Annotated in this window: 51 protein-coding genes and 1 pseudogene (2 of these 52 running past the window's edge); 31 read left to right on the top strand and 21 right to left on the bottom strand. The window is 70.7% G+C overall.

Translation table 11 applies throughout. From position 1 onward, the window contains the following. On the bottom strand, window positions 1–38 hold the beginning of the coding sequence (locus IEY82_RS24240; protein WP_189126496.1) for a cytochrome ubiquinol oxidase subunit I. Its footprint begins 1306 nt before the window's first position; only the first 38 of its 1344 coding nucleotides appear in the window; the start codon lies at window positions 36–38; the stop codon falls past the left edge of the window. 266 nt (window positions 39–304) lie between these two features. Here IEY82_RS24240 and IEY82_RS24235 point away from each other — a divergent pair, with 266 nt between their 5' ends. Both IEY82_RS24235 and IEY82_RS24230 read left to right on the top strand, forming a co-directional pair. Then, window positions 305–1012: an SRPBCC family protein gene (locus IEY82_RS24235; RefSeq protein ID WP_189126495.1), complete on the top strand. Its 708-nt coding sequence runs from the start codon at window positions 305–307 to the stop codon at window positions 1010–1012. A 49-nt stretch (window positions 1013–1061) separates the two neighbouring features. Then, on the top strand, window positions 1062–1958 hold the full coding sequence (locus IEY82_RS24230; protein ID WP_189126494.1) for a hypothetical protein: 897 nt from the start codon (window positions 1062–1064) through the stop codon (window positions 1956–1958). A gap of 51 nt (window positions 1959–2009) precedes the next feature. Here the strand turns inward: IEY82_RS24230 and IEY82_RS24225 are convergent, their stop codons facing one another. From IEY82_RS24225 to IEY82_RS24210, 4 genes are all read right to left on the bottom strand, one after another. Further along, on the bottom strand, window positions 2010–3536 hold the full coding sequence (locus IEY82_RS24225; RefSeq protein WP_189126493.1) for a hypothetical protein: 1527 nt from the start codon (window positions 3534–3536) through the stop codon (window positions 2010–2012). Between the two features lie 2 nt (window positions 3537–3538). Continuing rightward, entirely contained in the window at window positions 3539–3847 is a 309-nt protein-coding gene (locus tag IEY82_RS24220) for a hypothetical protein (RefSeq protein ID WP_189126492.1), read from the bottom strand. A gap of 95 nt (window positions 3848–3942) precedes the next feature. Next, window positions 3943–5568 carry an OmpA family protein gene (locus tag IEY82_RS24215; protein ID WP_189126491.1) on the bottom strand — a complete coding sequence of 542 codons (1626 nt, stop codon included), beginning with the start codon at window positions 5566–5568 and terminating at the stop codon, window positions 3943–3945. A 77-nt stretch (window positions 5569–5645) separates the two neighbouring features. Then, window positions 5646–6275, bottom strand: a complete 630-nt coding sequence (locus tag IEY82_RS24210; RefSeq protein ID WP_189126555.1) for a thymidine kinase — start codon at window positions 6273–6275, stop codon at window positions 5646–5648. 141 nt (window positions 6276–6416) lie between these two features. Here IEY82_RS24210 and IEY82_RS24205 point away from each other — a divergent pair, with 141 nt between their 5' ends. The 3 genes from IEY82_RS24205 to IEY82_RS24195 are packed head-to-tail and all read left to right on the top strand — an operon-like array spanning window position 6417 to window position 10605. Next, window positions 6417–6791, top strand: a complete 375-nt coding sequence (locus tag IEY82_RS24205; RefSeq protein WP_189126490.1) for a hypothetical protein — start codon at window positions 6417–6419, stop codon at window positions 6789–6791. Between the two features lie 6 nt (window positions 6792–6797). Continuing rightward, on the top strand, window positions 6798–8804 hold the full coding sequence (locus tag IEY82_RS24200) for a hydantoinase/oxoprolinase family protein (RefSeq protein ID WP_189126489.1): 2007 nt from the start codon (window positions 6798–6800) through the stop codon (window positions 8802–8804). Beyond that, window positions 8797–10605, top strand: a complete 1809-nt coding sequence (locus IEY82_RS24195; RefSeq protein WP_189126488.1) for a hydantoinase B/oxoprolinase family protein — start codon at window positions 8797–8799, stop codon at window positions 10603–10605. The genes IEY82_RS24200 and IEY82_RS24195 overlap by 8 nt, the downstream gene beginning before the upstream one ends. 15 nt (window positions 10606–10620) lie before the next feature. Here IEY82_RS24195 and IEY82_RS24190 read toward each other — a convergent pair whose 3' ends face one another. Further along, window positions 10621–11826 (bottom strand): hypothetical protein, encoded by a 1206-nt coding sequence (locus tag IEY82_RS24190; RefSeq protein WP_225263132.1) that lies wholly within the window; start codon window positions 11824–11826, stop codon window positions 10621–10623. Window positions 11827–12248: 422 nt separating this feature from the next. Here IEY82_RS24190 and IEY82_RS24185 point away from each other — a divergent pair, with 422 nt between their 5' ends. Beyond that, window positions 12249–12395 carry a hypothetical protein gene (locus IEY82_RS24185; RefSeq protein ID WP_189126487.1) on the top strand — a complete coding sequence of 49 codons (147 nt, stop codon included), beginning with the start codon at window positions 12249–12251 and terminating at the stop codon, window positions 12393–12395. Window positions 12396–12464: 69 nt separating this feature from the next. On the opposite strand, the gene IEY82_RS24180 is transcribed toward IEY82_RS24185, so the two are convergent. Next, window positions 12465–12995, bottom strand: coding sequence for a uridine kinase family protein (locus IEY82_RS24180; RefSeq protein WP_189126486.1), 531 nt, complete (start codon window positions 12993–12995; stop codon window positions 12465–12467). Window positions 12996–13068: 73 nt separating this feature from the next. On the opposite strand from IEY82_RS24180, the gene IEY82_RS24175 reads away from it, so the two are divergent. Together IEY82_RS24175 and IEY82_RS24170 are read left to right on the top strand one after the other, a co-directional pair. After that, window positions 13069–14226 (top strand): CaiB/BaiF CoA transferase family protein, encoded by a 1158-nt coding sequence (locus tag IEY82_RS24175; protein WP_189126553.1) that lies wholly within the window; start codon window positions 13069–13071, stop codon window positions 14224–14226. 73 nt (window positions 14227–14299) lie between these two features. Next, on the top strand, window positions 14300–15787 hold the full coding sequence (locus IEY82_RS24170; RefSeq protein WP_189126485.1) for a carboxyl transferase domain-containing protein: 1488 nt from the start codon (window positions 14300–14302) through the stop codon (window positions 15785–15787). 54 nt (window positions 15788–15841) lie between these two features. On the opposite strand, the gene IEY82_RS24165 is transcribed toward IEY82_RS24170, so the two are convergent. From IEY82_RS24165 to IEY82_RS24145, 5 genes are read right to left on the bottom strand one after another with little or no spacing between them, the layout of a single operon-like run. Further along, window positions 15842–16237: a UCP033725 family protein gene (locus IEY82_RS24165; RefSeq protein ID WP_189126484.1), complete on the bottom strand. Its 396-nt coding sequence runs from the start codon at window positions 16235–16237 to the stop codon at window positions 15842–15844. Then, a complete protein-coding gene (locus IEY82_RS24160) occupies window positions 16234–16680 on the bottom strand; it encodes a hypothetical protein (RefSeq protein ID WP_225263133.1) in 447 nt (148 codons plus the stop codon). The genes IEY82_RS24165 and IEY82_RS24160 overlap by 4 nt, the downstream gene beginning before the upstream one ends. A gap of 9 nt (window positions 16681–16689) precedes the next feature. Next, window positions 16690–17481 carry a carbon-nitrogen hydrolase family protein gene (locus tag IEY82_RS24155; RefSeq protein WP_189126483.1) on the bottom strand — a complete coding sequence of 264 codons (792 nt, stop codon included), beginning with the start codon at window positions 17479–17481 and terminating at the stop codon, window positions 16690–16692. After that, a complete protein-coding gene (locus IEY82_RS24150) occupies window positions 17441–18382 on the bottom strand; it encodes a DUF418 domain-containing protein (RefSeq protein ID WP_189126482.1) in 942 nt (313 codons plus the stop codon). Before IEY82_RS24150 ends, IEY82_RS24155 begins: the two co-directional genes overlap by 41 nt. Further along, window positions 18379–20373, bottom strand: coding sequence for an alpha/beta hydrolase (locus IEY82_RS24145; protein WP_189126481.1), 1995 nt, complete (start codon window positions 20371–20373; stop codon window positions 18379–18381). Before IEY82_RS24145 ends, IEY82_RS24150 begins: the two co-directional genes overlap by 4 nt. 25 nt (window positions 20374–20398) lie before the next feature. Here IEY82_RS24145 and IEY82_RS24140 point away from each other — a divergent pair, with 25 nt between their 5' ends. Beyond that, on the top strand, window positions 20399–21565 hold the full coding sequence (locus IEY82_RS24140; RefSeq protein WP_189126480.1) for a pyridoxal phosphate-dependent aminotransferase: 1167 nt from the start codon (window positions 20399–20401) through the stop codon (window positions 21563–21565). 22 nt (window positions 21566–21587) lie between these two features. Here IEY82_RS24140 and IEY82_RS24135 read toward each other — a convergent pair whose 3' ends face one another. After that, on the bottom strand, window positions 21588–22673 hold the full coding sequence (locus IEY82_RS24135; RefSeq protein WP_189126479.1) for an FUSC family protein: 1086 nt from the start codon (window positions 22671–22673) through the stop codon (window positions 21588–21590). Between the two features lie 123 nt (window positions 22674–22796). Here IEY82_RS24135 and IEY82_RS24130 point away from each other — a divergent pair, with 123 nt between their 5' ends. Then, complete coding sequence (locus IEY82_RS24130; RefSeq protein WP_189126478.1) at window positions 22797–23336, top strand: TetR/AcrR family transcriptional regulator; 540 nt, start codon at window positions 22797–22799, stop codon at window positions 23334–23336. Here the strand turns inward: IEY82_RS24130 and IEY82_RS24125 are convergent. After that, the gene (locus tag IEY82_RS24125; protein ID WP_189126551.1) at window positions 23329–24012 is read right to left on the bottom strand and encodes an alpha/beta fold hydrolase; all 684 of its coding nucleotides are present in this window, start codon (window positions 24010–24012) and stop codon (window positions 23329–23331) included. The genes IEY82_RS24130 and IEY82_RS24125 overlap by 8 nt on opposite strands. Window positions 24013–24250: 238 nt before the next feature. Between IEY82_RS24125 and bar the strand changes: the two genes are divergently transcribed. After that, window positions 24251–25345, top strand: a complete 1095-nt coding sequence (bar, locus tag IEY82_RS24120) for a barbiturase (protein ID WP_189126477.1) — start codon at window positions 24251–24253, stop codon at window positions 25343–25345. Window positions 25346–25510: 165 nt separating this feature from the next. On the opposite strand, the gene IEY82_RS24115 is transcribed toward bar, so the two are convergent. Both IEY82_RS24115 and IEY82_RS24110 read right to left on the bottom strand, forming a co-directional pair. Then, window positions 25511–26203 carry a B3/B4 domain-containing protein gene (locus tag IEY82_RS24115; protein ID WP_189126476.1) on the bottom strand — a complete coding sequence of 231 codons (693 nt, stop codon included), beginning with the start codon at window positions 26201–26203 and terminating at the stop codon, window positions 25511–25513. Window positions 26204–26291: 88 nt separating this feature from the next. Beyond that, window positions 26292–26486: pseudogene (locus tag IEY82_RS24110) on the bottom strand (zinc ribbon domain-containing protein); the annotation flags it as partial. Between the two features lie 130 nt (window positions 26487–26616). Between IEY82_RS24110 and IEY82_RS24105 the strand changes: the two are divergent. The 6 genes from IEY82_RS24105 to IEY82_RS24080 all read left to right on the top strand — a co-directional run bounded on the left by IEY82_RS24105 (window position 26617) and on the right by IEY82_RS24080 (window position 31628). Continuing rightward, on the top strand, window positions 26617–27159 hold the full coding sequence (locus IEY82_RS24105) for an SseB family protein (protein WP_189126475.1): 543 nt from the start codon (window positions 26617–26619) through the stop codon (window positions 27157–27159). 136 nt (window positions 27160–27295) lie between these two features. After that, window positions 27296–27931: a prepilin peptidase gene (locus IEY82_RS24100; protein WP_189126474.1), complete on the top strand. Its 636-nt coding sequence runs from the start codon at window positions 27296–27298 to the stop codon at window positions 27929–27931. Window positions 27932–27975: 44 nt separating this feature from the next. Beyond that, window positions 27976–29157 carry a chorismate synthase gene (gene aroC, locus IEY82_RS24095; protein ID WP_189126473.1) on the top strand — a complete coding sequence of 394 codons (1182 nt, stop codon included), beginning with the start codon at window positions 27976–27978 and terminating at the stop codon, window positions 29155–29157. After that, on the top strand, window positions 29154–29654 hold the full coding sequence (locus IEY82_RS24090; RefSeq protein WP_189126472.1) for a shikimate kinase: 501 nt from the start codon (window positions 29154–29156) through the stop codon (window positions 29652–29654). The genes aroC and IEY82_RS24090 overlap by 4 nt, the downstream gene beginning before the upstream one ends. Next, the gene (aroB, locus tag IEY82_RS24085) at window positions 29651–30727 is read left to right on the top strand and encodes a 3-dehydroquinate synthase (protein WP_189126471.1); all 1077 of its coding nucleotides are present in this window, start codon (window positions 29651–29653) and stop codon (window positions 30725–30727) included. The genes IEY82_RS24090 and aroB overlap by 4 nt, the downstream gene beginning before the upstream one ends. A 142-nt stretch (window positions 30728–30869) precedes the next feature. Further along, window positions 30870–31628 carry an SGNH/GDSL hydrolase family protein gene (locus IEY82_RS24080; protein ID WP_189126470.1) on the top strand — a complete coding sequence of 253 codons (759 nt, stop codon included), beginning with the start codon at window positions 30870–30872 and terminating at the stop codon, window positions 31626–31628. 79 nt (window positions 31629–31707) lie between these two features. Here the strand turns inward: IEY82_RS24080 and IEY82_RS24075 are convergent, their stop codons facing one another. Next, window positions 31708–33699 (bottom strand): ATP-dependent DNA helicase, encoded by a 1992-nt coding sequence (locus IEY82_RS24075; protein ID WP_189126469.1) that lies wholly within the window; start codon window positions 33697–33699, stop codon window positions 31708–31710. Between the two features lie 229 nt (window positions 33700–33928). On the opposite strand from IEY82_RS24075, the gene IEY82_RS24070 reads away from it, so the two are divergent. Further along, on the top strand, window positions 33929–35017 hold the full coding sequence (locus IEY82_RS24070; protein ID WP_189126468.1) for a hypothetical protein: 1089 nt from the start codon (window positions 33929–33931) through the stop codon (window positions 35015–35017). A 37-nt stretch (window positions 35018–35054) separates the two neighbouring features. Here IEY82_RS24070 and IEY82_RS24065 read toward each other — a convergent pair whose 3' ends face one another. After that, entirely contained in the window at window positions 35055–35312 is a 258-nt protein-coding gene (locus IEY82_RS24065; RefSeq protein ID WP_189126467.1) for a ubiquitin carboxyl-terminal hydrolase 14, read from the bottom strand. A gap of 122 nt (window positions 35313–35434) precedes the next feature. On the opposite strand from IEY82_RS24065, the gene IEY82_RS24060 reads away from it, so the two are divergent. From IEY82_RS24060 to IEY82_RS24020, 9 genes are read left to right on the top strand one after another with little or no spacing between them, the layout of a single operon-like run. Continuing rightward, on the top strand, window positions 35435–36196 hold the full coding sequence (locus tag IEY82_RS24060) for an ABC transporter ATP-binding protein (protein WP_189126466.1): 762 nt from the start codon (window positions 35435–35437) through the stop codon (window positions 36194–36196). Then, the gene (locus IEY82_RS24055; RefSeq protein ID WP_189126465.1) at window positions 36184–36960 is read left to right on the top strand and encodes an ABC transporter ATP-binding protein; all 777 of its coding nucleotides are present in this window, start codon (window positions 36184–36186) and stop codon (window positions 36958–36960) included. The genes IEY82_RS24060 and IEY82_RS24055 overlap by 13 nt, the downstream gene beginning before the upstream one ends. After that, window positions 36957–38783 (top strand): AMP-dependent synthetase/ligase, encoded by a 1827-nt coding sequence (locus IEY82_RS24050; RefSeq protein ID WP_189126464.1) that lies wholly within the window; start codon window positions 36957–36959, stop codon window positions 38781–38783. Before IEY82_RS24055 ends, IEY82_RS24050 begins: the two co-directional genes overlap by 4 nt. After that, window positions 38780–39667 carry a branched-chain amino acid ABC transporter permease gene (locus IEY82_RS24045; RefSeq protein WP_189126463.1) on the top strand — a complete coding sequence of 296 codons (888 nt, stop codon included), beginning with the start codon at window positions 38780–38782 and terminating at the stop codon, window positions 39665–39667. The genes IEY82_RS24050 and IEY82_RS24045 overlap by 4 nt, the downstream gene beginning before the upstream one ends. Continuing rightward, the gene (locus IEY82_RS24040) at window positions 39664–40806 is read left to right on the top strand and encodes a branched-chain amino acid ABC transporter permease (protein ID WP_225263135.1); all 1143 of its coding nucleotides are present in this window, start codon (window positions 39664–39666) and stop codon (window positions 40804–40806) included. Before IEY82_RS24045 ends, IEY82_RS24040 begins: the two co-directional genes overlap by 4 nt. Before the next feature lie 13 nt (window positions 40807–40819). Continuing rightward, on the top strand, window positions 40820–42106 hold the full coding sequence (locus IEY82_RS24035; protein WP_189126462.1) for an ABC transporter substrate-binding protein: 1287 nt from the start codon (window positions 40820–40822) through the stop codon (window positions 42104–42106). A gap of 38 nt (window positions 42107–42144) precedes the next feature. After that, entirely contained in the window at window positions 42145–42531 is a 387-nt protein-coding gene (locus IEY82_RS24030; RefSeq protein WP_189126461.1) for a DUF8711 family protein, read from the top strand. Window positions 42532–42577: 46 nt separating this feature from the next. Continuing rightward, window positions 42578–42904 carry a YidH family protein gene (locus IEY82_RS24025; RefSeq protein ID WP_189126460.1) on the top strand — a complete coding sequence of 109 codons (327 nt, stop codon included), beginning with the start codon at window positions 42578–42580 and terminating at the stop codon, window positions 42902–42904. 2 nt (window positions 42905–42906) lie between these two features. After that, window positions 42907–43233, top strand: a complete 327-nt coding sequence (locus IEY82_RS24020) for a DUF202 domain-containing protein (RefSeq protein ID WP_189126459.1) — start codon at window positions 42907–42909, stop codon at window positions 43231–43233. Here IEY82_RS24020 and IEY82_RS24015 read toward each other — a convergent pair. Next, window positions 43223–44437, bottom strand: coding sequence for a cysteine desulfurase family protein (locus IEY82_RS24015; RefSeq protein ID WP_189126458.1), 1215 nt, complete (start codon window positions 44435–44437; stop codon window positions 43223–43225). The two genes, IEY82_RS24020 and IEY82_RS24015, sit on opposite strands and share 11 nt — an antisense overlap. 113 nt (window positions 44438–44550) lie before the next feature. Here IEY82_RS24015 and IEY82_RS24010 point away from each other — a divergent pair, with 113 nt between their 5' ends. Further along, the gene (locus IEY82_RS24010) at window positions 44551–44865 is read left to right on the top strand and encodes a hypothetical protein (RefSeq protein WP_189126457.1); all 315 of its coding nucleotides are present in this window, start codon (window positions 44551–44553) and stop codon (window positions 44863–44865) included. 54 nt (window positions 44866–44919) lie between these two features. Further along, window positions 44920–45390, top strand: coding sequence for a hypothetical protein (locus IEY82_RS24005; protein ID WP_189126456.1), 471 nt, complete (start codon window positions 44920–44922; stop codon window positions 45388–45390). Here IEY82_RS24005 and IEY82_RS24000 read toward each other — a convergent pair. After that, the gene (locus IEY82_RS24000) at window positions 45387–47213 is read right to left on the bottom strand and encodes an ABC transporter ATP-binding protein (RefSeq protein ID WP_189126455.1); all 1827 of its coding nucleotides are present in this window, start codon (window positions 47211–47213) and stop codon (window positions 45387–45389) included. The genes IEY82_RS24005 and IEY82_RS24000 overlap by 4 nt on opposite strands. Continuing rightward, complete coding sequence (locus tag IEY82_RS23995; protein WP_189126454.1) at window positions 47210–48931, bottom strand: ABC transporter ATP-binding protein; 1722 nt, start codon at window positions 48929–48931, stop codon at window positions 47210–47212. Before IEY82_RS23995 ends, IEY82_RS24000 begins: the two co-directional genes overlap by 4 nt. 482 nt (window positions 48932–49413) lie before the next feature. Between IEY82_RS23995 and IEY82_RS23990 the strand changes: the two genes are divergently transcribed. Further along, on the top strand, window positions 49414–57294 hold the full coding sequence (locus tag IEY82_RS23990) for an RHS repeat-associated core domain-containing protein (RefSeq protein ID WP_225263180.1): 7881 nt from the start codon (window positions 49414–49416) through the stop codon (window positions 57292–57294). A gap of 4 nt (window positions 57295–57298) precedes the next feature. Then, window positions 57299–57671, top strand: partial view of an Imm21 family immunity protein gene (locus IEY82_RS23985; protein WP_189126452.1) — the 5' portion only. The gene runs 128 nt beyond the window's last position; the window shows 373 of its 501 coding nt (coding positions 1–373); it begins with the start codon at window positions 57299–57301; its stop codon lies beyond the right edge, outside the window.

The following is a 57671-nucleotide window of genomic DNA, read 5'->3' as shown; positions in this document are numbered from 1 at the left end:
ACCCCGAACTGCCACCGCGCCAGATCAAGCGCGTCCATTCCCCCACCCATCCCCCACCCGGCTGCTGAGCTCCACGGGCCGTCGTCAGGTCTCTACCTATTGTAGTACTACATCTTGTAGAGCAAAATGGTGCGACCTTGGTCACACACGCATGCGTATCGGTGTTGTCGAGCATGTCGCGGGAGGTCACCACGCCGCGTCACCCGGCGGGCTGATTCCCGGCTACCTCCCGCGGCGGACCCTGATCGACCGACTGGCAGGTGTTGCCCTTATCGCGGCGGCGGCTCGTCCCTAGAGTGGCGATGTGAAGGTCGCAGGCAGCGCCGTGATCGGCGTCGAGAGAGATCGAGTGTGGGCCGCGCTCCAGGACCCGGCGGTGCTGGTGCGCACCATCCCGGGCTGCGAGCGCCTGGAGGAGAGCGGGCCCGACACGTACCGGATGACGGTCATCGCGGGGGTGGCCTCCGTCAAGGGCCTCTACCAGGGGGAGGTGGCGCTGGCCGAGCCGCTCGCGCCGGAGCGCTTCGTGCTGCGGGCGCGCGGCCAGGGAGCTCCCGGGACGGTCGACGCCACCGTGCTGGTACGGCTCAGCGAGATCGACGGCGGGACCCGGGTCGACTACGACGCCGAAGCGGTGATCGGCGGCATGATCGGCGGCGTGGGCCAGCGCATGCTCGGGTCGGTGGCCAAGAGGACGGCGGGGGAGTTCTTCGCCGCCGTCGAGGACCACCTGCGCGCCCCCGCCGCGCCGGAGCCCGCCGGGCTCGCGCTGGAGGGCGCGGTGCCCGCCGGGCTCGCGCGAGGCGAGGCGGCCACCGCGCCGGCCCCGTGCACGGCGCCCGCCGTCCAGGAGCGCCCCGGCGTGTACGAGCGGCGAGGCGCACCCGGTGGGTACGAGCGGCAGGCCGGGACCCGGCCGTGGACGATGCTGGCCTCGTTCGGCATGGGCGCGGGTGTCACGCTCGCCGGCGTGGTCGTGGGCTGGCTGCTCGGGCGCGGCCGGGGCCGCTGACCTCCACCGCCTCTCGCGGAAAAGGATCTCCGGGCGTAGCGTTGGTGGTATGCGGCAGGCACACGCTGAAGACGCTCGGACCGAGGCCAGGCGAGTCGTACGCAACCTGCTGGGTGAGGAGCGTCCGTCGGCCGAGGCGTTGATCGCTGACGCGCGCCCGGTGCTCGGTGACGAGCGGACCGAGCGCTGTCTCAGCCTGGCGCTGGGCGCGTCGCTCACCAGGCGGTCGGCCGAGCTGGCGGCCATCGCCGCGCTGGTGGTCGGCACCCGTGAGCTGGGCGTGTCCTGGTGGCAGCGGCCCAGGGACGGCAAGTTGCCCGCGCCCGACGAGGTGCTGGAGACGTCCGTCGCGATCGAGCCGTGGACCGACCTCACCGCGCTGGAGATGCTGGCCGCGTGGACCTCCGACGACGCCGCCGACCAGCTCTGGGGCCGGCCGGTCGCCGAGGTCGACCTCAACTCCTGGCACGCCGAGGACCGCTTCGCGCTGCCGCCGGAGGTCAGGCCCGGTCAGCGGCTCGTCGTGCACTTCGACGCGGGCGGCCGGCTCGACGCGGTCGTCACGCGCCGCTCCGACGACGACCTGGGCTCCAACCTCGACTTCCACTCGCTGCGCTACTCCCGCCCGGCCGAGGCCCAGTGGAGCTGGGGGGTGGCCGCCGGGCTCGGTCCGCACCGGCTGCCGGGCGAGAAGCCCGACCCCTACGCCCGCGAGGTGGACCCGGACGCGGTCCGCATCCTGCGGGCCTGGGCGATGCGGCACGGCGCCACCTCCGAGCAGCTGGGCGAGGGATGGCGGACCGTCGGCGACGTGGTGGCCGCGATCGAACGGGTCGACTGGATGTGGCGCAGCGGCGAGTGGTTCGGCTGGTGGCGCGGCGCGTCGGCGCTGGTGGACGACTCGGCCTACCTGCCCTTCCGGCTGGAGGAGCTGGCGTCCGGCTGAGTCGGCCCTCGTGGCCCTGGCCGGGTCGGCGGCCGAGGCCGGGAACGCCGGTCACCGTGGGACGATCACGCCCTGCACATGTTCGTACCCCACGGCCGAAAGGTCGCCATTGAGGAAGTCGTCCTCCTTGACGCGGGTGATGCGCCCCGCCGGGTTGTAGAAGACCAGCTCGTCGTCCTCGTGCTCGATCAGGAGCACGTAGTGCCTCGGATGGGAGTCGCCGATGAGCACCGGGACCGTGTGGCCGGCGTCCACCGCGCCGACGGCGTCGTTGAGCGCGGAGGTCACCGATCCGGGCGAGGTGTCGGCGACGAGCCGCCAGTCGTAGGTCACGCCGAAGGAGCCGGCGTGGTCGTTCAGCCCGTTCGCCAACCCCCACGGGGTTGTGCCGAGGGCCTGCGGCCACAGGGTGTTGGTCGAGTCGTGGATCCGGTTCTGTTCGGTGTGGAGCCGGGCCCGCAGGTCGGCGGGCGGCAGCAGATGGCCTTGGTCGTCGGCGGTCAGGCTCAGTGCGTACAGCGGGTCGTTCATGATGCGGGCAGCCATGATGACGGTCGAGCCGCAGGTCTGCTGGTTCTGCTGCTTGACGTCGACGCCGTTGACGGCGGCCCCGGCCGCGCGTGGATCGATCGGGCTGAGCATGTCGCCCAGCCAGCCCTCGCTCTTGCCGCGGATGAGCCCGGCGAACGTGCTGATGTCGTCGACGGAGTGGCCTGCCGCCAGGGCCTTCATCAGATAGGCCCGCTCCGTCTCGGACGCCGCCTGGTCCAGAAGGTGCAGGAGGCGGGCCCGGTCGGCGTCCGACAGGGCGTCCATCCTGTCGGCGGCCCGGGCCAGCTGCGCCGTGCTGAGGGTCCCGTCGTCCCCCTTGACGAGGCGGTCGTCGCCCGCGGCGGCCAGGAGCACCGAGTCGAAGGCGTCCACGTGCCGGGACCGGACGACGCTGGCCCGTGCCCGGCCCTGGATGTCCCGCAAGCCGCGCTGGAGGGCGCTGGACGCGGCGTCGAGCTGCTCGAAGACGGCGATGGCGCCGTCGATGGCGCTGATCGCCCTGGCGATGACATCGACGATGCCGCCGTCTCCGTCGAGCATCCGCACGGCGTTCAGCAGGTTACGGGTGAGATCACGTACGCCGTCGAGTTCGCGCACCGCTTCGATCAGGCGTTGACGGTGCTGCTCCAGGTCTCCCTTCAGCCGGCGGACCTCGTCGGCGTAGTCCTGCAGCAGCACGTTGGCCCGGCGCATGGCGTGTGCGGAGCGCTGCACCAGGTGATGGGTCGCCTTGAGCGCGGCGACCGCCTCCCTGGCGGCGTCGCCCTTCCATACGGACGGCACGCGGGTGCTCACCTTGTGGAGGTCGGCGTCCGCGGAGGCGAGCGCGGTCCTCATCTGCTGGAAGCCGGCGCCGAGAGCGTCGATGCCGTCCGGGTCGCCGGGGACCTCCCGGAGGATCGCGGTCAGCGCGTGGATGCGGAAGACGACTTCCGTGATGATGGCGATCGGGTTGGAGACGGCGGCCAGGAAGTCGCGGGTGCGCAGGAGTTCGGTGGTCACCTGGCGGTGGTCGTCCGCTGCCATCTCTAGATACGCCCCGTGGGCGGCTTCTTGGCGATGTAGTCGTCCACCGAGGTGAAGTTCTCGGCGGCGGCCCGGGCGGCCAGGCACCAGTGTTCCAGCGCCTCGTGATAGACCTCGAACTCCTTCGCCCAGGCCTCGCGGACCGCGATGACGGCGTCAGCGGGGCCGCGGAGGCCGAACTCGTCCTCGGGGGAGGCCAGCGCCCGCCGCCACTCCTTGTCGGCGCCCCGGAGGTCGTCCGCGACGTCGCACACCGTCGCGGCCTTGCCCTTGACCTGGGCCGAACCGTACAAGACTTCGGATGATCCCACGCGATTGATCCTCCGCTTCGCGTTGCTTCGGGGGGGTATGGCTGTCGGCTGCCCCTTGCCGAGCAGGCCCGAGCGGTGGTGGCACCGCCCGGGTCTCAGCTGACGGGGATGTCGGCGAGCGGGGGGAAGTCGGCGATGCGCACCCGGACCGTCGTGGCCTGTTCTGGCACGCCGACCAGCGCCCAGAACTCCTTGGTCTCCTGCGCGAGATGCTTCGCGACGCCGGTGCCGCTGGCCGTGCAGACGCAGTAGAGGCGATCGCCCTGGTCGCCGTAGGCCGTCGCCGGGCCGTACATGGTCTGGGTGGCGGTGTCGACGAGGTCCACGTTCGAGGACGCCCCGAACCTGCTGGACACCGGCAGGCCCTTGTGCCTTCTGCCCAGCTCGTGGAGCCAGGTCGACTTGATCCCGTTGTTGGTGGTCCGGTAGGTCAGCACGCCGAGTCCGCCGCCGATCGTCCGGACCGGATCGGCCTCGACGGTGAACGGCTGGCCGTCGACCTTGGTCGTGGACGACGAGCCGGGACGGCCGGAGCTCAGCGGGACCGGCGTGCCGGTGGAGGCGGTCGCGCCCGAGGTCCGGGGCCGGTCGAAGGTCACGGTGACCCGCCGGTTCCTGCGCTGCCCGGCCTCGGTGTCGTTGGGGTACAGCGGTTGGCGGGAGCCGTGGCCTTCGGCGGTGAACCGGACGCCCTCCCTGGTCACCAGGGACGTCAGCTCCGCGCGTACGGTCTCCGCGCGGCGCCTGGACAGGGGGTCGTTGACGGCGTCGTCGCCGGTGGAGTCCGCGTGCCCCTCGATCTTCACGCTGCCCGTGTCGGAGGCGTCGATCGACTTCGCCGTGCGTCGCAGGATCTGCCGGGCCTTGTCCGACAGATCGGCCTTGTTCACCTTGAACAGCACGTCCGAGGAGAGATTGATCCGCACGTGCTTGTCGTCGGTCATGGTCTCCTGGCTCTGGTCCAGGCTGACCGAGGGGATCTCCATCGGGTACGAGAGCGGCGTGAGCTGGTGGCCGGCCGGGTCGGGGATCTCCTGGCCGGGCGGTGGCACGGGCGGTTCGTCACTGATCGGGACGTTGACGATCGGCGGGGCGAACGGCAGGTACACCGTGGTGGAGGAGGCTCCACCGGCCGGCGCCGGCACGACGGCGTAGAGCGTGCGTGGCTTGCCGTACTCCAGCCCCGGGCCCTCGTAGTCGTTCTCGGCCGTGCACAGGCAGGCGCCCTCGGGAGTGACGGACGGCATCAGGATCCGGCTCTGGGCGGGGTCGATCAGCCCGAGCCCGGAGGCCATGTCGTCCTTGTCCCTGGTCATGTAGTCGTGGACGTCGTGCCAGAGGTACCACTTCCGGCTGTCCGTGGTCTTGCTGAGCCGCACCTGGATCACCACGTGATCGGCGCCGAGCCGGTTGAGCCCCACGAGGTCGACGGCCACGTCCCGGATGCGCGCGTCCTCCGCGGTGGCCTTGACCGACGCGATGGCGGCACGGGTGTCGGTGTGCGGGTCGGTGTACTCGGGGCTCGGCGCGGGTTCGGTTTCCGGAGGCGGCGGATCCTGGGACGCGTCGTTCGAGGGCGGCGTGGCCGCCGCGGACGGGAGGCGCTCGGGGGCGGGCAGCTCCAGGGCGCCGCACCCGGCCAGGAGGGTGACGGCCCCGGCCAGCGACAGCGCGCGGGTCCACCGGGAGCGCTTGACAGAGGTGACTTCTAAGGCATCCATCAGATGGACATCTTGCCTTAGATGCGATCTTCGCGACGGTAATGGGGCGAATCTGGAAGTGAGGACGGCGGGCGCGGTCAGCCGGCGGTGCCCTCGCCGAGCCGGCCCGAGCGGTGGTGGCGCCGGCAGAGCACCTGGTAGCGCACCGGAGAGGCGTCGGTGTCGCCGATCACCACCCGCTCGCCCGTCCGCACCAGCTCGCCGCCCACGATCCGGCCGTTCAGCAGCCCCGGCCGCCCGCACCAGCACAGCACCTCGACCTGCAGCCGGCACACCTCGTCGGCCAGCTCGAACAGCCGCTGCGACGCCGGGAACATCACCGCCCTGAAGTCCGACGCCAGCCCGAAGGCGTACACGTCGATCCCGTGCTCGTCGACCAGGTCGGCCAGCTGCTCGATCTGCTCGACCGTGTAGAAGCAGGCCTCGTCGCAGATCAGGTAGTCGATCCGGTCGTGACCGGTGACCAACCTCACCAGATCGAGGGAGTCCTCCACCTCGATCGCCTCCAGGCCGAGCCCGATCCTGCTGGTCAGCTTGGGCCCGCCCGACCGGTCGTGCTTGGTGAGCACCAGCCCGCGCCTGCCCTGCCGGCCGTGGTTGTAGTTCATCTGCAGGGCGAGCGTGGACTTCCCGCAGTCCATGGGGCCGAAGTAGAACTTGAGCACGGCATCGCGGGCACCGGACGGCACTGCTGACAAGGCGGACATCTCGATCACGGAGTGCCACCTTAGCGGTTCGCCCCGCGGGTGACGCGGCCAGCGCGTCCGGTCACGGGCCGCCGCCGCGGTGGGTTGGCGTGTTCCCTGACCTCGTGGGACATTTCTCCCCTGAAGCATCAGGAGGCAGGCGTGGTAACAGACAAGCCCCCCGCGGGGCTCGAAGCACTGATGACGCCCGACGACGTCACGGCGGCGCAGGCCGACGCCGCGCGCTGGCGCTACGGGTTCTACGTGGTGCTGACGGGCATCGTGGCGGTCCTCGTGGCCTTCGGCGCCGCCGTCTTCGCGACCGGCGAGTTCGCGGCGCTGTTCGCCGGAGTGGCCGGAGTGGTGGGCACGATCATGGGGGCCTACTTCGGGGTGCAGGCCGGCCAGTCGGGTAAGGCCAAGGTGGAGGCCGACCTGGCCCGGTCCAACGAACTGGTGGTCCGGCTCGCCGCCTACGTCGGCACGGCGAACGCGCCCCGCGTCATCGAAGAAGTGCTCGGCCGGCGCCGGAGCTGAGGAGCCATGCGTAGCGTCCGTATCGGAGTCGACACCGGGGGCACCTTCACCGACGTGGTGGCGGTGGACGAGCAGACCGGTGAGATCGTCACCACCAAGACCCCCTCCACGCCCGCCAACCCGGCGGACGGGTTCGTCGCGGGCATCGAGAAGCTGGGCGAGCTGGACGTCGGCTCGGTCGTCCACGGCACCACCGTGGCCACCAACCAGCTGCTCGAGGACCGGATCGCCGACCTCGGGTTCATCACCACCGAGGGTTTCGAGTTCATCCTGGAGATCGCCAGGCAGAGCGTGCCCGACGGTTACGGCAACTCCTACTTCTGGGTCAAGCCGCCCAGGATCGTCCCCGTGCACCTGGTGAGGACCGTCGGCGGGCGGCTCGACCACCTGGGCGCCGAGGTGCGGCCGTTCGCCGAGGAGCAGGCCGTCGAGGTGGCCCGCTGGTTCCGGGCCAGGGGCATCACCGCGATCGGCGTGTGCTTCCTGCACTCCTACGCCGATCCCACGCACGAGCGCCGCATGCGCGACGTGCTGGCCCGCGAGCATCCCGAGGCCGTGGTCTCGATCTCCAGCGACGTGCTGCGCGAATACCGCGAGTACGAACGGTCGGTCACCACGCTCGTCGACGCCGCGGTCAAGCCGGCCATGCGCCGCTACCTCGCCAACCTGTCCGGCCGGCTCGGCATCCCGTTCTCGGTGATGAAGTCCAACGGCGGGGTGCTGTCGGCGCGCGAGGTGGTCGACCAGCCGATCACCACCGTGCTGTCGGGCCCCGCCGCCGGCGCCCTGGGCGCGGCGCTCATCGCGTCCACGGCCGGGCATCCGTCGGTGATCACGCTCGACGGCGGCGGCACCTCCACCGACGTCGCCGTGGTGATCGACGGCGAGCCCTCGATCACCACCGAGGGGTCTGTCGGCCGCTACCCGTGCAAGATCCCGATGATCGACATCGTGACCGTCGGCGCGGGCGGCGGCTCGATCGCCTGGATCTCACCCGAGGGCACGCTGAAGGTGGGGCCCAAGTCGGCGGGCGCCGACCCCGGTCCCCTCTGCTACGGCAGGGGCGGCACCGAGGTGACGGTCACCGACGCGCACGTCTTCCTCGGCCGCATCCCGCCCCACCTGCTCGGCGGGGAGATCCCGCTCGACGCCGGCGCCGCCCGCACCGGCATCGAGGCGCTGGCCGACAAGCTCGGCCTCGGCGCCGAGCGCACCGCGACCGGCATCCTGGAGATCAGCGCGTTCAACCAGAGCAACGCGATCCGCCAGCTCACCGTCAAGCGCGGGCTCGACGTGCGCGACTTCCCGCTGGTGACGTTCGGCGGGTCCGGGCCGCTGCTGGCCTGCCGGCTGATCGACATCCTCGGGCTGCCCGCCGTGGTCGTGCCGCCCGACCCGGGCAACGTCTCCGCGTTCGGCCTGCTCACCGTGGACGTCAAGAACGACTACGTGCGTACGCACGTCACCCGCGACCTGTCCCTGGCCACCGCCGCCCGGATCTACGGAGAGCTGGAGGGCGAGGCCGCCGAGGCGCTCGACCGCGAGGGCTTCGACGACCCGGTCTACGCCCGCAGCGCCGACCTGCGCTACTACGGCCAGGCCTACGAGGTGCGGGTGCCGGCCCCGCCGGGCCCGCTCGACGACGACTGGCGGGAGCGGGTGCTCCAGCACTTCCACGACGCCCACGAGAAGCTGTACGGCTACGCCTACCGCGACGACCCCCGGCACCAGGTCGAGTGGGTCAACCTGCGGGTCTCCGGCATCGGGCCCATCACCCGCCCGGCGATCCGGCGCAGGACGCGGCAGGGGGTGGAGGCGGCTGCGGCGGTGCGCAGGCAGGTGCACTTCGAGGAGCCGTGCGACACCGCGATCCACCAGCGGGCCGCGCTCGACCCCGGCACGGTGATCGAGGGCCCTGCGGTGATCGAGGAGTACGGCTCGACCATCCCCATCCACCCAGGGTTCACCGCGACGGTGGACGCGTACGGCAACGTGGAGGTGCGGCGTGGCTGACCCGATCCTCGTCGAGATCGTCGAAGGCACGCTGGCCTCGGTGGAGAAGGAGGTCGAGACCGCGATCGCGCGCACCGCGCGGTCGCCGATGATCCGCGACGCCCACGACTTCCGGGCCGGCATCCACGACGCCCGGCTGCGCAAGCTGACCGGCCGCTCCTACAGCGCGCTCGTCCAGCCGGTGGTCCGCGACTTCCCGATCGACACGATGAAGCCCGGTGACGTCTACTTCCACAACGACGTCTACCTGTCCGAGGGCGGCATCGGCCACCTGCCCGACCTGTGCGTCACGGTCCCGGTCTTCCACGACGGCGTCGTGGTGGCGTTCGTGCAGGCGTTCGGCCACCACGACGACATCGGCGGGTCGGTGCCCGGCTCGATGCCCTCGCACGCGCGCAGCGTGTTCGAGGAGGGCCTGATGGTCCCGCCGATCAAGCTGTGGGACGAGGGCGTGCCCAACGAGGCCGCGCTGCGCATCATGACGCGCAACTCTCGGATGCCCGACTCGCTGGCGGGCGACCTCGACGCCGAGTGCTCGGCCTGCCTCATGGGCGCGCGCCGGCTCGGCGAGCTCTTCGAGAGGTACGGCAGGGCCGCCGTCGAGGAGTGCTTCGACGCGATCATCGACCAGACCACGCGGACGTTCCGCCGTGAGCTGCTGGCCAAGATCCCCGAGGGCACCTACACCTGGGAGGACTACGCCGAGCACGACGGCGTCGACGAGCCCCGGCTGCACACCCAGCGCATCACGCTGACCGTCGACCAGTCGGCCGAGTCCCCGCTGACGATCGACTTCACCGGCACGTCGCCGCAGGCCAAGGGGCCGATCAACCACGCGGGCGACTACGCCGACGGCGTGTTCCTGAAGAAGTGGCTGGCGCCGATCCTGCGCAACCTGGCCGACACCCCCGAGCGCATGGCCGAGCTGGACGTCAACGAGGGCGTCGTCCCCCTGATCAAGATGATCTTCCCGGAGAAGGGCACGCTGCTCACCCCGGTCTTCCCGGCTCCCACCAACGCCCGGACCTTCGTCATCCTGCGCCTGCTCGGCGTGCTCGCGGGCGTGCTGGCCAAGGCCACCGGCGGCCGGATGCCCGCCGACCAGGAGACGATCCGTTACACCGGCGTCTACGGCGCCGACGCCGAAGGCCGCCCCTACCTGATGCGCGAGGTCCTCGGCGGCGGCTCCGGCGGGCGCTGGTACGCCGACGGCGAGGACACCATCCACGTGGTGCCCGACTCGCGCAACATCCCGGTCGAGTTCGCCGAGGCGCGCTGGCCGTTCCGGGTGGAGCGGCTGGCCCTGGCCTGCGACTCGGGCGGGCCGGGGATGTTCCGGGGCGGGCTCGGCTACGACAAGCACATCCGGATGCTGCGCGACGCCTCGTACATGTCGATCGCCGACCGGTCGATCCTGTCGTGCTGGGGCGTCAACGGCGGGCTGGCCGGCCGGCCGTTCCGGGTGGAGATCGCGGGCAAGGAGATGGAGGGCCTGGTGGACGACCACCAGGTGCAGGCCGGCGAGGTCATCCGCATCCGCACCACCGGCGGCGGCGGCTGGGGCTCGCCCTACGACCGCGACCCGCGCGCGGTGGCCGCCGACGTCCGCGACGGCAAGGTCTCCATCGCGGGCGCCCTGGGCGACTACGGGGTGGTGCTCGACGGCGACCGCATCGACGAGCAGGGCACCGCCCAGCTCCGCGCCAACCTGCGCCCGGCCACCGGCCGCTTCTTCGACCGCGGTCCCGGCTATCCCAAGCTCTCCGGTGGCCGTACGCACGCCGAGGTGGACGAGTTGTAAGGGCCCGGGCGAGCGTCAGAGGGTGAGGCGGTAGAGGGTGAGCGGCCGCCCACTGGAGCCGCTGGTGAGGTTGCCCGTGCGCTCGGCCAGCCCGGCCAGCTCCAGCCGGTGCAGCATGCGCCGGGCGGTGCGCTGCTGCACGGCGAGACGGCTGGCGATCTCTCGGGTGGTCAGCGGCATGTCGCCGACGGCGGCCCGCGCCTCCAGCAGCTTCTTCAGGGTCGGCACCGACAGGCCCACCCGGCGCGCGATGACCGAGAGGTCCTGCTGCCCGGCCATGCCGGTCGCGACCGGCGCCAGCACGATGTCGGTCTCGGCCCGCAGGGACAGGACCGCCGCCACGTCGCCGATGCGGCGGGCCTTGGCCAGGGCGCGCCGGGCCAGGCTCTCCGCCTCCGCGGCACTGCGGCCCAGGCCGAAGCCCACACGGACCAGCTGGTTGTGGTCGGCGAGCCGGGTCAGCATGGGCAGGCCGGTGAAGCCTCCTGTGGCCCTGTGTAGCGGGCCGCGCGTCGTCACCAGCAGGTGCGTGCCGCCGCGGAAGGCCGCTATGGTGCCGCCCAGCGCGGTCGCCTCGCGCAGCAGTCCGGCCTCGCCGGCCACCTCGATCAGCCCGAGCGCGATCTGCGCGTCCTGCTGCGCCTGCCCTTCGGCCGTCAGCAGCAGCTGGCGCAGCGCCATCCGCACCGAATGGGCCGCCGGCACCAGGCGCAGCACCCGCATGTCGCCACGGAGCGCCTCGTGCACCGAGCCGAGGCAGGTGATCACGGGGTGGTCCGGGGGGCGGCGGTGGAAGGCGATCGCCTTCTCAGGCGTCATCTCCGGCCGGTACGGCAGCGCGCGCAGGTTTCCGGACGGCAGCCCGGCCTCGGCGAAGACCGCCGTCACCCCGGCCGCCGGCAGCGTGTCGATGGACAGCCGGGTCACGTCCTGGCCCTCGTGCTGGAGCCGTACCAGGGCGCCGAGCAGCGTCGCGCCCGTGTAGTCGACGTAGGCGGCGGGGCGGGTCAGCGCGCCGGCGTCGCGGGCCAGTGTGTACGGGACGGCGCCGGTGAACAGCCACCCTTCGACGGCGGAGGCGTGCGCCTCGACGATCGCCGGCGCCTGCGACTCGTGGTCGTAGTCCAGGCGGAGGGTGCTGACCCCCGGTTGTTCCTCGCACGTGGCCGCCACGTCGTCGACCAGATCGTGCGGGCCGACGACCCCGATGACGACTGCCACCCACGCCTCCCTCTTCCGCCTGCGCCGGACCTGATCGCGGCTCTCGGACGTGCTGTCGGTCGTGGCGCGTGGGCCGGAGCCCGGACGCGATCATCATGGGGTCCGATCAAGGACATCTGCCGCCCATCTTGGCGCAGAATCGCCGTGTCTGTCTCCGCGACCGCCTCCCGGATGTCACATCCAAAATCTTGATCTACATTGTAAAGGCATTGGCGCTGTACGCAGATGGCCGGCATGCGCGTGCGGGCGGATGGGTCGCGGCTGCTGATCGTCGCCACCCGCACCAGCCGCTCCGTCTCGGAAGGCCGGCGACACGCCACCTCACAATTCGGTACACATCATCGATCACTACGCCTGAACCTCGTGATCACGGGTAGCGCTGTGCAACCACACCAGTAACATCCGACGGACGGAAGCCCAGCATGATCACCCTCATCCTGCTCATCTTCGCCCTGGCCTGCTTCGTCCTGGCCGCCTTCAACGTGGGCGGGGGCCGCGTCAACCTCATCGCCCTCGGCCTCGCCCTCTGGGTGCTGACCGAGCTCATCCCCCACTTCGGCGACCTGTAGCAGCGGGCCGGGCTCCGCCGCCGTCCTCACCGGGGACGGCGGCGGCCCATCCCGGGTACGTGTCACGAATCAGCAGGTGACGACGAGATCGGCCCGATCACGGGTGCCGTCGTCGGCGAACCACTTCCGCTCGGCCGCGAACCAGGCGTCCCACCGGGGCGCGAACTCGCCGCCGTCGCGCTCGATCACCCGGCGCAGACGCACCTCCTCGGGCGCCTCCACCCAGACGGTGTACGCCAGCAGGTGCGCCGCCGACCTCCGGGCCGTTCCGACGCCTTCGACGACCAGCGCCGGCGCGACCGGCACCTCGACGAGCGGCCCGTATTCACCGCGCACCCAGTCGTAGCGGCGGAAGGCGCCGGGCCGGCCCTGCCGCAGCGGCCGGAGCACCTGCTCGTGGAGCGCGTCGAACCACGGACCGGGGCCCTCGTCCCAGGGCACGGGGAAGTCGTCGCTGTGCACGACCTGGCAGCCGAGGGCCGACGCGAGGCCGTCCGCGAACGTCGTCTTGCCGGACCCGGCGGGCCCGTCGACGGCCACGAGGCGGACCGGGCCGCATGACGGCGCCAGCTCCTGGATGTGGCCGGCCAGTGATTGCACGGACCCAGGGTAGGTGAGGTGTGGGGTGGGGGGAGAGAATGTGCTCCCGCACCGGATCAAGCTGGAGGCCGATTTGCCCGGACCCCTCGATGACATCGTCGTACTGGACCTGTCCAGGGCGCTGGCCGGCCCGCATGCCGCGCAGATGCTGGGAGACCTCGGCGCGCGGGTGATCAAGGTCGAGCATCCGGCCGGGGGTGACGAGTCGCGAGGCTGGGGCCCGCCCTTCGTAGGGCCAGATCACGATATTTCCACCTATTTTCTGGCGGCCAACCGCAACAAGCAGTCCATCGCCGTCGATCTGAAGACGCCCGACGGCAAAGCGCTCATCGAGCGCCTGGTACGCCAGAGCGACGTGCTGATCGAGAACTTCCGCACCGGTGTCCTCGACCGGCTCGGGTTCCCGGTCGAGCGCCTGCACGAGCTCAACCCGGGTCTCGTCGTCCTGTCGATCACCGGGTTCGGCCACGACGGGCCCGAGGGCGGGCGGCCCGGCTACGACCAGATCGCCCAGGGCGAGGCCGGCCTGATGTCGCTGACCGGCCCGTCGGCCGACGAGCCGTATCGGGTGGGCGCCTCGATCGCCGACCTGCTGGCCGGCATTCACGGCGCGTACGGGGTGGTGGCGGCGCTGTACGACCGGAAGCGCACCGGCAAGGGCCGGGTGGTGCGCACCTCGCTGCTCGCGGCGGTGACGGGCGTGCACTCCTACCACGGCACCGCCTGGACCGTGGGCGGGCAGGTGCCGGTCGCGGGCGGCAACCACCACGCCTCGATCGCCCCCTACGGCGCGTTCCACTGCGCCGACGGCATGTTGCAGATCGCCGTCGCCAACGACGTGCAGTGGCGGAAGGTGGCCACGCTGCTCGGCATCGATCCCGGCCAGCCGAGATACGCGACCAACCGCGACAGGTTCGCGCACCGAGACGAGCTGATCACCGACATGGAGAAGGCCCTGGTGGCGCACGACCGCGCCCACTGGCTGGCCCGCCTCGCCGAGGAGGGAGTGCCCGCGGGGGCGATCCGCTCGCTCGACGAGGTCTACGCGTGGGACCAGACCCGCTCCCAGGGGCTGGTCGTCGAGGTCGACCACCCGGTGCTCGGCCGCATCGAGCTGCCGGGGCCGCCGCTGCGGTTCGACGGGCTCGACGAGGCGGAGCACACCGCGCCGCCCGCGCTCGGCCAGGACCAGGACGCGGTGCTCCGCTGGCTGCGAGAGCGTGAGACATGATCCGGACATCGCGCTATCGGCCGGTACATTCGTGCGTCACCATGGCAGCATCGGCCGACACGAGGGAGCAGCGGTGACGCGTCCGGACGCACGCACACTGATCGAAACGGTCCTCGACCAGGGATCGTGGACATCGTGGGACGTGCCCCCAGCCGATCCGGCGCCCCCCGGTTCCTCCTACGCCGACGAGCTGGCCGCGGCCCGGGCCAAGTCGGGCTACGACGAGTCGGTCATCACCGGGGAGGGGCTGCTCGCCGGCCGCCGGGTCGCCGTGCTGGCCAGCGAGTTCTCGTTCATGGCCGGGTCGATCGGGAGCGCGGCCGCCGAGCGCATCACCTCGGCGGTCGAGCGGGCCGCCCGCGAGCGCCTGCCGCTGCTGGCCGCGCCCGCCTCGGGCGGCACCAGGATGCAGGAGGGCGCGCTCGCGTTCGTGCAGATGGTGAAGATCACCGCGGCCGTGCAGGCGCATCGCGCGGCCGGTCTGCCGCACGTGGTCTACCTGCGGCACCCGACGACGGGCGGAGTGCTCGCGTCATGGGGGTCGCTCGGGCACGTCACGGCCGCGGAGCCGGGCGCGCTGGTCGGGTTCCTCGGGCCGAGGGTGTTCGAGGCGCTGCACGGCTACCCGTTCCCCGAGGGCGTGCAGGTGGCGGAGAACCTCTACCGGCACGGGCTGGTCGACGCGGTGGTGCCGGCCGAGGACGTGCGCGAGGTGGCCATCCGGGCGCTGACCGTGCTGTGCGCCGACAGGACGGCCCTGGAGCCGGGCGAGCCGCCCGAGGAGGACCTGCGTCCGGTGGAGGCGTGGGAGGCGATCACCCGGTCGCGCCGCGACGACCGGCCCGGCGTGCGCGGGGTGCTCAAGCTGGCCGCCACCGACGTGACCCCGCTCAACGGCACCGGCGCGGGCGAGAACGAGCCAGGTCTGCTGCTGGCGCTGGCGCGGTTCGGCGCCGCGCCCGCCGTGGTGCTCGGCCAGGACCGGCACGGCCAGCGCTCCCGCTCGCCGCTCGGCCCGGCCGGGCTGCGCGTGGCCCGGCGCGGCATGCGGCTGGCCGCCGAGCTGGGGCTGCCCCTGGTCACCGTGATCGACACGGCCGGGGCGGCGCTGTCGAAGGCGGCCGAGGAGGGCGGCCTGGCGGGGGAGATCGCCCGCTGCCTGGCCGACCTGGTGAGCCTGGACGCGCCCACGGTCGCGCTGCTGCTCGGCGAGGGCGCCGGCGGCGCCGCGCTGGCCCTGCTGCCCGCCGACCGGGTGCTGTGCGCGCAGCACGCCTGGCTGGCGCCGCTGCCGCCGGAGGGCGCCTCGGCGGTCCTCTACCGCTCGGTCGACTTCGCCCCGGAGATCGCCCAGGCCCAGCGGGTACGCGCCACCGATCTGCGCGCCGCCGGGATCGTCGACCGGGTCATCCCCGAGCTGCCCGACGCCGCCTACGAGCACCGGGCGTTCTGCGAGCGGGTGGGACGGGCGCTGGAGCACGAGCTCGCGCTGCTGCTCGCGCGGCCGCCGGCCGACCGGCTCACCGCCCGCCTGGCCCGCTATCGCCACCTGGGCGGCTGACCGGGCTGGCCGGGCTGGCCGGGCTGGCCGGGCTGGCCGGGCTGGCCGGGCGGCTCAGGGGATCGGGATCCGCTCGACCCGGATGGAGAAGACCTCCTCGCGGGGCACCACGACCTCGTAGGCGCCGTGGTCGACCATCCAGTAGCCGAGGGCCTCGGCCTTCATGCCGCTGTGGCCGCTGTAGGCGATGTGCAGGCCGTCGTCGTCCTCGTCGAGGACGACGCACGGCTCGCCGCCGAACATCCCGACGGTGCGGACCAGCACCAGCCACTCCAGCTCGTCGCGGCGCACCTCGCGCCGCCAGTAGCCGGACGCCGCCTCGAACCCGTCGAGCTCCTCCTCGCTGAACAGCACGACCTGGTCGCTGCCGGGGCCCAGCGCCGCCGGCAACGTGCGCTCGCCGAAGCCGGCGACGAAGCCGGAGGCCACGGGCGTGAACTCGGCACTCATGCGGCGGGCCGCCAGGTCAGCCCGTCGTAGTCGGCGAAGCGCCGCTCGCCGTCGCCGGTCAGGTGCACGATCTCGGCCCCCGCCGGGATCGGCATGGGCATGGTGTGGAACTGCGGCACCATGTGCGTGGACGAGGTGGTGAACCCGTTGCCGGCGAAGGGCGGCGCGTCGCTCCAGTCACCGCCCATGTGCGGACCGTACGGGACGGCGTAGGTGTCGACGTCGCGGGCGTACCACCGCATGATGTAGAGCTCGGGCACGTCGGCCGTCAGCTCGGACCCGTCGAACACCAGGTCGAGCCCGTGGAAGAAGTCTCCGGGGGTGGTCAGCCGCGAACAGTCCTGGACGCGGTAGACGTAGCCGGAGATGACCGTGCGCTTGCCCGACAGGTAGGGGACGAGCAGACGCGGCGGAACCACTTTCTGCATCTGCGTTCTGCTCACGGTTCCACTTTACGATCTATTGACCCCGAGCACGCGATGTTCGAGGCAGGGCAAGGTCGTCCGGGCGGCCGCGGTCGCCTCGGGATCCAGCTCCACCACCTGCACACCGGGCGCGGTGCCCAGGTCGGCGCGGACCACGCCCAGCGGGTCGACCAGCATGCTGCGGCCCACCCCGAACCCGTCGCCGGACTCGGCCGGGTTGGGGGCCTGGCCGACGGCGGCGGTCCACATGGTGTTCTCCAGCGCGCGGGCACGGACCAGGGTGATCCAGTGGTCCTCCTTGAGCGGCCCCGACCCCCAGGCGGCGATCACCGCGAACAACTCGGCGCCCCGGTCGACCAGTGCCCTGGCCAGCTCGGGGAAGCGGATGTCGTAGCAGGTGATCAGCCCGACCCTGACCCCGGCCAGCTCCACGACCGTGGGCTCGGAGCCGGGGGCGACCAGCTCCGACTCCCTCGTGCCGAAGGAGTCGAACAGGTGGATCTTCCGGTAGGCGGCCCTGACCTCGCCGGTGGCGTCGATCGCGACGGCCGTGTTGTGCACGCGGCCGTCGCCGGGCTCGAACACCCCGGCGATCACTGCGACGCCGTGCTCGCGGGCGGCCTCGGCCACGCCGGAGACGAACGGCCCGTCGAGCGGCTCGGCCAGGTCGGTGATCCGCCGGCCGTAGCGGGTCAGCGTAGCCTCGGGGAAGATCGCCAGGTCGGCGCCCTCGGCTCGGGCGAGCGCCTCGCGGACCCGCTTGAGGTTGGCCGCCGGATCAGGAGCCACCGGGATCTGGCAGAGGGCGATTGTGGTCACGGCCCGACTCTAACCGGTTGGGCACCCATCGAAACCAGGTCAGGCACCGCCAGACCCACTCCAGTGGGCCATATCGGAAGGTGGACAGCCACCACCTGCTGGCCCACGCCTGGGCCAGCAGGGTCACCACGGCCACCAGGACCACCGACCAGCGGGTGGGGTCGCTCGCCACGAGCGGCCCGGTGAGGAAGATCACCAGCGTGCCGGAGACGTAGTTGGTCAGCGCCATCCGGCCCATCGGCTCCAGCACCGCCGACAGCGGCGCCGTCCAGTCGGCCCGCAGGAGCAGCAGCAGCCCGGTCGTGTAGGCGACGGCCCCGGCCAGCGCGGCGACGCTGTAGACGGTCCAGTCGCCGGTCATGACCCAGGCGGGGGTGAGCAGCGCGGTCGCCAGCGCGCTCACCGCGAACCCCGGCCACAGCAGCCGTTCGGACGGCCGCAGCTGCATCAGCGCCATGCCGACCAGGAACAGGCCGGGGATGAACAGCGAGCCGCCCCCCTCACGCATCGCCCAGACGACCGCCCCCAGGCCGAGGATCAGCACGGGCAGCCCGCCCGCCAGGAACGACGCGGGCAGCAGCACCAGCGCGCCGTAGAAGGCGTAGTCGGTGAGCACCTCGCCCTGGTAGAAGGTGTGCTGCACGAGCCCGAAACCGAACAGCCAGACCAGCCTGCTCAGCAGCACCCAGCGGCCGGCCCGCTGCAGGAACAGCACGAAACCGATGCCGAAGAGCAGCGAGAAGATCGGGTAGAAGCGGGCCTGGAACAACGCGTCGATCGCCCAGTCGACGCCGGTGCGCGGCCGGTCGGGATCGTTCGGCAGGTGCTGCCAGGTGTTGACCAGCATGATCCCGCCCACCGCGAAGCCGCGGAGGGCGTCGAGCTCACGGATGCGCGTCACAGGAACCAGGCGAACCACCATACGAGGAATCCGGCGCCGATGAACGCCGCCACGGCCTGTCCCCATCCGCGCCGCCGCGCGAACGCCGCCAGCGCGAGCACGGCCGAGCCGACCGCCACCCAACTGTACGGCCAGGTCATCGCGGGCACGCCGACGGTCAGGGCGGCCCCGTCCGTCCGCCCGTACACCTCCTTCGCGACGAGCCAGCTGAACGCCACCCCGGTGAGTCCGGCGTACGCGGTCAGCGCCCGGCCTCTGGCCGCGCCCGCGAGCAACTGCGCCAGGGAGGCCAGCGCGAACAGCGCGAACGGCGCCGCCAGCCACGGCGCGGCCGCCAGCCGGTAGGGCGCGGCACTCACCCGTACGTCGGCGGGACGGGGCGGCGCCTGCTCGGGAGAGCAGAGGTAGGCGGGCTGGGAGGAGGACTGGGGGGAGGAGGACTGGGGGGAGGAGGGCCGGGCGGGGTCTGCGACGAAGGCCCGGATGTGCTCGCGGGCGCACGCGCCGGCCGGGGACCCGGCCAGGGACACCGCGTGGCCGAGGCCGGCGAACTCGACGAAGCGGCCGTCCGGGAGCCGTTCGGCGGCGGCCCTGCCGGTGCCGGACGGCGTGGTGGGGTCGGCCCGGCCGCCGACGGCCAGGACCGGCGCGTCCGTGGTGGAGTTCGCCGGCGTGGACGCGGGCAGCTTCCAGGCGTCACACACCGCTTTATCGGCTTTTACGGTGAAAAGTCGGGAGCTGGTGGTGAAAGTGTTGAACGGGACCTCGTCCTGGCACTGCACCGCGTGATACAGCCCCAGCTCGCGCGCCATCAGCCCCTCGGCCAGCGCGTCGGCCGGTGGGCTCAGCAGCTCGTCGTGCCCGCTCGCCAGCGCGCCGACCAGCACGGGCATCATCACCGCTGCGCCCGCCGTCCCGTCCGCTGCGTCCGCCCCGCCGGCTGCACCGGCCCCGCCCGCTGCGCTCGATGCGCGCGGTGTCCCGCCCGGCTCCCGCAGTGCCTGGGCCAGGAGCGCCGCCGTGTCGTCGCCGGTCAGCCGGGCCGTGAACGCGGTGCCGAGCAGCGGGTCGGTCACGGGCACCCGCGCGGGCCGCGCGTTCAGCCTGCGCACCATCGCCTCGAAACGGTCGCGCAGTCCCAGCCGCGCCACCGCGTCGGCCAGCCCCCGGTCCGCCTCGTCGTACCAGGCCGCGCTCTCGGGCACGAACGAGTCCAGCACCACCGACCGGACACCACCCGGGTCGGCGGCGGCCACGTCGAGCATCACCCGCGTCGAGTAGCCGACCCCGAACAGGTTCCACGACGGGTGACCGAGCACCTCGCGCAGCGCTATCACGTCGGCCGCGATCTCCCTGGTCGTGTAGCCGCGCAGGTCGACTCCCTGCTCCCGCAGCCGCTCCCGGCAGGCTCCGGCCGCCGCCGCGACATCCGCCCAGCGATCGACCCGCCCACCCGATCCAGCGGATCCTCCTGACCCAGCGGATCCTCCCGATCCAGCGGATCCTCCCGATCCAGCGGATCCTCCCGATCCTGCCGATTTGTCCGATCCGCTCGCCACGAGGGCGCCCGTGTCCGTCGCGCGGCCCGTGGCCGGATCGCGCAGCAGCCCGAGCATCGCCTCAGCCGTCTCCGGGCAGCCCAGCGCGGGCCGCGAGTGCCGGCCGCCGCGCTGCTCCACGGCCACCACGTCGCGGTCGGGGAACATCCGGCTCACCAACCCGATGAGCGGGATCGACGACGTGCCGGGCCCGCCGTTCATGAACACGACCGGGTCGGCCGCCCGGTCGCCCGCCGTCGAGGCGTGTACGGCGAAGCCGACCCTGATGGTCCGGCCCGGCGCGTCCCGGCGTTCGGGCACGACCAGGAAACCGCAGACCGTGTGATCGGGCACCGCGACCGGGCACGGGCTCCGCTCGACCTCGCCCGGCGCCGGACCGGGGACGAGAGGGGGGAGGGCCAGAGCGAGGGCGAGGGCGACCTGGGTGATCACGCGACGACCCTATTAGGGTGGGCCCGTGACGGAAGCACTAGTTTCTCGGATGCGCGGGTTCGGCACGACGATTTTCGCCGAGATGAGCCAACTTGCCGCGCGCACCGGGTCCATCAACCTGGGACAGGGATTCCCCGACACCGACGGCCCGGCGGCCATGCTCGACCGTGCGGTCCAGGCGATCGGGTCGGGTGCCAACCAGTACCCACCCGGTCCTGGTGTGCCGGAGCTGCGCCAGGCCGTCTCCGAGCACCGGGCCGCCCACTACGGCCTGAGCTACGACCCCGACGGCGAGATCCTGGTGACGGTCGGCGCCACCGAGGCCATCGCGACCAGCGTGCTGGCGCTGTGCGAGCCGGGTGACGAGGTGATCGCGTTCGAGCCCTACTACGACTCCTACGCCGCCTCGATCGCGCTCGCCCAGGCCCGGCTGGTCGCCGTCACCATGCGGCCCGAGGCCGGCCGCTTCACCTTCGACCCCGCCGAGCTGCGGGCGGCCGTCACGCCGCGGACCCGCGCCATCCTGGTCAACTCGCCGCACAACCCGACGGGCACCGTCTTCACCAGGGACGAGCTGACCTCCATCGCCGAGCTCTGCCAGGAGCACGGGCTGATCGCCATCACCGACGAGGTGTACGAGCACCTGACGTTCGACGGCGTCGAGCACATCCCGCTGGCCACGCTGCCGGGCATGCGCGAGCGCACGGTGGCGATCTCCTCGGCGGGCAAGACGTTCTCGGTCACCGGCTGGAAGACCGGCTGGGTGTGCGCCCCGCCCGAGCTGGTCACGGCCGTGCAGACGGTCAAGCAGTTCACCACCTACACCGCGAGCGCGCCGTGGCAGCTCGCCGTCGCCCACGGCCTGCGGCACGAGCTGGGCTGGGTGGCCGAGCTGCGCGCCGCCCTGCAGGACAAGCGCGACCGGCTGATGACCGGGTTGGCGGCGGCCGGGTTCGAGGTGTTCAAGCCGGCGGGCACCTACTTCGCGCAGACCGACATCAGGCCGCTCGGCTTCACCGACGGGTTCGAGTTCGCCCGCAGGCTGCCCGAGCTCGCCGGGGTGGTGGCGATCCCGACCGAGGTGTTCTACGACCATCCGGCGCGGGGCAGCCACTTCGTCAGGTTCGCCTTCTGCAAGAAGGAGGAGGTCATCGACGAGGCGGCCGCCCGCCTGAAGCGCCTGTCCGCCTGACCTGGCGCCCGGCCGGGTGCGGTCAGGCGGTTCCGGGGGTGTCGAGCGGAGTGAGCGCGGCGCCCGCCTCCTCCGGGCCGGCCCCCGTGGCCAGCAGCAGGTCCACGACGATCGACCGGAGCTGGGCCACGATGACGTGGGCGGAGAAGCCCAGGCCTTGGGGCCGCTCGCTGCCGGCCACGGCCAGCAGCGCCTGCCTGGCCAGCACGGGCTCCCGGCCGGCCCCGAGCTCCAGCTGCAGCAGCAGCGCGGCCTCCGACACCTCGCGCATGGAGTCGGCCAGCGAGGCGGAGGGCGGGGCGGCCTCGCCCAGCGCCGCCAGGGTGCGGCGGGCCAGCACCCTGGCGTTCCTGAGCGCGTGATCCACCGGCACGACCGCCCTCTCGTACCTGGCCAGCCGGGCGCGGCGGTGCCAGTGCAGCGGCGAGATCATGGCGATCTCCTTGCCGGTCGCCAGCGCCTGCTCGAACTCCTCGACCGCCGCCTGCGTGCCCCGGGCTCCCTCCAGCGCCTCGGCGGCCAACTCCACGTCGCGCTTCTCGATCGCCTCGGCCGCCTGCTCCAGCACGGTGGACAGCGCGTCGAGCACTCCCGAGGCGTGCTTGGCCACGAGGTTGACCGGGCTGGCGGGCAGCAGGGCCACCACGGCGACCCCGATGGCGCCGCCGGTGAGCGCGTCGAGCATCCGGTCCAAACCGCCCGTGCTGTCGCCCGGCACCAGAGCCACGACCAGCACGGCCGACGACCCGGCCTGCAGCGCGAACAGCGCCCCGCTGTCCAGCAGGGCGGCGGTGGCCATGGCCAGCGCCACGACCAGGGCGATCTGCCAGGTACCCGAGCCGATCCAGGCGACCAGGAGGTCTCCCACGCCGACGCCGAGGCTGACGCCGACGACCAGCTCGGTCACCCGGCGCAGCCGCTGTCCGAGGCCCACGCCGACGCAGATCAGCACGGCGATCGGCGCGAAGAAGGGGCTGGGGTGACCGAGCAGCTGGGTGGCGGCGAGCCAGGCGAGCGCGGCGCCCACGGCGCACTGCGCGATCGACGGAGCCTTCAGCCCGAACGTGTGCAGCCGTTCCCGCAGGTGATCGCCGAGCCTCGTCCTCACGCTCCCACCTTGCCCGATCTTGATGACATTACGGTCACATGACCCCAATTTGGAGGATAGAGGGCAGTAGTACCATCTGCCCCGTTCGTTGCCGTACGCGAACGGGCCCCTATTGTCGACAGCGTGGAACCAAGGAGCCGGGAGGGCACACGGCGCCGCATTCTCGACGCCGCCTGCCGCCTGTTCGCCGAACACGGCTACGACGAGGTGACGATGCGGATGCTCGGCGCCGAGGCGAACGCCAACATCGCCCTCATCAACCGCTACTTCGGCTCGAAGAGGGAGCTGTTCGCCGAGGCGCTGGCCCAGCAGGGCAGGTTCCCCGCCGTGCTCGACGAGGGCGACGACCTGGCCGGGCGGCTGGCCGAGTACGTCGCCGACCGGCTCGGCTCCGAGGACACGAGCCCTGTCCTCGCCACCCTGGAACGTTCGGCGTCCAGCCCGGCGATCCGCGAGCTGGCACAGGACCGGGTCAGGAGCGCCATCCTGGAACCGCTGATCGCCCGGCTGGACGGAGAGGACGCCGAACTGCGCGCCTCCATCGCCGCCGCGATCATCATGGGCGGCGGCAGGTTCCAGCAGTTGTTCGGGCCCGCGGCGCCGGGGTCGCGGCAGGCGCTGGTCGACAGGCTGACCGCGGTCTTCCGCGCCTGCCTCAGCTGACCTCGCGCCCGCCCTGGTCCAGGAACGCGTCGACCTCGGCCAGGAACGCCTTCCTGGCCGAGACGTGGATCAGGTGCCCGGCGTCGATCGTGACCAGCCGGGCGCCCGGAATGCGCTCGGCCAGCGGCTCGGACCGGACGTGGCTCGACGGCCCGCCCGACAGCACCAGGGTGGGAGCGGTGACGCGCCCCAGCCCCTGCCACCACGCCGGGTCGGGCGCGAGGAACTGCCGCTCGGTCTGGTGCACCATCCGCCAGTCGAAGCCGGTGGATCCGTCCTCGACGATGGGCGCGCGCCCTTCGACGGGCAGCGGCGGGGGAGGATCCTCGACGACGAGCCGGTCGACCCGGCCGGGGTGACGCATGGCCAGGAGGTAGGCGACCACGCCGCCCAGCGAGTGGCCCACCAGGGTGGCCCGCTCGACGCCGAGGTGGTCGAGCAGGCCCACGACGTCCTCGGCCATGCCGGGCAGCGCGTAGTCGCCCGGCCGGCCGCTGCCGCCGTGGCCCCGCAGGTCGGGCGCGATGACGTGGTGGCGGGCGGCGAAGTGCTGGGTGATGCCGTTCCAGTCGTTGTGGTCGGCGGTGCGGCCGTGGAGCAGCACCAGCGCGGGAGCGTCCGGCGCGCCTTCCTCCCGGAAGACGATGGTGACCCCGTTGACGACCGCTTCGCGCATCACATCCGCGACCCTACCGCCGGGAGCCGAGCCGCTCGGGCGGTGCGGCCGTCCATCTCAACCGGTTACGGCACCGTCCGCGACGTCTGGCACACATTGCCCATGAAAGGGGGGCGGAGTCGTCAGTAGCGTCGGGACGTGGCGTGCCGCCGGACGAGGCCGGGTATCTCGGCCCGGGGCGGCTCGGGACGACGGTCCTCCCTGATTACTGCGGCTCATGGGCGAGAAAGGGCGACAAATGCCGGATCCGATAGAAGTGCGCAAGGTGCCGATCGAGAGCGTGACCGACGCCTCGGGCCTGGAACGGCTGATCGACGACGGGGTGATCGAGGCGCACCGGGTGCTCGCCGTGATCGGCAAGACCGAGGGCAACGGCGGCGTGAACGACTACACCCGCATCCTGGCGGACCGGGCCTTCCGTGACGTGCTGGCGGCCAAGGGGCATCCGGCGCCGGAGAACGTGCCGCTGGTGTGGTCGGGCGGCACCGACGGGGTGCTGAGCCCGCACGCCACGATCTTCGCCACCCTCGACCCGTCGCGGGCGGTCGCGTCCGACGAGCCGCGCGTGTCGGTCGGCGTTGCGATGAGCGAGGTGATCCTGCCCGAGGACATCGGCCGCCCCGCCATGGTGGAGAAGGTCGCGGCCGGCGTGCGCGAGGCGATGAAGATCGCCGGCATCGACGACCCGCGAGACGTCCACTACGTGCAGACCAAGACCCCGCTGCTCACCCTGGCCACGATCACCGACGCCAAGAGCCGCGGCCAGGACACCGCGATCGAGGAGACGGGACCGTCGATGGACCTGTCCAACTCGACCACCGCCCTCGGCGTCGCCGTCGCCCTGGGCGAGATCGACATGCCCAGCGCCGACCAGATCCACAAGGACCTCTCGCTCTACTCGTCGGTCGCCTCGTGCTCGTCCGGCGTGGAGCTCGACCGGGCGCAGATCGTCCTGGTCGGCAACGTACGGGGCGTCGGCGGGCGCTACCGCATCGGCCACAGTGTCATGAAGGACGCCCTGGACGCCGACGGCATCTGGGAGGCGATCCGCGACTCCGGCCTGACGCTGCCCGACCGCCCGCACCCGTCGGACCTGGGCGACCGGCTGGTGAACGTCTTCATGAAGTGCGAGGCCGACCCCACGGGCAGGGTCAGGGGCCGGCGCAACATCATGCTGGACGACTCCGACGTGCACTGGCACCGCCAGATCAAGGCCACGGTGGGCGGTGTGGCGGCCTCGGTGACCGGCGACCCCGCCGTCTTCGTCTCGGTGGCCGCCGTCCACCAGGGCCCGTCGGGAGGCGGTCCGGTGGCGGCCATCTCGACCCCCTGACCGGCCGGTACGAGCGCCGCGACCTCCCCGGGACGCGCGTCCCGGGGAGCCCGCACCGCCCCGGACAGCCGTCCGCACGGCCGTCTACCCGTGTCCTTCCTACGGTCGTCTGCACGGGCCTTCGCGCGGGCCTTCGTATGGGCCTTCGTGCGGGCCTTCGTACGGTCAGAAGTCGAAGCGGGGCGAGGACGCGCTCAGCGTGACGGGCTTCGGATCCACGGCCCGCAGCGCGCTCAGCTCGCCGACCAGGGCGGTCATGAGCCGCCCGACGTCCAGCGCCGCCGACGGGTGCAGCGCCTCGGCGACGATCAGCACGGACCGGGTCGTGTCGCTGACGGCCGACTGGCGGCTCTGCCGGTTGGACCACCGCCGGGCGTGGGCCCGCCCGGCGCCGTCGGCGAAGATCACCTCGCCGGGTTCGGGGTGCTCGGTCTCCCCGGAGAAGGTCAGGTAGGTCTCGTCGCCGGTCGCGTAGCGGACCTCCAGGAAACCGGTCACCTCCGTCACGTCGAACACCGCCACCGGGATCGCGAACGCCAGGGACACCGCGTTGCACACGTCGATCAGGGGATGGATGCGCGGCAGCGACCCTTCCTTCCGGAACCGCCGCAGCAGCGACTCCGAGGCGCACCGGTACTGCGTCGGCTTCAGCCCCATCCGCGAGAAAGCCCGCCGCCACGCCTGGATCTCGGGCAGCTCCGCCTCGGACGAGGCCGCCAGCCGGGAGGCCGCGACCGCGGTGAACGCCTCGATCCGGTCGCCGGGGCGGGCATCCGCGCTGATCCCCTCGGCGAACAGCGCGCCGGGCGCCAGCTCCGGGAAGTCCCGCCAGATCGCGGTCGCATGCTCGAAGTACAAACAGATCGCCCCCTTTGACGTGCTCCCCGGTCTGCAGGCCGGGGATTCAGCCTATGCCGCGCGTGCGGCACCTCTGCGGCTTCCTGGTTCACCGGGCCCTGTCTTCCGCTAGGCGGCGGATCTTACCTCCGCAGGCGTTCAGGCTGTCCGCCCGTCCGGCGGCCAGGATGTTGATCGCGGCGTTGACGTCCCGGTCGTGGACCGCGCCGCACGGGCAGGTCCACTTCCGGACGTTGAGCGGCAGGGATCTGGTGACGGCGCCGCAGGCCGAGCAGAGTTTCGACCGGCGGAGCGCGCGGGTTCGTTCGGATGGCCGGAGGCTGCGGGGGAGACCGCTGGAGCGCGCGGGTTCGAGCGGATCCGCGCGAGGCTGCGGGGGAGACCGGCGAAGCGCGCGGGTACTCTCGGGATCTGTGCCGAGCATCCCACGACCTCTCGACCCCGGCGACGACGGCAGCACCGCGCCCGCCGTCGCCGCGGCCCTCGCCTCCTACCAGGACGACGCCGCCGGCCCCGCCGAGGTGCTGGCCGCGCTGACCGGCTCCCGGCTCCTGGTGCCCGTGGTCGCGCTGCTGACCGAGTCGGAGGTGGGTGAGCACGGGCTGCGGCAGGAGAAGGAGAGCGAGATGGCGCTGCCCAAGCTCGTCGGCAAGGACGGCCGGGAGGCCGTGCTCGCGTTCACCGGCACCGAGGCGCTGACCAGGTGGCGGCCCGACGCGCGGCCGATCCAGGCCACCGCGCTCCAGGTCTGCCAGGCGGCGGTCCACGAGCGGGCCGCCGCGGTCGTGGTCGACGTGGCCGGGCCGGTGCCGTTCGTGATCGAGGGCACCGCGCTGGAGGCCCTCGCGGCGGCAGAGTCGGGCACGCTCGACCGGCTGTCCGGCGTGACCGTGGCCCGGGTCGAGCCCGCCGAGCCCGCCCGCAGACGCCGCTGGTTCGCCCGCCGAGCCCACTGATGATCCCGCGAAGCCCACGACCACACCGGAAGCGTCGAATCCGAGGCCGCTGAACGGCCCAGCCCCAGACCGGGTCACTGCGGGCGAAGCCGCTGAACGGACCCGCGCGGGCACGTCGCCGGACTAGGGTCGCCACGTGGTTGCACTCGTGGCGCTGCTCGGCCTCATCGCGGGCCGTTATGTCCGGACATTAGCCGGCGCGTTCGGTGACGATCCGGACGACCTCAGGGCCGAGGCCCGCGCCGCGATGTCCGGCGTGCTGCGCACGGTGCCGATGCCCGCCTGGCCGCCGGCCGTCGAGCTGGCCACGGCCGTGGTGACCGTCCTGGTCGCCTGGCGCGCGGGCCTGCCGTACGTGTATCTCGCCGTGGCGGGCACGGCCCTGGCGATCATCGACTGGCGGACCTTCCGGCTGCCGGACGTGATCACGCTGCCGTCGTACCCCATCCTGGCCCTGACCCTGATCCCCACCGGTGAGCTGCCCCGGGCGCTGCTCGGCGGCGTGGCGCTGGCGGCGGTCTACGGGGTGCTGTGGTTCGTCCGGCCCGCCGCCATGGGCCTCGGCGACGTGAAGCTGGCCGGGCTCATCGGCATGGCCACCGGCGCGCTCGGCTGGCCCGCCTGGGTGCTCGCCGCCGTGGCCGGGCAACTGCTCGGCGCCCTCTACGCGGTCACGCTGCTCGCGACCGGCCGGGCGGGGCGCCGCACCGAGTTCCCACTCGGCCCCTTCATGCTGCTCGGTGCCCTGACCGGTCTCTGTCTCGGCAGTTGAACACCCGGACATCTCACTAGGCGGCACATGGAAGACTTGTAGGCATGTTGCGCTGGTTGACCGCCGGAGAGTCTCACGGCCCGGAGCTCGTTGCCGTCATGGAAGGCCTGCCCGCGGGGGTCGAGGTGACCACGGCCGCGATCGACGAGGCGCTGCGCCGCCGCCGCCTCGGCTACGGCCGGGGCGCCCGGATGAAGTTCGAGCAGGACCAGGTGACGATCATCGGTGGCGTCCGCCACGGCCGCACCATGGGCAGCCCGGTCGCGATCCGCATCGGCAACACCGAGTGGCCCAAGTGGGCGAAGGTCATGGCGGCCGACCCGGTCGACCCCGAGGAGCTGGAAGGGCTGGCGCGCAACGCGCCGCGCTCGCGGCCCCGTCCGGGCCACGCCGACCTGGCCGGCATGCAGAAATACGGCTTCGACGACGCCCGCCAGGTCCTCGACCGGGCCAGCGCCCGCGAGACCGCCGCCAGGGTGGCGCTCGGCGAGGTGGCCAGGCGCTTCCTCAAGCAGGCGCTCGGCGTCGACATCGTCAGTCACGTGGTCTCCATCGGCGAGGCGTCCACCCCGGCCGAGACGCTCCCGGGGCCGGGCGACCTGCCGCGGATCGACGCCGACCCGGTCAGGTGCGCCGACCCCGAGGGCAGCGCCGCCATGGTGGCCGTCATCGACAAGGCGCACAAGGACGGCGACACGCTCGGCGGCGTGGTCGAGGTGCTCGCCTACAACCTGCCGCCCGGCCTCGGCAGCTACACCCACTGGGACCGCCGCCTCGACTCCCGGCTGGCCGGCGCGCTCATGGGCATCCAGGCGATCAAGGGCGTGGCGGTCGGCGACGGCTTCGAGACGGCCCGCCGGCCCGGCTCGCGCGCCCACGACGAGATCGCCTACACCGCCGAAGACGGGGTGCGCCGCATCACCAACCGCGCGGGCGGTGTCGAGGGCGGCATGACCAACGGCGAGATCCTGCGCGTCAGCGCCGCCATGAAGCCGATCTCCACGGTGCCCCGGGCGCTGGCCACGATCGACGTCAAGACCGGCGAGGCGGCCCAGGCCCACCACGAGCGGTCCGACGTCTGCGCGGTCCCGGCGGCGGGCATCGTCGCCGAGGCGATGGTCGCGCTGGTGCTGGCCGACGCGGCGCTCGAGAAGTTCGGTGGCGACTCCGTCGAGGAAGTCGCCCGCAACCTGTCCGGCTACCTCTCCTCAATGGTGATCAAATGATCAAGGCCGTGCTGATCGGCCCGCCCGGGTCCGGCAAGACCACCCTCGGCCGCCTGCTCGCCGAGCGGCTCGGCGTGCCCTTCCGCGACACCGACGCCGACGTGGAGGCCGTCGCGGGCAAGCCCGTGGCCGACATCTTCGTCGAGGACGGCGAGGCGCACTTCCGCGAGCTGGAGCTGCGGGCGCTGCGGCAGGCGCTGGCCGAGCACGACGGCGTGCTGTCCGTCGGCGGCGGGGCCGTGCTGCGCGAGGAGGCCCAGGAGCTGCTCGCCGACCGGCCCGTCGTCTACCTCCAGGTGGGCCTGTCCGACGCGGTGCAGCGGGTGGGCCTCGCCTCGGCCCGGCCGCTGCTCGTGCTCAGCCCGCGCAGCCAGCTGAAGAAGCTCATGGAGGAGCGGCGGCCCATCTACGAGCGGCTCGCGACGATCACCGTGGTGACCGACAAGCGCGAGGTCGAGGAGCTGGCCGACGAGATCGTCGAGGGGCTCGGCCGATGACCGCCACGAGGATCGCCGTGCGCGGCGACAGCCCCTATGACGTGGTGGTCGGCGCGGGCGTGCTGGGCGAGCTGCCCGGCCTGTTCAGGCCGGGGGTGCGCACGGTCGCGGTGATCCACCCGGCCGGCCTGCCCGAGATCTCCCGCCCGGTGTGCGCGGCGCTGTCCGACGCCGGCCTCGACGTGGTGGCGCTGCCGGTGCCCGACGGCGAGCAGGCCAAATCCGTCGAGGTGGCCGCCCAGCTGTGGTCGGCGCTCGGCCGCTACGGGGTGACGCGCTCCGACGCCGTGGTGGGCGTCGGCGGGGGAGCCACCACCGACCTGGCGGGGTTCGTCGCCGGCACCTGGCTGCGCGGCGTCCAGGTGGTGTTCGTCCCGACCACGCTGCTCGCCATGGTCGACGCGGCGGTCGGCGGCAAGAACGGCATCGACACCCCCGAGGGCAAGAACCTCGTCGGCACCTTCCTGCCTCCCGCCGGGGTGCTCTGCGACCTCGCGACGCTGCAGAGCCTGCCGCGTGCCGACTACGTCGCCGGGCTCGCCGAGATCATCAAGGGCGGCTTCATCGCCGACCCGGCCATCCTGGCGCTGGTCGAGGAAGACCCCGAGGCGGCCACCCGGCCCGATGGACGCCACACCCGCGAGCTGATCGAGCGCAAGATCCGGGTCAAGGCCGACGTGGTCGGCGCCGATCTGCGTGAGGCGGGGCTGCGCGAGATCCTCAACTACGGTCACACGCTCGCCCACGCCATCGAACGCGCCGAGCACTACCACATGCGTCACGGCGAGGCCGTCGCCATCGGCATGGTCTACGCCGCCGAGCTGTCCAGGCTCGACGGCCGCGTGGGGGCCGATCTGGTCGAGCGCACCAGGTCGATCCTGACCTCGGTCGGGCTGCCCACCGCCTACCGCGCCGACGCCTGGCCGCAGCTGCGCGATCACATGCGGCTGGACAAGAAGAACCGCGGGGCCGAGCAGCGGTTCGTCGTGCTCGACGGCCTGGCCGAGCCCGCGCGGCTCGAAGGCCCGCCGGAGGAGCTGCTGGAAGCCGCCTACCAGGCGGTCACCCAGTGACCCCGGAAGATCGGCCAAGCCCGGCAGGTCCGGCGGTCCCGGCAGGTCCGGTGGGCCCCGCAGGTCCGGCGGCGCCGGCAGGCCGAGCGGTTCCCGCAGGTCCGGCGGTTCGGCAGGGTCCGGCGGAGACGGGCGTGGGGCGATGAGGCGCTACGGCTCCTTCGTGGCACTCGGTGACAGCTTCACCGAGGGGCTCAACGACGTCGGCCCCGACGGCCGCTACCGAGGCTGGGCCGACCGGGTCGCCGAGCGGCTCGCCGCCGACGACCCCGCGTTCCGTTACGCCAACCCGGCGGTGCGGGGCAGGCTGCTCGACCAGATCGTCACCGAGCAGGTGCCGGTCGCCGTCGAGATGGCCCCCGACCTGGTCAGCCTCTGCGCGGGCGGCAACGACCTGCTCCGGCCGGGCTGCGACCCCGACGCGATGGCCAAGACCCTCGCGCGAGCCGTGCGCGAGTTGCGGGCGGGCGGCGCCGAGGTGCTGCTGTTCACCGGGGTCGATCCGCGCGACACGCCGCTGATGCGCCGCCTGCGCGGCCGTTTCGCCGTCTTCTACCTGCACGTACGCTCGATCGCCGACCTCTACGGCTGCCGGCTGGTCGACCAGTGGTCGATGCAGGGCCTGCGCGACTGGCGGGCCTGGGGCGACGACCGGCTCCACATGAACGAGGACGGCCATCGGCTGGTCGCCGCCCGGGTGCTCGATGTGCTGGGCGTGCCGTTCGACGACTGGCGCAAGGTGTGGCCGGAGCGTTCGGTCGATCCGCGGGCCAGGCGGCGCGAGGACGCGCAGTGGATCCGCGAGCACCTGGTGCCCTGGGTGACCCGCCGGCTGCGCGGCACCTCCTCCGGCGACGGTGTCGACCCCAAGCGCCCCGACCTGCTGCCCTGGGGGCCTTGAGGTCCGTGCCCGGCCGCCCCTCTGCACAGCGGAATGAGTGCGGCCGACCCTGTGCGCAGGCCGAGCTCGTACGGCCGGGTCAGCTCTCGGCCGCCAGGCGCTTGAGCGCGGAGCGGGGGATGGCGGGGTCGGTGGTGCGCCAGAAGGGCGGCAGCGAGCCCAGCAGGAAGCCGCTGTAGCGGGCGGTCGCCAGGCGCGGGTCGAGCACCGCGATGACGCCCTTGTCGTGTTGTGACCGCAGCAGCCGGCCTGTGCCCTGGGCCAGGAGGAGTGCCGCGTGGTTGGCCGCGACCGTCATGAAGCCGTTGCCGCCCTTGGCCGCCACGTGCCGCTGCCGGGCCGAGGTGAGCGGGTCGTCGGGACGAGGGAACGGCACCCGGTCGATGATGACCAGGCGCAGCGACGGGCCGGGCACGTCGACGCCCTGCCAGAGCGACAGGGTGCCGAACAGGCAGGTCGTCTCGTCTTCGGCGAACTGCTTGACGAGCAGCATGGTCGAGTCGTCGCCCTGGCAGAGCAGCGGCACGTCGAGCCGGTCGCGCAGCGCCTCGGTGGCGGCCTTGGCGGCCCGCATGGAGGAGAACAGGCCCAGTGTGCGGCCGCCCGCGGCCTGGATCAGCTCGGTGATCTCGTCGAGGTAGGCCTGGGGCAGCCCGTCGCGGCCCGGCTGGGGCAGGTGTTTGGCGACGTAGAGGATGCCGGCCCGGGGATGGTCGAACGGCGAGCCGACGTCGATGCCCTGCCACTCGCCCTTGCCGAGCCCCCACTGCATGGCCATGGCGTCGAACGTGCCGCCCAGCGCCAGCGTGGCGGAGGTGAGCACGACGGTGCGGTCGCCGAAGAGCCGCTCGCGCAGCATGCCGCCGACGTTGAGCGGCGCGACGCGCAGCGTCGGCGGGCGCCGGTCGGTGCCGGAGTCGAGCCAGACCACCTCGGCCCGGTCGGCCTCGGTGGCGTGGCCGTAGGCCTCCAGCATGCGCACGGCGGTGTCGTGGACCTCGTCGAGCGCGGTGAACGCCGCCTTGCGCTGGCCCGCCTTGTCGGGGTCGTCCTTGTCGCCGCCACGCGGCCCCAGCGCCGTGACGCAGCGGGCCGAGGTGTCGCGCAGCAGGGCCAGCGTGAGCCCGAGCACCTCGGGCAGCTCGTCGACCCGGCCCGCCGGCGCGGCGGCCAGCAGCGCCTTGAGGTCTTCGCCGGCCTCCAGCAACTGGTCGGCGATCGGCTGCTCGATCAGCCGGCCCACGCGGCGCACGGCCAGCGCCACCGAGACGTCCGACAGCTCGCCGGTCACCACCGAGGTGACCCGGTCGACCAGCTCGTGTGCCTCGTCGACGACCACGAGATCATGTTCGGGCAGCACCGACATCTCGCTCATCGCGTCGATCGCCAGCAGCGCGTGGTTGGTGACGACCACGTCGACCTCGCCGGCCTTGGCCCTGGCCAGCTCGGCGAAGCACTCGGCGCCGCTCGGGCAGCGGGTGGCGCCCAGGCACTCCTGGGCGCTCACCGAGAACTGCCGCCAGGCCTGCTCGCTGACCCCGGGCACCAGCTCGTCGCGGTCGCCCGTCTCGGTCTCCTCGGCCCACTCCTGGATGCGCTGCACCATCCGCCCGGTCGCGCTGACCTCGCGCGCGTCGAACAGCTGGTCCTGCTCGTCCTCCTCGGGCCAGCCGGCGGTCGCCTTGTAGCGGCACAGGTAGTTGCGGCGGCCCTTGAGGATGGAGAACGACGGCTCGTGCGGCAGCTCCTTGGCCAGGGCCTCGGACAGCCGGGGCAGGTCGCGGTCGACCAGCTGGCGCTGCAGCGCGATGGTGGCGGTGGAGATCACGACCGTGGTGTCGGTGTCCATGGCGTGCCGGATGGAGGGCACCAGGTAGGCGAGTGACTTGCCGGTGCCGGTGCCCGCCTGGACCGCTAGATGCTCTTCTTCGTCGACGGCCCGCTGGACGGCCTTCGTCATCGTGATCTGGCCCTGGCGCTCGCTCCCTCCGAGAGCGTTGACCGCGGCGCTGAGCAGGTGTTCGACTGACGGGAGATGGGAGTCCGGCACGGCACTAAACGCTACCGGCATTCCGGGGTCGCCGCGCCGAACGCGGTGTGACGGGGCATACGCATCCCGGCGTTCCCGGGCCTGGACGGCGGGATGCGTGGCACACTGAACGACCGGAACTCCAACCTGTCCGTCTAGGAGCTTCCAGATGCGACCAGATGGACCCAAGATGAGGGCGGGGAGTCCGGTTAAGTAGGGTTTTCCGGGGTTGAGTGGACGAATAAAGGCTGGTTAAAGCAATATGTCTGCCATGTCGGAAGTTGTCCCGTTGCCGTCGTTCGGTGAAGTGTTCTTCGATGCCAGAGGTCAGGAACGTTGCCTCCGGGTCACCTGGCATGAGGGCACCCTCGTGCTCAGCCTGTGGCGAGGGGAGATGTGCACGGCCAGCTTCCGCATGCCGATGGACGACGTGGGGCGCCTGCTCGACACGCTCGACGACGGCTACGCGGAGGCCAGCGGCGAGCAGCCCGCCGTGCCCGAGCAGGATCCGGTGACCGAGGCGATCCCCGGCACCGGCCAGTATCATCGGCCCCCGGCCCACGGCCTGCAGCCCCCGCCGCCGCAGCATGACGAGCGGCCGACGACCGCGCCCAACGACGTGCTCGTCGCCAGGGGGCCGGCCCACCAGGACAAGCTGGTGGCCTCCTATCCGGAGCCGGTCGCGCCCCGCGACGCGCCGACCCCGCAGTACGGCGAGCGGAGCCCCTTCACCGGCCCCCAGTACGCCGATCCGCACACGGGCGAGCCGATCCCCGCCTACCGGGAGCCCGCCCGGGCGGAGCCGTTCTCCGGCCCGCAGTACGCCGAGCCCGACACCTTCGGCGGCCGGCCGTACACCCTGGACCCCGAGCCCTTCTCCGGCCCGCAGTACATGGCCGGCGGCCACGAGACCCATCCGCACTACCAGCTGCCCGACGGCCGTCCGGTGGCGCCGTCGACCGATCCGCTGGGCTTCCCCTCCCAGGCCGCCCAGTCCTATCCGGCGCCGCGTCAGGACCGCCCCGCGCCGAGCGACTACGGCTACCAGCAGCAGCCACCGCCGCCCTCGCGCGAGGTCCCGGGCGCGGCCGGGCTCGGCACCCCGATGCACGGCATCCCCGGCGCGGGCAGGCGCCAGGCCCCCGCCCCGGCGGCCGGCCGCGACCGCTACCCCGGTCAGGACGGCTACCAGGGCTACCAGCCCCAGATCGACCCCCTCGACCCGCTGGCGAGCCCGTATCCCCGCGACCACGGCACGCCCGACATCTCGCGCCCGTACGTGGGCGATCCGATGTTCTCCACCGGCGAGCGGCTACGTCCCGACCAGTACGACGACCGCGACGACCGCCGCGAGTGGTGAGCCGGGGCGGCTGACCTGGGGCAGGTGACCTGAGGCGTCAGGCCATCTGGGCGTGGACGAAGCACCACCGCCAGTTCTCGCCGGGCTCGAAGGACTCGATCACCGGATGGCCCACGCCCTGGAAGTGCCGCGTGGCGTGCTTGTTGGGTGACGAGTCGCAGCACCCGACATGACCGCACGCCAGGCAGCGACGCAGATGGACCCAGCCGCTTCCGGTGGCCAGGCACTCCTCGCAGCCTTCCGGCGTCCGCGCCGGCGGGTCGTCGGCTTGGGCGAGATGCTCACAGATAGTCATGGCTCGAATCCTAGAACCAGAATCGTGTTCCAATTTGGCCGGACCTCTTGCTCCACCACGTTCCAACGGTGGACATTGTGACCATCGGGGAGTGACGTAGGACACAATCCCGAGGAGCCGGCTTGCTTGAGGTTCGCAATCTCGAGGTTGTCTATGACGACGTGATGCTCGTGCTGCGCGGCGTGAGCCTCAAAGTCCCTCCGGGCTCGATCGTCGCGCTGCTGGGCGCGAACGGGGCCGGCAAGACGACCCTGCTGCGCGCGTTGTCGGGCCTGCTCGACGTGCACGACGGCGACATCACCAAGGGCTCCGTCACGCTCGAAGGCGAGCCCATCCACCAGCTTAAACCCGCCCAGATCGTACGGCGAGGCATCAGCCAGGTCATGGAGGGCCGGCGCATCCTGGCCGAGCTGACCGTCGAGGAGAACCTCAGGGTCGGCGGCCACACGGCGGGCACTTCGCACCTGGAGCGGGTCTACGACCTGTTCCCGCTGCTGCGCGAACGCCGCAGGAGCGTGTCCGGCTACCTGTCGGGCGGCGAGCAGCAGATGCTGGCCGTCGGCCGCGCGCTCATGGCCGGCCCCCGCTACCTGCTGCTCGACGAGCCCAGCCTGGGCCTCGCCCCCGCGCTGGTGGCGCAGATCCGCGACCTCATCGTGGAGATCAACCGGCAGGGCACCACGGTCCTGCTCGTCGAGCAGAACGCGACGATGGCACTGTCGATCGCCGGCCACGGCTACGTCATGGAGACCGGCAAGATCGTCATGGACAAACCGGCCGCCGAGCTGCTGGCCGACGAGGACATCAAGGAGTTCTACCTCGGAGCCGTCAGATCCTTCCGCGAGGTCAAGCACTACAAGCGGAGGAAGCGATGGCTGTCGTGACCCCCGTGCTGACCTTCGAGGACGTGCGCCTCAGCTTCGCCGGGGTGAGGGCCATCGACGGCGTCACCTTCGACGTGGGCCCCGCCGAGCTGTTCGCGATCATCGGCCCCAACGGCGCGGGCAAGACCTCGATCTTCAACGTGCTGTCCGGCGTCTACCGGCCGGACAGCGGCCGGGTCGCCTTCCTCGGCGAGGACCTGCTGTCCCGGCGGCCGCACGAGATCGCCGCGATGGGCCTGGCCAGGACGTTCCAGAACGTCGAGCTCTTCCACAACCTGACCGTCCTGGACAACCTGATGCTCGGCCGCCACCACCACTTCCGCTACGGCGCGGCCGCCGCCGTGCTGTGGCTCGGCCGGGCCAGGCGCGAGGAGCTGGCCGCCCGCGCCCGGGTCGAGGACATCATCGACTTCCTGGAGCTGGAGGCCTGGCGCCGCCACCCCGTACGGCTGCTGCCGTACGGAGTCCAGAAGCGGGTGGAGCTGGGCCGGGCGCTGGCCATGGAGCCCCGGCTGCTGCTGCTCGACGAGCCGGTCGCCGGGATGAACCTGGAGGAGACCGAGGACATGGCCAGGTTCGTCCTGGACATCCGCGACGAGCTGGGCATCCCGATCGTGCTCGTCGACCACGACATGGGGCTGGTCATGGACCTGGCGGACCGGGTGCTGGTGCTCGACTTCGGCCGGCCCGTCGCGCTCGGCACTCCGGAGCGGGTGCAGCACGACCCCGAGGTCATCGAGGCGTACCTGGGAGGCACGGCATGACGGTCACCATCGTCACCAGAGTGCGCGAACGCGCCCTTTCCGCCCCCACCGCCGTCGCGATGCGGCGCAAGGACCTGGGCATCTGGCAGGAGATCGGCTGGGCCGGCTACTGGGAGCAGGTCGAGCTGGTCGCGCACGCCCTGCTCGCGCTCGGCGTCGAGCCGGGCGACCGGGTGGCGGTGCACTCCGAGAACCGGCCCGAGTGGCTCTACGCCGACCTCGGCACGGTCGCGGTCAGGGGCATCACGGTCGGCCTGTATCCGACCAACCCGCCCGCCGAGGTCGCCTACCTGCTGGCGGACTCGGGCGCGAAGATCCTCGTGGCCGAGGACCAGGAGCAGGTCGACAAGGCGCTGGCCGTGCTCGACGAGTGCCCCGAACTGCGGCACATCGTCTACCTGGAGCCACGCGGCATCCGGGGGCGCTACACCGACCCCCGGCTGATGTCCTGGCCCGAGCTGCTGGAGCTCGGCGCCGGGCACCGCTCGCGGCATCCCGGCGCGGTCGCCGCCCGGATGGACGCGGCCACGCCCGGCGACGTGATGACGCTGATCTACACCTCCGGCACCACCGGGCCGCCCAAGGGCGTGATGCTCACCGTGCGCAACGTCGAGTTCGCCGTGAAGACCCTCGTCACCGGCGGCGGGTTCACCTCGCCGCCGCCCTCGGACCGCGACCTGGCGGTCTCCTACCTGCCGCTCTGCCACGTGGCCGAACGGGCGTTCACCGTCTGGTTCAACGCCGCGTCCGGCGTGCAGGTGAACTTCGCCGAGTCGATCGACACCGTCCAGGCCAACCTGCGCGAGGTGCAGCCGACGATCCTGTTCGGCGTGCCGCGCATCTGGGAGAAGGTGCTCGCCCAGGTCGACATCAGGCGCGCCGCCGCGACCCCGGTCAAGCGCGCGACGACCCGGTTCTGGCTGCGGGTGGCCGACCGGATCGGTGACACGCTGGTGCGCACCGGCGGCCGGCACACCACGCGCACCCGGCTCATGTACGGGCTGGGCTGGGTGTTCTGCTACCGCGCGCTGCGCGAGCGGCTCGGCATGCGCCGCGTCCGCTACGCCGCCTCGGGCGCCGCGCCCATCGCGCCCGACGTGCTCAAGTTCTACATGGGGATCGGCGTCCCCATGCACGAGGTGTACGGCATGAGCGAGAACACCGCCGTCGCCACCGCCAACCGCCCCGGCAGGGTACGGCTGGGCACGGTCGGAGAGCCGCACCCCGGGGTCGAGCTGCGCATCGACGAGCTCACCGGCGAGATCCTGACCAGACATCCCGGCACCTTCGCCGGCTACTGGGGCAACCCCCGGGCCACGGCCGACGTCCTGGAGCCCGACGGCTGGCTGCACACCGGCGACGTGGGCGAGTTCGTCGACGGCGGCCACGTCCGGATCACCGACCGGATGAAGGACATCCTGATCACGGCCGGCGGCAAGAACGTCGCGCCCAGCCAGATCGAGAACGCGCTCAAGGCGTCGCCGTACCTGAAGGAGGCCGTCGTCGTCGGCGACCAGCGGCCCTACCTCGTCGCGCTGATCGGCATCGAGCCCGACACGGTGGGGGAGTGGGCGCGGCGGCGCGGCATCACCTACACCACCTATCGCGACCTGTCGGAGAAGCCCGAGACGCGCGAGCTGGTGCGCGGGATCGTCGACGAGGTGAACGAGCGGTTCGCCCGGGTCGAGCAGGTCAAGCGGTTCGCGTTCCTGCCCAAGGAGCTCGACCACGAGGACGGCGAGCTGACCGCCACCCAGAAGGTCAAGCGGGCGGCCATCGCCAAGCTGTTCGAGGACCTGGTCGAAGGGATGTACACCCGGTGACGGGCCTCCTGGAGTCGCTGATCCGCGGGCTGGGCAACGGCTCGGTGTACGCGCTGCTCGCGCTCGGCTTCGTGATCATCTACAAGGCGACCCGGGTGATCAGCTTCGCGCAGCCGGCGCTGATGCTGGCCGGGGCGGTCGCGGTCAGCTACCTGGCCGAGGTGACCGGCTTCTACGCCGCCGTGCTGCTGGCCGCGCTGCTCATCGCCGGGGTGGCGCTGGCGATCGAGCGGATCGCGATCAGGCCCATGGTGGGGCGGCCGGTGTTCGTCGTGTCCATCATCACGCTCGGCATCGACGTGGTCGTCCGGGTGGTGGTCAACGGCTTCATCGGGCGGGACGTGCGCCAGGTCGGCGATCCGTGGGGGTTCGCGCAGGTGTCGCTCGGGCCGCTGGTGGTGCAGCAACGCTGGCTGGCGATGCTCCTGGTGACGGCCGTGCTGGTGACGCTGCTGTTCGCGTTCTTCCGTTACACCAGGTACGGCCTGGCGATGCGGGCGGCGGCGTTCGACCAGGAGACGGCGCTCGCGCAGGGCGTGTCGGTGGGCATGGTGTTCGCGCTGTCGTGGGGGCTGGCCGGGTTCCTGGCCGCGATCGCCGGCATGTTCGTCGGCACCGGGCAGGGCATCGAGCAGCTGACCTGGGTGATCGCGCTCAAGGCACTGCCCGCGATCATCGTCGGCGGGCTCGACTCGCTGGGCGGCGCCGTCGTCGGCGGGCTGGCCATCGGGGTGGTCGAGTCGCTGTTCCAGTCCTACCAGGGTGAGTTCGCGCCCTGGCTGGGTCAGAACTTCGCGGTGGTCACGCCGTACGTGGTGATGCTGGTCGTGCTGCTGGTCAGGCCGTACGGGCTGTTCGGCACCAGGGAGGTGGAGCGGGTATGACGGCTCCTCCCGGCGTGTCGGGCGGCCGGTCCAGGCGGGTGCGCGGCCGGCCGCTGCTCTACACCTCCTACGCCCAGGACATGGCGTTGCTCGACACCCGCGGCAAGCGGATCTGGACCGGGGTGCTGGTCGCGGCGGCGTTCGCCGTCTCCGTGCTGCTGGCCGACCGGTCGCTGGAGGTGCTGGCCGTCGCGTACGTGCTGGCCATCGGGGCCATCGGGCTGAACATCGTCACCGGCTACGCGGGGCAGGTGTCGCTCGGGCACGCGTTCTTCGTGGCGATCGGCGCCTACACCGCCGCCGCGCTGTCCGGGCCGCCCGGCGGCGAGACCCTCGGGTACGGCCTGGCCGAGATCTGGATCTGGCTGCCCGCGGCCGGGCTCGTCGCCGCCGTGGCCGGGGTGCTGGTCGCGCCGCTCGCCACCCGGCTGCGCGGCCTCTACCTGGCCATCGTCACGCTCGGCCTGGTCTTCCTCGGCGAGCACGTCTTCAAGGAGTGGAAGGAGCTCACCGGCGGGCCGGGCGTCGGCCGGGAGGCGGCGATCCCGCAGCTGTTCGGCTACCGGCTCGACCAGGACGGTCCGCTCGGCACCAAGGAGCAGGTCCTCTACCTGCTGATGCTGTCGCTGCTCGTCGTCTTCGCCGTCGCGGCCCGCAACCTGGCCCGTTCGCGCGTGGGCCGGGCCTTCGCCGCGATCCGCGACCGCGACATCGCCGCCGAGGTCATCGGGGTGCCGCTGACCCGCTACAAGGTGCTGGCGTTCGGCATCTCGTCGTTCTACGCGGGCTGCGCGGGCGGCCTGCTCTACTGCGTCTCCGGGTACGTCGAGCCGGGCTCGTTCAATCTGCTGCTGTCGGTGCAGTTCATCGCGATGGTGCTGATCGGCGGGGTGGCCACCGTCTCGGGGGCGATCGCGGGCGCGCTGTTCATCTCGCTGCTGCAGCCGGTGACCAGGGCGCTGCCCGCGCTGGTGCCGGTCATCAGCGGCGACACCACCCAGACGCCCAACGTGTTCCAGGTCGAGACCGTGCTGTACGGCCTGCTGATCGTGTTGTTCCTCGTCTTCGAGCCGCGCGGGCTGTTCGGTCTCTGGATTCGCGCGCGCAACTACTGGAAGTCGTGGCCGTTCTCCTACTAGAGAGGGATTTCTCATGAAGAGTCGCTATGTGGTGATAACCGCCGCTGTAGTGACCCTTCTGTCCGCATGCGGCGTCATCCGGGGGGACGACGAGGGCAGCAAGGGCGCCCAGACGACAGGGGTCACCAGTGAACCCTGTCCCTCCGCGGTCGACAGCAAAAAAGGGTGCATCTATCTCGGCAGCATCTCCGACCTGACCGCCGGGCCGTTCGCGGCGCTGGCCGTGCCGATCACCGAGGCGCAGAAGGCGTTCTGGGCCCGGGTCAACAAGGCGGGCGGCATCGGCGGCAAGTACGAGGTGGACGTCACCAAGTTCGTCCGCGACAACAAGTACAACCCCGAGGTGCACCGCCAGGTCTACAACGAGATGAAGGACCAGGTGCTCGGCCTCGCCCAGACCCTCGGCTCACCCACGACCGCCGCCATCATCGGCGACCTGAAGGCCAACAGCGTCGTCTCGGCCCCCGCCTCCTGGACCTCGGCCTGGGAGTTCGAGGACGTGATCATCGAGACCGGCGCCAACTACTGCGTCGAGGCCATGAACTCGGTGGACTACGCGATGGAGACGTACAAGCCGAAGAGCGTGATGGCCGTGCACCTGGCCGGTGACTACGGAGCCGACGCGGCGGCCGGCGCGAAGATCGCGGCGGAGAAGAACGGCCTCGACTTCACCGCCGTGGAGACGCCCTCGGGCGCCACCGAGCAGGGCCGCGCGATCACCGAGATCACCAAGAACAAGCCCGACCTGGTCATCCTGACCACCGGCCCCGCCGACGCGGCCACCATCGTCGGCCAGGCCGCCGCCGCCGGATACAAGGGCCGCTTCATCGGCACCGGCCCGACCTGGAACCCCGCCCTGCTCAAGTCACCCGCCGCCCCCGCGCTGAAGGCCCTGTACGAGCAGTCGGCCCCCGGCAAGTCGTGGGCCGCCGACACCCCGGGCCACCAGGCCATGCGCGACTCGCTGCCCGGCGTCACCCCCAACGACGGCTACACCTCGGGCTGGGCCTGGGCCTACCCGCTGAAGGCGGCGCTGGACGCGATGGTCGCGAGCGGCGATGTCAGCCGCAAGGGCCTGCTCGCGGCCGTCAAGTCGCTCAAGACCGTCGACTACGAGGGGATGCTGCCGCCCGAGGCCGGCAACTTCGCCGACGACCCCAACACGGCCACCTTCCGGCAGACGCTGATCAACAAGGTCGATGACCAGGTGCCCACCGGCGTCTCCATGGCCAAGGACTTCTTCGTCGGGCCGACCGCCAAGGACTACACGTTCGACGGCCCCTGTTTCGCCAAGCTCTAGCCACGTGCGGGGCACGGGCGGTTGGGTAGGGTCGCGGTATGCGCCCCCTCAAGACCCGCCTCGTGCCCCTCGCCGCCTTCGCCGCGTTCGTGCTCGCCGCCGGATGCGCTGAGGTCAACTCCACGATCGACAAGACCCAGGCCTGCCTGGAGGCCCCCAAGATCGTCGCTGATCTCGGCGCCGAGATCACCAAGCTCAAGGACGATCCGCAGGCCATGGAGAAGGCCCTCGACGACGCCGCGGGCAAGCTCAACGGCGTCGCCGACCAGGCCGCCAACACCACGCTCAAGGAGGCCAGCGACAACCTGGCGAGCACGCTGGCCGGCATCAACGTCAACGACGTCAACGACGCCGTCGACGCGATCCAGAAGGTCGGCACCGACACGGCCGCCTACCTGGAGAAAGTCGCCCAAGCCTGCAGCTGAACCCCGGCTTCTCTAGGGGGAATGGGGACGAACTAGCGTTGAGACCATGGAGCCGGATCCCCGTTTCACGCTCGCCAACGAGCGCACCTACCTGACCTGGCTCAGCACCGCCCTGGCACTCAGCGCGGGCGGTGTGGCCATGGCGGCGGTGCCCGAGGACGTGTTCGTCCCGTGGGTGCGCACCGCCCTGGCCGTCGTGCTGGTCACGCTCTCCGCGCTGGCCGCCGGCATGGCCTATCCACGCTGGCGCAACATCCAGCGCGCGCTGCGCGCCCAGGCGCCCCTCCCGCCGCCCGCCCTGGCGGCCGTGTTCGGCTACGGCGTCGCGCTGGTCGCGGTGATCGCGCTGGTGCTGATCCTGCTCTCGGTCTGACGATGTCCGGCGAGATCTGGGACTCGGGGCTGCAGAGCGAGCGCACCCGGCTGGCCTGGGTGCGCACCGCCGTGATGCTGTCCACCGGCGGGCTCGCCGCCACCGGGCTGTCGGTCCAGCACGGCCTGGCCCCGTTGGCCGCCGTGGGCTTCGCGCTGGGCGCGCTCTGCGGCGGCTTCCTGCTGCTGCGGACCGGCGTACGGTATCGGCGCGTCCAGGAGGCGCTGCACGGCGGCCGGCCGCTTGACTGCGGCTTGGACGCGCTGCTCGCCTGGCTCGGCACGCTGAGCGCCGTGGCCGGGGCGGTCGTCTTCGTGATCACGGTCTGACCGCTCCCTCAGCCTCGCGGCGGGAGGCCGACGTGGCCGCGTGGGCGATCAACTCGGCGGCCCGCCGCGCCTCGGCCTCGGTGCTCCAGCGGCCCAGTGACAGCCGCAGCGCGCCGTCGGCCCGCTCCGCGCTCAGCCCCATGGCCAGCAGCACCGGAGAGGGCTCCGGGACACCCTCGTGGCAGGCCGAGCCGGTGGCGGCGGCGATCTCGGGGACGGCGGCCAGCAGGCCCCGCCCGTCGATGCCGTCGATGCTGACGTTCAGCGTGCCGGGCAGCCGTTCGACCGGGTGGCCGTTGAGATGGACCCGGCCGGGGAGCAGCCGCCTCAGCTCACCGTGCAGCAGGTCCCGCAGGCCCGACAACCGGGCCAGGGTCTCGGGCAGGTCCTGGCGGGCCAGCTCGGCGGCGGCGCCCAGCGCGGCGATGAACGCGACGTTCTCGGTGCCGGCCCGCCGCCCGCCTTCCTGACCGCCGCCGTCGATGACCGGGACGAGCGGGACACCGTCGCGTACGTACAGGGCGCCCACCCCTTTGGGCGCGTACATCTTGTGGCCGACCACGGTGAGCAGATCGACGCCCAGCTCGCGGACGTCGATGGGCACCTTGGCCACCGCCTGGGCGGCGTCGGTGTGGAACAGCGCCCCGGCGCGGCGCGCCAGGGCGGCCAGCTCGGCGATCGGCTGCAGGGTGCCGGTCTCGCTGTTGCCGTAGGCGATCGACACCAGCGCGGTGTCCTGGCCGAGGGCCTCCTCCAGGTCGGCGGGGTCGACCCGGCCGCGGGCGTCGACCGGCAGCAGCCGCACGGCGAAGCCGTCGCGCTCCAGGCTCTGGCATGCCCGCAGCACGGCGGGATGCTCGGTGGCCAGCGTGATGAGCTGACGCCGGGCGGGCTCGCCCGTGTCTTCGCCCGTGTTTTCGCCCGTGCGGGCCCGGACCGCGCCGCGAACGGCCAGGCTGTCGGCCTCCGAACCGCCGCCGGTGAAGACGATCTCCTCCGGGCGGGCGCCGAGCAGTCCGGCCAGCTGGGCCCGCGCCCGCGCCACGGCCTCACCCGGTGCCTGGGCGTAGCGGTGGCCACTGGAGGGATTGCCGAAGTGGGTGGTCAGGTAGGGCAACGCCGCCCGCAGCACCGCCGGGTCGACGGGGGTGGTGGCGTTGTAGTCCAGGTAGATCGGTCCGTCGGCCAGGGCGGGATGGCTCATCACGTCTTCTCCGGGTGGGTCTCGGCCATGCGCACCGCCACCACTATGCCGGTCGTGGTCGCGGCTTGCGAGGTCACGGGCCTGGGCGGACACTCGTAAGTGGGGGTGAACTCATGGAAGAAGAGCGCCGAATCCTGCCCTTCGAGTGCCGCGGATGCTGGTACGTCTGGGAAGAGGAGTATCTCGTACGACGCGGCGAGGGCCGCAGGGGCGACGACCGGGAGATCTGGCTGCGCTCGGGCGTCGCGGTGCCGCCTCCGACGCAGGGCGCCATCTGCCCGCGCTGCGGCTGCCAGGCGGCCACTACGTTCCCCGAGGGATATCTCAGGTGGCATCCCGAGCTGATCGCGCCGGTGGGGCCGCCGACACCCGACGCGACGCCGCTCCTCAGCCCGGTGCCCAGGCGACATCCCGGACACCTAACCTGACAGCAGGTGAGCATTTCATAGCGATGGGTGTCATAAGTCACGTCTTTTCGTAGCGTGACGAGAGGCGGACACTCGGTGCGGATGGCGGTCGGTCACCGGGGGGTGGTCCTCGTGCGCGACGGGTTCAGCACTCGGCGGATGTGGCTCTTCGAATGCCTACGCTGCTGGTACGTCTGGGAAGAGGCCTACCTGGTCAGGCACGTCACCGACGACCACGGCAACGACGTGGAGGTCTGGCTCCAGGGCGGAGTTCCCGTACAACCTCCCTGGTCGGGCACCTGTTGCCCCGGCTGCGGCGTCTACCACGTCACGTCCTTCCCGGTCGGTTACCTCGCGCAACACCCGGAGCTGGCACCCGCGCCGGAACCGGAGCCCCTGATGGCGGCCACGCCCGTGGCGAGGTGGGTGCCTCCCGCGCGAGCGCCGCTGCCCGGCAGGCTGCTGGTGGCGATGGGCCTGCCCGTGCTCGCCTTCATCGGCTACGAGCTGTACGAGAACCTCTTCGTCCGGACGCACCCGCACTAGCTGAGACTCTCCAGCCAGGCCCGGTGCAGCCCCGCGAAGCGGCCCGAGGCGGCGATCAGCCGGTCGGGCGGGCCGTCCTCGACGATCTCGCCGCGCTCCATGACCAGCACCCGGTCGGCGATCTCCACCGTCGAGAGCCGGTGCGCGATGATGAGCGCCGTCCGGTCGGCGAGGATCGTCCGCAATGCCCGCTGCACCAGGCGCTCGCTCGGCACGTCCAGGCTCGACGTCGCCTCGTCCAGGATCAGCACCGCCGGATCGGCCAGGAACGCCCGCGCGAACGCCACCAGCTGCCGCTGCCCCGCCGACATCCGGCCGCCGCGCTGGCCCACCTCGGTGTCGTAGCCGTCGGGCAATGACATGACGAACTCGTGCGCGCCGATGGCCTTGGCCGCCTCGCGCACCTGCCGGTCGGTGGCGTCCGGCCGGCCGAACCTGATGTTGTCGGCCACCGTGCCGCTGAACAGGAAGTTCTCCTGCGTGACCATGACCACGGCTCTGCGCAGCGAGAGCTCGTCCAGCCGACGCAGGTCGATGCCGTCGAGCAGCACCCGGCCCTCGGTCGGGTCGTAGAAACGGGAGATGAGCTTGGCCAGCGTCGTCTTGCCCGCGCCGGTCGCCCCGACCAGCGCCACGCTCTGTCCCGCCGGGACGGTCAGGTCGAGCCCCGGCAGGATCGGCATCTCCTCGACATAGGCGAACCGCACCCCCTCGAACCGCACCCGGCCGCGCGCCCCGGTCAGCACCTTCGGCTCGCGCGGCTCCGGCACCCCCGGCTCCTCCTCCAGCACGCCCGACAGCTTCTCCAGCGCCGCGCCCGCCGACTGCAGCGTGTTGTAGAACTGGCTGATCTCCTGCATCGGCTCGTAGAACTGGCGCAGGTAGAGCAGGAACGCGGCGAGCACGCCGACCGTGATCTCGCCGTGCAAGGCCAGCCAGCCGCCGTAGACCAGCACACCGGCGACCGTGACGTTGCCGATCAGCTTGATGCCCGGCATGAACACCGCGACCAGCCGCATGCTGCGCGCGTTGGCGTCGCGGTAGTCGTCGTTGAGCTGCCGGAAGATCTCCTGGTTGCGCGGCTCGCGGCGGAACGCCTGCACCGCGCGGATGCCGGTCATCGACTCCACGAAGTGCACGATCACCAGCGCGACCGTCTCCCTGGTGCGCCGGTAGACGATGGCCGACTGCCGGCGGAACCACCGGGTGAACAGCAGCAGGAGCGGCAGCGGGATCAGCGCCACCAGGCCGAGGGGCACGTCCAGCACCAGGAGCAGCACCGCCGTGCCGAACAGCGTCAGCACCGCCGTGACCAGGCCGTCGAATCCCGACTGGAGCAGCTCGGCGATGGCCTCGATGTCGGAGGTGAGCCGCGAGATGACCCGGCCCGAGGTGTATTTCTCGTGGAAGCTCAGCGACAGCCGCTGGAAGTGCTCGAACACCCTGCGCCGCAGCTCCAGCAGGATGCTCTGGCCGATGCGGCCCGACAGCTTGAGGAACGCCTGCCGGGTCAGCGCCTGGGTGGCGGCCGCGGCCACGATCACGCCGACCACCGTGATCAGCGTGCCGGGGCCGGTGCCCTTGAGCATCGGCGGGATGCCCGCGTCGATGCCCACCTTGACCAGGTAGGGGATCGCCAGCCCCGCCGCGTTGGAGACCACGATGATCGCCGTGAGCAGCGCGATCGCCTTGCGGTGCGGCGTCAGCAGGTCGCCGAGCAGCCGCCGCGACCGGTCGCGCAGCAGGACGGAGACCTTCTCCGACAGCTCGTCCTGGTCCTCGGAGGCCACCCCGCGCCAGTCGGTGACCGTGGGCGTCGTCATCGCAGGGCTCCTTCCGACGGGTCGAGGTCGGCGTCCTGCGCGAGCAGCTCGCGGTATTCGGGCACGTCGGTCAGCAGCTCCTGGTGCCGCCCGACGTGCGTGATCGTGCCTCCTGCCAGCAACGCGACCTTGTCGGCCAGCAGCACCGTCGAGGCGCGGTGGGCGACCACGATGCCGGTCGCCTCGCGCAGCACGTGCCGCAGCGCCTCCTCCACCAGCGCCTCGGTCTCCACGTCCAGCGCGGACAGGGTGTCGTCGAGCACCAGGATCCGCGGCCTGCTCAGCACGGCCCTGGCCAGCGCCAGCCGCTGTCGCTGCCCGCCGGACAGCGACAGCCCCTGCTCGCCGATCCGTGTGTCGAGACCCCACGGCAGGTCGTACACGAACATCGCCTGCGCGGTGCGGATGGCAGCGTCCAGCTCCTCCTCGGTGGCGTCGGGCCGGCCGAGCATGAGGTTCTCGCGCACGCTCATCGAGAACAGCGTCGGCTCCTCGAACGCCGTCGCCACCACCTCGCGCAGCGCCGGCAACGTCAGGTCGCGTACGTCGTGGCCGTCGATCGTGACCCGGCCCGCGGTGGGGTCGATCAGCCGGGGCACCAGCGAGGTCAGCGTCGTCTTGCCCGACCCGGTGGCGCCCACGACGGCGACCGTCTCGCCCGGCCGGACCTCCAGCCAGACGTCGTGCAGCACGGGCCGGTCGGCGCCGGGGAAGCGGAACTCCACGCCCTCGAACCGCAGGTGGCCGCGGGGCCGCTCGACCGTCCGCGCGCCGCCCGCGATCGCCGGCACCGTGTCCATGACCTCCATGACCCGGTCGGCCGAGGTCATCGACTCCTGCGCCATCGCCAGGATGTAGCCGAGGCTGGCGATCGGCCACACCAGCTGCAGCATCAGCGTGGTGAAGGCGACCAGCGTGCCCAGCGTCAGCGATCCGCCGCCGACCGCCAGCGCGCCGAGCAGCAGCACCAGCGCGAGCGTGAAGTTGGGGATCACCTCCAGGAAGGTGAAGAACCGGGCCGACAGCCGCACCTTGTCCATCGAGGTGTCGTAGACCTTGCGCGCGGCGTCGTCGTACTGGTCGTAGACGTGGTGCCGACGGCCGAACGCCTTGATCGTCCTGATCCCGATCGCCGACTCCTCGACCAGCGTGGCCAGATCGCCCTGCTCGTCCTGGACCTGCCGGGAGATCTTGATGTAGCGCTTCTCGAACCGCAGCGACACCACGATGATCGGCACCGCCGACGCGGCCACCAGCAGTCCGAGCGGCCAGTACATGTTCAGCAGCAGCACGGTCACGACGCTGAGCTGCAGGATGTTCATGACCAGGAAGAGCATGCCGAAGCCGAGGAACCGGCGGATGGTCGACAGGTCGGTCGTCGCGCGCGACAGCAACTGCCCTGACTGCCATTCGCCGTGGAAGCCCATCGGGAGCCGCTGCAGGTGCTCGTAGAGGTCGTCGCGGATCCTGGTCTCGAGGCCGAGCACCGGCCCGATCTGTGACCATCTTCTGATGAAGATCAGGAACGCTTCCACGACGCCCAGGCCGAGCGCCACGAGGCCGAGGGGTAGCAGGGCGCCGGAGTCGCCGTGGAGCACGGGGCCGTCGATCACCTCCTTGCCGACGAGGGGCAGCGCGATGCTCGCGCCGATGCCGAGGAGGGCGGCCAGCCAGATGAACACCAGCTTGGCGACGTAGGGGCGGAGGTAGGACCTCATCCGCCACAGGGAGTTGGAGGACAGCAGGGGACGACGTGGTGAACTCGTATCGGGAGGCATCCCATCCAGGCTACGACGGGGGATCAACCGATTTTCGGAGCGCCACGGGCGCATACCCGTTCCTGACCAGGACGTGACATCGGGCGAGAAGGCGTGATGGAAAGTGATCACAGGTTGACGCGCGCCCGGGGCGACTGGTTCCTGAAAACGGTAGGGCATAGAAGCGGTGCGTCACCTTCCGTGATCTTTAGTTAACTAGATTGGATCTTGTTGTCCTTTTGGGCAAAAGTTACGCTTTGCCCGTTTGGCAACATGCTCCGAGCTGTGTGAGTCAGCAACCTTGTTTCGGACGGGGTGGAGCTTCGTCTGGCGTCGGTAGGCGCCCTGCGTGGTTCGGAGTGTGATGGCGTATGCGTGCGTCTTTTTCGAGTCGGTTTTTCCTTAGATCGGCACCTGTTGTCATTCTTACGCTTTTGGCCGTGATGCCTGGACTCGTGGGTGTCGCTGGGGGAACCGCATTGGCGGCGGCCGTGGCTGAAACGGGTGGTGTGGTTCACGCGGCCCCGGAGACGCCGAAACAGTTGGCGGGTACTGCGGCGGGGCTGCCGTCGTTGGTCGACACCGGAGTCACCGCGACGTCCGCTGCCGCGGGTACTCCCAAGTCGAAAGTCAAGGTTCCGAAGAATGCGGTGCCGGAAGAGCAGCGGCAGGGGCTCGTCCGTGATATTTCGGCCGTGCCGGTTGATGCGGCGGCGAAGACGATCGCGCTCGCCGCTGATCCGCCGTGCGGGAATGAATCACCCTGGCAGCGGAGCGTGTACGTCGCGTATGGGACGCGTGTCTACTCTGGTGGGCGGATTTGGCAGGCGATTCAGAATATTCCTGCCAATCTCAACTTCTATCCTCCGCACGAAGTGTCAGAAGGGTGGATGCTGATCGGCCCGTGTCCGCTGCCGCCGGCTCCCACTGCCACGTCGATGACCCCGGTGAATGGGGCGTTGGTGTTGACCGAGCAGCCGATCCTCAAGGTGGTGGGCAGTACCTGGTCGGGCGGGGTAATCGGCTTTGACTTCGAGGTGTGCGACAACCCTGAGATGTCCAACTGCATCACCTACGAGTACTGGGGCACGGGGTTGTCGGCTGACTGGCAAATCCCTGCGGGCACACTCGCATGGGGACGGCAGTACTGGTGGCGCGTAGACCTGTCTGACGCCTCGACCATCGGCGGCCGGTCCGCGTATTCGCCGGTCCAGACGTTCACGGTCGGTGTGCGGCAGCCGACGATCACTTCACAGTTGTCCACCTCCGGGGTGGACGGCCAGGAGTTTCATCAGCAGGCGGGCAACTACACCACGACGGCCACGGACGCGCAGATTCCGGCGGCGGGGCCGCCGTTGTCAGTGGTGCGCTCCTACAACAGCATGGACACGCGCCGCACGGGCGTTTTCGGCGCGGGCTGGTCGACCCGCTGGGACATGAGGATCATCCCGGAGACGATCCATGGGCGCGAGGCTCTGCTGGTGACGTTCCCGGACGGGCGTGAGGTCCGTTTCGCTGATAAGAAGGACGGCACGTTTCAGCCGCCACCGGGCATGTACGCGACTCTCGCTGTGCGGGCGGAGGGCGGCTGGCGTCTGATGGACAAGGCGTCGAACACCTATCTGTTCGACGGGGCGGGCCGGCTGCTCAAGATCACGGACGGGCGTGGCCGTAGCCAGGAGTTGACGTATGACGCGAGTGGGAAACTCGCCGAGGTCACCTCGCCCGGCGGACGTTCGCTGACTTTCCAGTGGAGCGGCGACCATGTGACCTCGGTGTCCACCGACGCCGTGAACGGCGCGCCGTTGACCTGGACCTACGCCTACAACGGCGATGTGCTGCAGCAGGTGTGCGATCCCGAATCGCAGTGCACCACCTACGGCCATGACCCGGGCTCGCAGTATCGCAGTTCGGTGCTCGATTCGGATCCGTACCATTATTGGCGGCTGGGCGAGGCCACGGGTAGCGCCATCGACCTGGGGTGGAGGGCAGGAAACGCCACCTACAGCGGCGCGGTCGTCCGGGCACAGCCGGGTGCTCTGGCCGGGACTCCTGACGGCGCGGTGAAACTCACCAACTCCACGAGCGTCAGCCTTCCTTCGGGGATCGTCCCGGCGATTGGGAAGTACGCGTCGCTGGAGACGTGGTTCAAGACCAGCACCAGTGGCACGGTCATGTCGATCTCCTCAAGCGGCGGCACGAAAACTAACGTCTTGAGCATCGAAGCCGATGGGAAGCTGCGCGGCTCCTACCAGTCCACCTCGACGCCGATCATCACCGCGGCGCCGGTCAACGACGGCGCATGGCATCACGTGGTGCTGACCGTCGCGGACAACGTGCAGACCATGTACGTGGACGGAGCCGTGGTGGGAACCCTCACGGCGTCGATCACCGGTACGAACAACCGGCCGACGTCCACCATCGGCGGTCTGGACGGCTGGGTCGACGAGTTCGCCGTCTACGACCGGCCGCTCGAGCCCTATGAGGTGGTCCGTCACTACCAGGCCCGCAATGCCGCCCCGCACAAGCTCACCCAGGTCACCCTGCCTTCGGGCCGGGTCAGGGCGGTCAACGTCTATGAGCCCACGACCGATCGCCTCAAGACACACACCGACCAGCATGGCGGCACCTGGCAGATCAGTGAGCCGGTGATCAACCGCAGCACCGGCACCTCCACGGTGACGGTCACCGACCCCAAGAACGCGACGATCACGGCGGTCTACGACGCATGGCGCGGTTACCGGATCACGTCTCAGACCGACCAGTTGCTCAAGAAGACCAGCTACACCTACGACACCCGCGGCTTCCTCAGCAAGATCACGGACCCGAATCTCAACACGGTACAGCGGAGCAACGACAAACGCGGCAACGCCCTGACCACCACCACCTGCCGCGCCTCAGGAAACTGCCAGACGCTCCGAACCGAGTACTACCTCAACAGCGCCGACCAATTCGACCCGCGCAACGACCGGGTCGTCAAGATCCGAGACGCACGCTCGACCGGCAGCACCGACAACACCTACGCCACCGTGTGGGAGTACAACTCCTACGGGGAGAAGACCAAGCAGACCACCCCGGCGACAACGGACTTCCCCAGCGGCCGCTCGACAACGATCGCCTACACCGACGGCAGCGAGGCCGCGGTGGGCGGCGGAAGCACCCCGGCAGGCCTGGCGGCGTCACAGACCGATCCCCGGGGCAATACCTGGAGCTACCGTTACACCTCAGCAGGTGATCTCGCCGAGCAGAGCGATCCAGCAGGCCTGATCACCCAACTGCAGTACGACGCGATCGGACGGCCGACCGTCTCAACGCAGGTGTCTCAAGCCCACCCGGCCGGCGTCACCACCTCCTTCACCTACGACAAGCTCGGGCGGCTGGTGACGCAGACCGAGCCGGGAGTGAAGAACGAGGTCACCGACGCCACGCACACCGCGCGGACTACGTACGCCTACGACCCGGACGGCAACGTGCTGACTGAGTCCGTCAAGGATCTGACCGGAGGCGATCCGGAGCGAACCACCTCCTACACCTACGACGATCACGGTCGCGAGGAGACCGCCACCGGCCCGGAGGGCGGCGTGGTTCGCACGGCTTGGGACCAGGTGGGCGCCCGCACCACGGTCACCGATGAGCTGGGCGCGGTGTTCGGCTTCGCCTACACCAACCGCGGTGAGCTGGCCTCTCGCACGTTGAAGAACTGGACCGGCAGTCCGGTCGCTCCCGTCACCGCAACGGAGATCACGCTTGAATCGTTCTCCTACGACCCGGCCGGTCGGCTGGGTAGCCGGGTAGACGCGATGGGCCGCAAGACCTCCTACACCTACTTCAATGACGACCTGCTTTCGCAGGTGATCGCCGACGACGTCAAGCTGAACGGCTCGACCACGGCCAAGGACGTGGTGACCGAGGCGAACACCTTTGACGCGGCTGGCAATCTCACCCGACGAGTGAACGGCGGCGGTCTGGTCCGTGCGGACTACGTCTACGACGCCGCGAGCAGGCTGAGCTCGGAGATGTTTGACCCGGCCACGCTCGCTCGTGTGACGACCTACGGCTACGACGCCAACGACAACGTGATCACCGCCAAGCGCACGGCGGCGGGCACGACACGCGTCGAAACGATCGAGTTCTCCTACAACAAGGAGAACGCCCTCACCCGTCGCACCGTCAAGAACGACGGGCAAGACCTCACCACCACGTGGAAGGTCGACGATCGCGGTTTGATCACGGAGGCGGTCGACGCGCGAGGCAACCTCTCGGGTGCCGATCCGCCGGCGTTCACCACCACCCTCCGCTACGACCTCGCCAACCAGCTCATCGAGACGAAGTCCCCGCCGGTACAGATCGACAAGGCGGGAGCCGCCGAACAGGGGCGGATCACCTCTCGCTTCGGGTACGACACCGTCGGACGTCAGACCCATACCGTTGACCCCGACGGACGCATTACGACCGCGGCCTTCGACCGGGCCGGCCGGCTCACCTCGTTGACGGGAATGTCCTACACACCTCCCGGTGGCAGCGCGGTCACCCCCAAGACCACCTACGGCCACGATGCCGCTGGCCGCCTGATCAGGACGACGGACCCGCGAGGTCACATCACCACCATCGAGTACGACGCGCTGAACAACCCGGTCCGCGTCACCGATCCCCCGGCGAGCACAGGTCAGCCGGCCGGACAGTGGGTGTCGCACTACGACCTGCTGGGTGAGGAACTGGCCGGCATCGACCCGACCGGTGCACGGAGTGAGGCCACCTACGACGACTTGGGCCGGCTGATCACCCAGACCGCGATCGAGCGGAAGCCGACCACCGCCGCCTACACCACCAAGCTGGAATACAACGACGCGGGTGATCTGACCAAGCTGGTCTTGCCAGGTAACAAGACCACCACCTATACGGTCAACGCCGCTGCGGAGGTCACCGCCGAGACCGACCCTCTGGGAGACAGCACCACCTTCGCCTACGACCTGATCGGCCGCCCGACCAAGGCCACCAACCCGCTCGGCAACGCCATCATCGCCGACTACGACCTGGCCGGCCGCCTGACCAGCCTGAAGGATCTGGATAGCGCGGGCGCGACCGTGAAGACCACGGGGTACGGCTACGACGCCGCGGACAACCTCACCCAAATCACCTCCGGCGAGGGCCGCATCACCAGGCGGACGTTCGATGCCACCGACGCGCTGACCGAACTCATCGAACCCGTCTCCGGCAGCGAGGCGATCACCACCGGGTTCGGTTACGACGCGGCCGGCGCGCGCACCCGCTTAACGGACGGCCGAGGCAACGCCACCTGGACCACCTACAACAGTCAGGGCCTCATCGAAACCTTGACCGAGCCGGCCACCACCGCCCACCCTGACCTGGCCGATCGCACGTGGACCCACGTATACGACGTCGCAGGTAACGAGACCGCCCTGATCCAGCCCGGCGGTGTCCGTCACGACAGTCAGTTCGACCAGCTCAACAGGGTCACCACGATCAGCGGATCAGGCGAGGGCATCGTCACCCCGTCCAAGACATACGGTTACGACCTGGCAGGTCGCGTCACCACGGTGAGCGACCAAACACTCGAATACAACGACCGCAGCCTGTTGACCAGAGTGTCGGGCGCATCAGGCCAGACCAGCGCCTTTGTCTACGACGAGCTCGGCAACCCCACCCAGCGCGTCGACGTGACCGGAACCACCGCCTACACCTGGGATAACGACAACCGGCTCAGTACGGTCACCGACCCGGTCAGTGGCCGCATCAACACCTACGCCTATGACAAAGCCGACCGGCTCACCAGCATTGCCTCTACCAACCCCGTCAACACCCAGGCCTACACCTACGACGCACTCGACCGCATAGCCACCCACACGCTCAAGAACAGCACCGGCGGCCAGTTAGCGAAGATCACTTACGGCTGGGACAAAGACGACAACCTCACCTCCAAAACCACCGCCGGTACCGCAGGGGCAGGTGCCAACACCTACGGCTACGACCATGCCGGCCGCCTGACCTCCTGGACCGGCCCCGACGGCGTCAACACCAGTTACGCCTGGGACGCCTCCGGCAACCGCACCCGCGCGGGAGACAAGACCTACACCTATGACCAGCGCAACCGCCTCACCTCCGGCGACGGCACCGACTACACCTACACCCCCCGCGGCACCCTGGCGACCGAAACCAGAAACGGCAACACCAAGCACCTGACCTTCGACGCCTTCGACCGGCTCATCAACGACGGCGACGCCGCCTACATCTACGACGCCTTTGACCGCGTGGCCACCCGTCAGGGACGGACCTCCCAGCAGCGTTTCGTCTATGCCGGACTCGACAACGACATCGTCGCCATCACCGACCAGGCCGGCACCATCCAGGCCAAGTACGGCCGCGACCCCCTCGGCGGACTGCTCAGCATCCAGGAAGGCGCCAACCCCGCCCTCGGTGCCCTCACCGACATTCACGACGACGTGATTGGCACCTTCTCCGGCACCGCCCTGGCCAGTTCGGCTGCCTACAACCCCTACGGCGAAGTCCTCGCCCAAACCGGCACCAAACCCACTCTCGGCTACCAGGGTGAATACACCGATCCCGACACCGGAACCGTCAACATGCACGCCCGCTGGTACCAGCCCGGCACCGGCACCTTCGCCTCCCGAGACACCTGGACACTCACACCAAACCCCTCCATCCAAGCCAACCGCTACACCTACGCAAGCGGCGGCCCACTGACCGGCGTGGACCCCACGGGTCACAAGGATGATATGGGCGGTGTTGGTGGTGGGGGTGGGGGGCGTGGTGGTAGCCCCGCTGGGATGGTGCTTCCGAACGTGAGAGTGCCGGGGCCTCGCCCCGCCCTGGACAACACAATCAAGGGTGGTCGCGTAGCACCCCCGAAGGGCGGAACCGTCAAGGTAACCGGGAAGACAAAGACCACCAATACTGGCTCGTCCGGTAAGAGCTACAACCAAAGAAGCATGCACTCTCCTATTTCTGGTAATAATCCCAATGCGCGCGAGAATCTTCGGGATGAGAAAAATCAGTGTCGATATCACTCTTGTGGCGGTAAGACGCCTAAGAGTGGCAAGGTGAAGACTTCGATTACAGTAAAGCCGATCGCCCGCGTGCAGCCTCGCGGCTGCACTAAACCGGGCGGGTGTGGCAGCCCAAAGACGCTCAAAAAAGACCCATGTAAAAGAAACTGCAAGGCTAAGAAATCGGACATCGAATCCGGGCCGACTCATGGCCCGTGCAAAAGCCCGTGTAACCCTCCTTGTCCCCCATGGGTATGCGAAGGGAAAGATGGACTGTGCGGGCCAGGGCAGCCCTGTGCGCATCCAGACCAAATCTTCATTGACGACTCACAGGTAATGAATTTTTATGACTATGGGGTCGACCCGGATGACTATCCGATCATCCACTGTGATGATTCTAAATATGGCACAGGGACCTGCTCAGACGGTATAGCGGCAGTCGACCCCGACGACACAGATACGGGCTCGTTCGACGGCGACCCCATAGTGCCCATCTTCACCTGCGAACCGGCCCCCAACAGCTTCGTCCCCGGCACCAAGGTCCTCATGGCCGACGGCACGAGCAAACCGATTGAAGAGGTGAAGATCGGTGACGAGGTCCTCGCGACCGACCCGACGACCGGCCGCACCGACCCTCGACCGGTTACCGCCCTGATCGCCGGTCAAGGCACAAAACACCTCGTCAAGCTCATGGTCGACACCGATGGTGACGGCGGTGGTACGACTGGGGCAATCACAGCCACCGACAACCATCCATTCTGGGTGCCCGCCCTCCGCCTGTGGCTCCACGCCGGCCAGTTGAAGCCCGGCATGTGGCTGCAAACCTCAGCCGGCACGTACGTCCAGATCAGTGCCATCCAGAAGTGGACCACGACCCAACGCGTCCACAACCTGACCATCAACGAACACCACACCTACCATGTTCTCGCAGGCGACCAAGCTATCCTTGTTCATAATGACGATCCCGGCCGGTCGAACCCCGATGATGTTTGTTCAAGAGGGCCATATGCAGAAGAGTCGATTCCTGCCCGTAGCAAGGGTAGGGATTGGACGCAAGATGAAATCCATCAAAATAACCGGAATGGCGACAACTTCGGATGCCACACTTGCGGTATTCGGGATCCGGGTAATAAAAGAGGGACCTGGGTCAAGGACCACTGGCCGCCTAGCGAATGGATCCCTGACGGGATGGAGCAGCGCCTGTATCCTCAGTGTAAATCTTGCAGCGCCAAGCAAGGGGGATGGGTTCGCCAGATAGCTCCGATGATGAGAAAGATATACGAGGTGCCAGAGTGGTGATCGCGTGAAATGGATCGAAACTGCAGGTGGGCCATTTGTGCTTATCGCGCTCGACGATATAGCCCTCTGGACGGGGCATCGTGGCGACTATCAGCAGGCCTGTGAAGTGGATACAGCTACAGGGATTGTCCATTTTGGTGACCATGTGCGTCAACGAACGGCCATTGTCCTGTGGGATGAGCCTCTACGAACCACCTACCTGCCGGATCATAAGGCCTTTGTTCAGTGGCTTTATTCGGACTCGGAAGATGAGCTAATTCAAATGGTTGACTCTCAAATTCCGTTGACCGTATGGGAGGGTGGGCCCTCAATCGAGGTGCGCGATAGAATAGTGCTATTCGATGCGGCAACGCCCGGGGTTGAATTGATCTCAAGCG

The sequence above is a fragment of the Nonomuraea cavernae genome, from assembly GCF_014646355.1.
Classification (GTDB): domain Bacteria; phylum Actinomycetota; class Actinomycetes; order Streptosporangiales; family Streptosporangiaceae; genus Nonomuraea; species Nonomuraea cavernae.
Note: the sequence above shows the minus strand (reverse complement) of the source record. Positions and strands in the feature narration are given on the sequence as shown.

Bases quoted from the DNA above. Each gene is read 5' to 3' on its own strand.
- IEY82_RS24230 (WP_189126494.1), top strand. From the start codon at position 1,062: ATGCGGCAGGCACACGCTGAAGACGCTCGGACCGAGGCCAGGCGAGTC.
- IEY82_RS24225 (WP_189126493.1), bottom strand. From the start codon at position 3,536: ATGGCAGCGGACGACCACCGCCAGGTGACCACCGAACTCCTGCGCACC.
- IEY82_RS24215 (WP_189126491.1), bottom strand. From the start codon at position 5,568: ATGGATGCCTTAGAAGTCACCTCTGTCAAGCGCTCCCGGTGGACCCGC.
- IEY82_RS24210 (WP_189126555.1), bottom strand. From the start codon at position 6,275: ATGTCCGCCTTGTCAGCAGTGCCGTCCGGTGCCCGCGATGCCGTGCTC.
- IEY82_RS24200 (WP_189126489.1), top strand. From the start codon at position 6,798: ATGCGTAGCGTCCGTATCGGAGTCGACACCGGGGGCACCTTCACCGAC.
- IEY82_RS24185 (WP_189126487.1), top strand. From the start codon at position 12,249: ATGATCACCCTCATCCTGCTCATCTTCGCCCTGGCCTGCTTCGTCCTG.
- IEY82_RS24165 (WP_189126484.1), bottom strand. From the start codon at position 16,237: ATGAGTGCCGAGTTCACGCCCGTGGCCTCCGGCTTCGTCGCCGGCTTC.
- IEY82_RS24125 (WP_189126551.1), bottom strand. From the start codon at position 24,012: ATGCGCGAAGCGGTCGTCAACGGGGTCACCATCGTCTTCCGGGAGGAA.
- bar (WP_189126477.1), top strand. From the start codon at position 24,251: ATGCCGGATCCGATAGAAGTGCGCAAGGTGCCGATCGAGAGCGTGACC.
- aroC (WP_189126473.1), top strand. From the start codon at position 27,976: ATGTTGCGCTGGTTGACCGCCGGAGAGTCTCACGGCCCGGAGCTCGTT.
- IEY82_RS24090 (WP_189126472.1), top strand. From the start codon at position 29,154: ATGATCAAGGCCGTGCTGATCGGCCCGCCCGGGTCCGGCAAGACCACC.
- aroB (WP_189126471.1), top strand. From the start codon at position 29,651: ATGACCGCCACGAGGATCGCCGTGCGCGGCGACAGCCCCTATGACGTG.
- IEY82_RS24080 (WP_189126470.1), top strand. From the start codon at position 30,870: ATGAGGCGCTACGGCTCCTTCGTGGCACTCGGTGACAGCTTCACCGAG.
- IEY82_RS24075 (WP_189126469.1), bottom strand. From the start codon at position 33,699: ATGCCGGTAGCGTTTAGTGCCGTGCCGGACTCCCATCTCCCGTCAGTC.
- IEY82_RS24070 (WP_189126468.1), top strand. From the start codon at position 33,929: ATGTCGGAAGTTGTCCCGTTGCCGTCGTTCGGTGAAGTGTTCTTCGAT.
- IEY82_RS24065 (WP_189126467.1), bottom strand. From the start codon at position 35,312: ATGACTATCTGTGAGCATCTCGCCCAAGCCGACGACCCGCCGGCGCGG.
- IEY82_RS24055 (WP_189126465.1), top strand. From the start codon at position 36,184: ATGGCTGTCGTGACCCCCGTGCTGACCTTCGAGGACGTGCGCCTCAGC.
- IEY82_RS24050 (WP_189126464.1), top strand. From the start codon at position 36,957: ATGACGGTCACCATCGTCACCAGAGTGCGCGAACGCGCCCTTTCCGCC.
- IEY82_RS24040 (WP_225263135.1), top strand. From the start codon at position 39,664: ATGACGGCTCCTCCCGGCGTGTCGGGCGGCCGGTCCAGGCGGGTGCGC.
- IEY82_RS24035 (WP_189126462.1), top strand. From the start codon at position 40,820: ATGAAGAGTCGCTATGTGGTGATAACCGCCGCTGTAGTGACCCTTCTG.
- IEY82_RS24030 (WP_189126461.1), top strand. From the start codon at position 42,145: ATGCGCCCCCTCAAGACCCGCCTCGTGCCCCTCGCCGCCTTCGCCGCG.
- IEY82_RS24025 (WP_189126460.1), top strand. From the start codon at position 42,578: ATGGAGCCGGATCCCCGTTTCACGCTCGCCAACGAGCGCACCTACCTG.
- IEY82_RS24020 (WP_189126459.1), top strand. From the start codon at position 42,907: ATGTCCGGCGAGATCTGGGACTCGGGGCTGCAGAGCGAGCGCACCCGG.
- IEY82_RS24015 (WP_189126458.1), bottom strand. From the start codon at position 44,437: ATGAGCCATCCCGCCCTGGCCGACGGACCGATCTACCTGGACTACAAC.
- IEY82_RS24010 (WP_189126457.1), top strand. From the start codon at position 44,551: ATGGAAGAAGAGCGCCGAATCCTGCCCTTCGAGTGCCGCGGATGCTGG.
- IEY82_RS24000 (WP_189126455.1), bottom strand. From the start codon at position 47,213: ATGACGACGCCCACGGTCACCGACTGGCGCGGGGTGGCCTCCGAGGAC.
- IEY82_RS23995 (WP_189126454.1), bottom strand. From the start codon at position 48,931: ATGAGGTCCTACCTCCGCCCCTACGTCGCCAAGCTGGTGTTCATCTGG.
- IEY82_RS23990 (WP_225263180.1), top strand. From the start codon at position 49,414: ATGCCTGGACTCGTGGGTGTCGCTGGGGGAACCGCATTGGCGGCGGCC.